We start from the raw sequence: 57,671 nt of genomic DNA on the forward strand, positions 1-57,671 counted from the left end.
ATTTTCTTGGTGTTTCTTATATTTTAAAGGGACTGCAACTAGAATGCGGTGAAACCGCATTCTGTTACAGCCCCTTTAATAAGGATTTGTGTTCCCTAGTCGGGGGTCCAGGGTATAGGGCCCTCATAAACTCAATATAAGGGCCAATGTGTCATTTTAGATATATGTGTATGTAAGGGATACATCATATATCATCAGTATGTATTAGAGATCAACTAAGCCTTTTACGAGAGAAGAAAAGGCTACAATACCTACATTACTATAGATATTGTTTATTGTTGAATTGCACTGCGCAAATCAACTTTGTTGTAGTCATTGCTACCCATTGGTTCGTTGATAGCTTTGCGAAGGTCTACTACGTGCTCATCAGCAGCAGTTGGTTCTTCACTCGCTTTGTTTTTGACGGTTTCTTTAGATGCGAACCAGATTGTTTCGTTCATGTAGTGACGAAGTTCTTCGTTAGATACATGTTCTTGCTCTTGCGCAAGGATATCCAAGATTGCATCTTCTAATGCTTGTGCTTCGTCGTCAGTCATAGGACCGCCTACTTGTTTTTGCTTTTGTACAACTTCGTTAACACGATCTACCATGCCACGCAATACGTTGTAACCATAGCTATTTACGAAGCCATCTTTTTCATTGTATTTAGGTGTTTCAAAGTATTCGTATTCGTTTTTGTTGCGGTTTTCACCGTTCCAATTTAAAGCTGTTTCAAAGCCATGTACGCGACCAAGGGAGTGCGTACGGAAGTAATCAGCATAGTTATGTTTATCTTTGGAATGCAACCATTTTTTATCAGCTTTAGTCAATTGTTCATGATTGTCGCGTTTAGCTTTTGCTAACGCGATTTTTTGTTCAGCATTTTCCCATGCTTTCACATAATCATGAAGAGATTGTACTACTTGTGGGCTAGCCACAGGTACCAATACAACATTGCTCAAACCAGGTGCGGATGCAGGGTTAGGCAAGATCAAGTTATCATCGTATGTTGGTGCGCTTGCTGCGTGACCAGTGATGGATGCTGCGCTCATTAAAAGTGCCGCTGTGAAAGCAAGCATTGTAGATTTTTTCATATCTATTCCTCTTTTCATAGTCGAATTAATGTGCTGGTTGAGGGCTCCCGAAGGAACCCGTACCAGTTGTATCCATTTGCTAACTAAATTACATACCCATTTTCGCCATCATTACAGCCATTTGAGCTTTCAATACTTCTACTTCACTTTGTAGACCAGCGTTTTGAGCTTTAATTTGTTCGTTTTCATATTTCAAGTCAGATACTTCACCTTTTAATCCGGCATTTTGAGCTTTCATTGCTGCCATTTCAGTTTGTACTGCGTATGCAGAGCTGATAGGGCCTTTGCGGTAGCGATCTGCTACAGCTGCTTCAGCATCTCTGTTACCAACTTTCCAAGTTACACCAGCATTCGCCATCATATGGCTAGAACCGCCAGCCCAGGACAAGCCACCATGGAACATTGTGGATTCGTTTTTGTAATGAGCTACGCCCACTGCAATCGCGGAGTTACCACGGTAGTTACCATAACCAGCCATAATTTGAGTTGGTTCCAATGGATCGTATTGCATAGGTTTCAATGCGGACAATGCTGCACCTTGAGCACCTACACGGCCGATTTCTTCGTTCAATTGATCAACGCGAGGGTCAACTGCGCCTTTTACAGAAAGGTCATAGTTCAAGCCACCGTCAGCAGATTCAGTTTTCTTCAATACTACGGAATGATCATCAGATGTCAATGTAGTACGGGAATCTTTCAATTGTTTAACGTTTACTGCATCAGTATCATTAGTGCCTTTTTGAACATTAGTGATTTTGTTACCACCCATGTTGAGGTTGCCACCAGTGATATTTACAGTATCGCCACCGAAGGATACTTTAGGACCATTGGAGTTATTGGAAATGGAAGTGATGTTAGTGAGGTCACCTTTCACGTCGAAGGATACTTTACCGTTCACATCAGTGTGAGCAGTAGTATTTACGCCGTTAGAGAAGTCTAAACCATCAGATAACATTACTGTTCTAGCGTTGCCACCATTTTCTTTGTAAGTCAATGGAATTTGTTTAGCTGCTTCGTTACCATTGAAGTTAACTTGGTAGTTAGTTGTATGGTTAGTAGCATTTGGTTGAACGTCTACAGTGATCGCTTTGTTGTCACCTGTTACAGTAACTGCTTCACGAGCTGCGTCTTTAACGTCATTTTTATCTACAGATACTTCGTATGTTGCACCAGCTGCACCGAATGTATCACCAGCTTTAGGAGCTACTTTAGCGATGTTATTAGCATCAGCTTTAGCTTGTACTTTTTCAGTAGATTTTTTAGCTGCTTCTTGTTGAACAAGTTTCAATTGTTCTTCAGTTGCGGCACGACCTTTAGTTGCGAAGTCAGCGGAATCAAGAGTTTTGTTAGTTAAGCCAGTGATGTCACCAGTTTTACCATCAAGCTTGATTGTGTTGTCGCCAGCTACGTTAACTACTTGGTCACCTTTGAATTCTAATTTGCCGTCGCCTTCGTTGTTAGTGATGGAAGTGATTTTGTTCAAATCGCCTTCAACATTAACTTTGTAAGGGTTAGCTTTAGAACCGTCGCCAGTCACTTTAGTGTTTTGACCGTCAACAAGGTTAGTTTTAGCTGCTTTCAATTGACGTACGTTAACCGCATCAGTATCGTTTACGCCGTCTTCAACGTTAGTAATTTGTTTATTACCAGCATTGATGCCGTCTTTAGTTACGGATGGGCCATTGTTGATTACCAAGCCACCATCAGTGATCTTAGTATCGCCAATTGTTACGGAACCTTTATTAGTAAGATCTACATTGTTGCTCAATGCATATTCTACTTTAGCACCGTTTTCGTCGCTAGTTTGTTTTACAGTGAGGTTTCTACCGCCGGAGAATTCAACAGTTTTACCATTAGTAATGCTCTTAGCTGCTTTTTCAGAATCAGCAGTAGTATTACCAGTAGATTTAACGTTGAAGCTGTTCATTGTACCAAGGCCAGCACCGCTAATTGTCATTTCACCATTAGCAGATTTGGATACTGTGATACCGTCAGCACCTTTAACATTTACTTTACCGCCGTTAGCTGGAACATCTGTGCCATTAGCTTGGATTGTCCAGATATCGTCAGTGTTAGCGAATGTTTTGTCGCCGTATTTAATGCGGTCTCCATCTTTCTTAATTGTTGTGTAATTATCAGGTGTACCTAAGTGGATTTCCTTAGTTTGGATAGAGTCGATGCCTTTGATGTTTTTATTCAAGCGAATGTTCAAAGTATCGTTACCATCAGCAGTTACAGCGATGTTACCTGCAGCAGATTCAAATGTTTTTTCTTGCTCTTCAGTAACGCCTTCACCTTTAACTTTAACTGTGGAGTTAAGTTTGTTTTTGTTTACAACGCTTTCGTTGTTACCAGTGAATTTCAAGCCGTCATCAGTAGTAGCAACTTCGTGTTTATTGTTGTTGCTATCTTCGTAAACGATACGAGTCATACCGTTAATACCGTTTTTACCGTCTACGCCGTCTTGACCATTAGCACCTTTGAAAGTAAGACCATCTTTACCGTCTTTACCATTCAAGCCGATAGAGCCGTCTTTACCGTTGATTACAACAGCAGAACCGTCTTTACCGTTTACACCGATCTTACCGTCAACACCTGGTTTACCGTCTTTACCGTCATTACCAACTTTGATATCGTCGGACAATGCATAGTTGTAAGTGTGGTTGCCAGTTACTTTATCAACGATTTGTTCAACAGTTAAGTTTTTACCTGCACCGAAGTTTACAGTTGTGCCAGGTTTTACGATTGTTGCACTGTGATCGCCTACTGTATTACCAGTAACGTCACCTTTCCAACCGGAGTTGTTAATTGTATCTACTACAGTTTTAACTGTTGCGATACCATTATCACCATCTACGCCTGGTTTGCCGTCAACGCCGTCTTTCACTTTACCAAGTGTTACGTCGTATTTAACAACACCGTTTGCATCAACGGAAGCTTTAGTGTAGTTACCGTCAACGAAGTTCAAGCCTTCAGACAATTTAACTTTTTGTTTAGCACCACCGTTAGCTGTGTAGTTAAGTTCAGCATCGCCAAGGTTAGTTGCTTTTGCATTTACTGTGTAAATGTTTTGACCATCAGCACCAATTGTTTTATCAACTGTTACGTTGTCACCAGCTTTAACTTCTGTCTTAGCGGATTTCAATTGTTTTACGTTAACTGCGTCAGTGTCATTTACGCCAGCTTTCACGTTAGTGATATTCAAGTCACCAGCATTGATGCCACCTTTAGTAATGGATGGACCATTGTTGATTACTAAACCACCGTCAGTGATCTTAGTATCGCCAATTGTTAAGGAACCTGCTGGAGTCAAGTTAACTTCTTTGGACAATTGAACTTTCAACTTGCCATCTACGTTGTTCACGCCGATGTTACCGTCAGTCAATTTAGACTTATCTGCACCACCAACGATGTCCAATGTTTGGTTCAATTTCTTAGCAATAACTTTAGTGGAGTCAGTTTGACCATTGTCGCCAGCATATTTCATGCCGTCGTCAGTAGTTGCCACTTCGTGTTTATTGTTATTTTTGTCTTCGTATACGATACGAGTCATGCCGTCTTTGCCGTTTTTACCGTCAACGCCGTCTTGACCGTTAGCACCTTTAATAGTAAGACCGTCTTTGCCGTCTTTACCATTGAGGCCGATGGAACCATCTTTACCGTTGATTACAACAGCGGAACCATCTTTACCGTTTACGCCGATTTTACCGTCAACACCGTCTTTACCATCTTTACCGTCGTTACCAACTTTGATGTCATTAGACAATGCATATGTATAAGTTTGTTCACCAGTTGCATTATCGATTTTTTGAGTAATTGTCAAATTATCGCCTGCTGCGTAGGATACAGTTTTACCGTTGCCTACTGCTGTTACAGCGTGGTTACCAACTACATTACCTTTCGCATCTGTGGAGAAGGAGTAGCCGTCTTTAATTTGATCAGCCAAACCAGACAAGTCGATTTTCGCAATTGTATTAGCTTGGTTAGCGCCATTGCCATCGTTGTATTTCAATGTAACGGATTTGTCTGCCACATTATAGGAGTAAGATGTAGTAGTTTCACCTGCACGATCAGATTGAGTTGGTGCAATGTGTAAATCGTTAGCTTTGGAAATACGTTTTACATCGCCGATGTTAGCAGCGTTATCGATTACATCGCCACCAGATTTAAGGTTAGTGATGTTGTTACCACCCATGTTCACGTTGCCGCCATCGAATTTGAATTCGTTACCGCCAATTGTCATAGTTGCAGGGCCATCGTTCTTAATGGAGGTGATGTTTTTCAAATCTTTGTTCAATTGAACTTCGAGAGTATCAGTACCATCAGCTTTTACATTGATGTTACCAGAAGCGCTCTTGAAGGATGTAGAAGTTGTTTTATCTACGCCTTCACCTTGAACTTTTACAAGGCTGTTCAATTTATGGTTGTTCACTGTATCAGTGTTGTTACCAGTGAATTTCAAACCATCATCCAAAGTCGCAACTTCGTGTTTATTGTTAGTTTTATCTTCGTATACGATACGAGTGATGCCGTCTTTGCCGTTTACACCAGGTTGGCCTTTTTCAGCTTTCATAGAAAGACCGTCTTTACCGTCTTTACCATTCAAACCGATAGAGCCGTCTTTACCGTTGATCACAACGGAAGAACCATCTTTACCATTTACGCCAATTTTACCATCAACGCCATCTTTACCGTCTTTGCCATCATTACCAATCTTGATATCGTTAGCCAAGTCGAATTCAACTTTAGCGCCGTCGTTGTTGCTAGTTTGTTTAACAGTCAAGTTTTTACCTGCTGCCATTTCAACTGTTTTACCATCAGTGATAGTTTTTGCAGTAGTTTCGGAATCAGCAGTTGTATTACCAGAGGATTTCACATTCCATACGGATTGTGCCGCACCTGGAGCTACATGCAAGTCATAAGTAACTTGGTTGCCGTTTTCAGTTTTGTTAACTGTTACGGAATTATCGTTGGAAGTTACTACTGTACGAGAATCTTTCAACTGTTTAACGTTAACTGCATCAGTATCGTTTACACCAGCTTTTACATTAGTGATGTTCAAGTTACCAGCATTAATACCAGTTTTAAGAACAGATGGGCCACCGGAAATAGTTAAGCCACCGTTGTTAACAACAGTATCACCAATAGTTAAGGAACCAGATGGAGTCAAGTTTACATTGTTGTTAAGATCGTATTTAACTACACCATCAGCAGCTACGGAAGCTGTTGTATTGGAACCATTAGTGAAGTTCAAACCTTTATCCAATGTAACTTTTTGGTCGTTAGAGCCATTCGCTTTGTATGTCAAAGGAATTTGTTTAGCCGCTTTATCGCCATCGAATGTTACTGTATAAGTTGTGTTATGGTTTGTTTCATCTTGAACAGGTGTAACAGTGATAGGGTTGTTAGTAGTGTTCGTAGTATTTACAGTCACTGCTTCACGAGCTGCATCTTTAACAGCATTACGGGAAACATTTACTTCGTATTTAGCATTCGCATCACCAGTTTGTTTACCGTCAGCTACAGTGATGTCAGCGATGTTAGTGTCGCCTGCAGCAGCAGATTTTTTAACAACGCTTTCAACAGCAGCTTTATCGCCTGTTGGCAAGTTGCTCAAGTCGATCTTAGCTGTTTTGTTCACTGCATTATCATTGCCATCAACATATTCCAATGTAACTGTTTTATCAGCGTTCACTGTGTATGTTTTGTCTTTGATATGAATGTCGTTAGCTTTGGAGATACGTTTAACGTCGCCAATGTTAGCTGCGTTATTGATCACATCGCCACCAGATTTAAGGTTAGTGATGTTGTTATCACCCATATTCACATTACCGCCATCGAATTTGAATTCGTTGCCGCCAATTGTGAAAGTAGCAGGGCCTTCGTTTTTAATAGTCTTGATGTTAGTCAAGTCACCAGTTAAACCGTATTCAACTTTAGCGCCGTCTTCGTTGCTAGTTTGTTTTACAGTCAAGTTTTTACCTGCTGCCATTTCAACTGTTTTACCATCAGTGATAGTTTTTGCAGCTGCTTCGGAGTCAGCAGTTGTATTACCAGTGGATTTCACATTCCATACGGATTGTGCAGCACCTGGAGCTACATGCAAGTCATAAGTAACTTGGTTACCGTTTTCAGTTTTATTAACTGTTACGGATTTATCGTTAGATGTAACTACTGTACGGGAGTCTTTCAACTGTTTAACGTTAACTGCATCAGTATCGTTTACGCCTGCTTTCACATTAGTAATATTCAAGTTACCAGCGTTGATACCAGTTTTAGTAACGGATGGACCACCAGTGATAGTTAAGCCACCATTGTTGATCATCGTATCGCCAATAGTCAAGGAACCTGCTGGAGTCAAGTTGATGTTTTGAGCCAATTGAACTTTCAATTTGCCATCTACGTTGTTCACGCCAATGTTGTTGTTAGTCAATTTAGTTGTATCTGCACCACCAATGATATCCAATGTTTGGTTCAATTTCTTAGCTATTACTTTAGTTTTATCTGCACCTTGTGCATCATCGCCAGCATATTTCATGCCGTCATCTAATGTAGCCACTTCGTGTTTATTGTTAGTTTTATCTTCGTATACGATACGAGTCATGCCGTCTTTGCCGTTTTTACCGTCAACGCCGTCTTGACCGTTAGCGCCTTTAATAGTAAGACCATCTTTACCGTCTTTACCATTGAGGCCGATGGAACCATCTTTACCGTTGATTACAACAGCAGAACCATCTTTACCGTTTACGCCGATTTTACCGTCTACGCCGTCTTTACCATCTTTACCGTCGTTACCAACTTTGATGTTATCGGACAATGCATATTCAACTTTAGCGCCGTCTTCGTTGCTAGTTTGTTTTACAGTCAAGTTTTTGCCTGCTGCCATTTCAACTGTTTTACCATCAGTGATAGTTTTTGCAGCTGCTTCGGAGTCAGCAGTTGTATTACCAGTGGATTTCACGTTCCATACGGATTGTGCCGCACCTGGAGCTACATGCAAGTCATAAGTAACTTGGTTACCGTTTTCAGTTTTGTTAACTGTTACGGATTTATCGTTAGAAGTTACTACTGTACGAGCATCTTTCAATTGTTTTACGTTAACTGCATCAGTATCATTTACGCCTGCTTTCACATTAGTAATGTTCAAGTTACCAGCGTTGATGCCAGTCTTAGTAACGGATGGGCCGCCTGTAATTGTTAAACCACCATTGTTGAGAATTGTGTCACCAATTTTCAAGGAACCATTTGGTGTTAAATCAACATCATTGGACAATGCATATGTGTAAGTATGTTCACCAGTTGCATTATCAATATTTTGAGCAACAGTTAAGTTTTTACCTGCTGCATAAGAAACAGTTTTACCATTTGCTACAGGTGTAACAGCATGGTTACCAACTACATTACCTTTAGCGTCAGTGGAGAAGGAATAACCGTCTTTGATTTGATCAGCCAAACCGGACAAGTCGATTTTCGCCAATGTACCAGATTGGTTAGCACCATTACCATCGTTGTATTTCAATGTTACGGATTTGCTTGCTGCATCGTAAGCGTAAGATGTAGTAGTTTCACCTTGACGATTAGAGGATGTTGGAGCAATGTGCAAGTCGTTAGCTTTAGAAATACGAGTTACGTCGCCAATGTTAGCTGCGTTATTCACTACATCACCACCAGATTTAAGGTTAGTGATGTTTTGGTCACCCATGTTGATAGGGCCATTTGTGATGTTAATGGAGTTAGGACCAAATTCCATTTTTGGACCATTTGTAGTATTGGAAATGGAATTGATATTAACTAAATCTTTATTCACATCGTATTTAACAACGCCTTCAGCATCTACAGAAGCTGTTGTGTTTTTACCGTTTGTGAAGTTCAAACCTTTATCCAATGTAACTTTTTGTTCGTTTGTGCCATTCGCTTTGTAAGTCAAAGGAATTTGTTTAGCAGCTTTGTTGCCATCGAATGTTACTTGGTATGTAGTGTTATGATTTGCTTCATCTTGTACAGGTGTAACAGTGATAGGGTTGTTAGTTGTGTTTGTAGTATTTACAGTTACTGCTTCACGAGCTGCGTCTTTTACGTCGTTACGGGATACGTTTACTTCGTAAGTTGCGCCTGCATCACCGAAGTTTTCACCAGCTTTAGGTGCAACTTTAGCGATGTTTTTGTCGCTAGAACCAGATACGTCTGCTTTAGCTTGTACTTTTTCAGTAGAAGCTGCAGTAGGTTTTACGTTGTTAACATCTACAGTATATACAGTTTTTGTGCTGCCATCTGCATTTTGAATTACATTGCTTGTTACTTTCGCAGCATTTTTACCTTCTACTACAACAGTGCTGTTCAATTTATTTTTAGCGCTGTCGGATAAGTCAGCTACTACATTGCTACCGGATGCAGTTGTTTTAATGTACTCACCATTGTTAGCACCAACTACACCAAAGCTCAAGCCGCCTTGTTTGTTCAATTTTTGAAGATCAGTAGCGCCTGTGTTACCAGTCAAACCAACTGTGTTATTGAAACCGTTATTTACGATTTTCAATTGTTCTTCAGTAGCAGCACGACCTTTTTTAGCGAAGTCAGGGGCATCCAAAGTTACGTTAGTTAAACCAGTGATGTCACCAACTTTAGCATTCAAGTTAATGTTGTGATCGCCTGCAACGTTTACAGTTTGGTTACCACCAAATACAACTTTGCCGTCGCCACCTTTATTAGTGATGGATGTAATGTCAGTTAAATCACCTTCAACGTCTACTTTGAAAGTTTTAACGCCATTGATTTCACGGTTGCTAACCTTTGTATTCTTACCATTTTCCATATCGATGGATTTTTTAGCAAGATTTTGGATGACTGTTTCGCCACCCTTGTTGATATTGGAAAGATCTTGTTTAGCAATACCTGTGATAACAGCCGTTTCGTTAGGAACGTCTTTGTTGTTACCATCAAGGTAAGTCATTGTTACTTTGCCGTTGTTATCAACCGCATATTCACCTGGTTTGATGTGACGTTCGTCAGCACGAACTTGTTTCAATTGGCTAACATTAACTGCATCGTTATCATTTACGCCAGCTTTCACATTAGTAATGTTTAAACCACCAGCATTGATACCAGTTTTAGTAACGGATGGACCACCATTGATTGTCAAACCATTATCAGTAATGTTAGTGTCACCAATTTTGATAGATCCATCTGGAGTCAAATCAATATCTTTATTCAATGCAAATTCAACAGCTGCATTACCATTATTGTTAGTTTGTTTAATGGTCATGTTTTTGCCGGCTTGCATTTCTACAGTTTTACCGTCACGGATTTCTTGAACGCCAGCAGAACCTTGTACCACTTTACCTTCTGTAGCAGTAGATTTCACGTTGAAAGAGCTCATGTCGCCAGTTTTCAAACCGCTCAAGTCGATAACTGCTTTAGGGCCGTTAACAGTTTTGCCATTACCATCTTGGTAAGTTAATGTAACCTTTTTATTAGCGTCTACAGTGTATTCAGCCACATTGTTATTAGTGCCTGCTGTAGGTGCAATATGTAAATCATTAGCTTTGGAGATACGAGTAACGTCACCAATGTTAGCAGCATTGTTGACTACATCGCCACCAGATTTAAGATTAGTAATGTTATTACCACCAAGATCTAGGTTACCGCCAGTGATGCTGATGTTATTACCACCAAAGTGCATTGTAGGACCACCATTGTTAGTGATGGATGTAATTTCTTTAAGATCCTTATTCAAGGAATATGTATATGTTTGTTGGCCAAGAGATGTTTCAATATCTTGTTTAACTGTTAAGTTCTTACCAGCTGCGTAGTTAACTGTAGTACCGCTTTGAACTTTTGTAGGTGTTGCTTCACCGTCAAGTTTACCACCGTTAGCTGTAGCATTTGTTAAGAAGTCATATTTAGCAGCAGTATCAGCAGCGTTAATTGTGTATGTAGTACGGCCATCAACTGTTTTTTCATCAACAGTAACATTTTTACCAGCTTTCACCATGCCTTTGTCATCAAAGCCTACAGTGATTTTGGAGTCTTTCGCACCGTCATGAGCCGCTACAGTAGATACACGACCTGTTCCGATTACGTTTAATTTACCGCCATCAGTTAAGAAGTCACTCTTACCAGTGTTACCAGTTACAGCAACACCAACGTTTTTCAATTGAGCCACGTTAACAGCGTCAGTGTCTGCAGTACCTGCAGCAAGACCAGTCAATTGACGAGTCAAAGTGCTACCATTACCGATAGATACAGCAGCTGTAGTAGCTGTTTTCACATTACCAGTTAAAGGACTATATTTACGTTCATGAGGATCGGATGGGTTGTAACCTACAACACCTTTATCTGTAGTTGTAACAGAAGAAGCACCTAATGCTACACCTTCAGCAATATTAGCCTCTGCTACATCACCAAGAGCAGTACCTCTAGTTACATTAGCTTTAGCCACATGACCTACGGCAACACCATATTGGCCATTTGCACGAGTACCAGCACCTACAGCTACGCCAGATTCACCTTCAGTTTGAGATTGCATACCGATAGCAATGGAGTTTACACCCTTAGCAATTACTTTAGGAGAATCTTTACCACTTTGACCGATAGCGATAGCATTATTACCAGAAGCTTCTGCACGTGCACCAATTACAGTAGCACCAGAACCGGATGCTTTAGTTTCACGACCGATAGCAATTGTATCTAAATGAGTCGCTTCATTATCACGACCGATGGCGATTTGAGAATTCTCATCTCTTGTTTCTGGATGGTTTGTGCCACCATTTGTGGAGTCAGTCAAGTTATTTTTACCAATAGAGATACCACCCATTGTTTTTGCATTATTAAATTGACCCAGAGTTACAGTGTCTGCCACGTGGGATGTATTTTCAGAACCAATGGCAACTGAGTTTTGGCCCTTTGCATTATTGTTGTAACCAGCAGCAAAAGAACCTGCACCAGTAGCATTAGTATATACACCCATAGCAGAAGCGCTAGTACCAGTGGCACTAGAGTAATTACCTACTACAGTAGAATATTCACCTGCTTTTTTAGGCGTTGTTTCCCAAGAGCCTTTGGTGTAATTAACATTATTGTAGGTACCAATAGCAACAGCAGCCTTAGCATCAGCATTATTTACATTACCAACAGCAACAGAAGCATTGCCAGATGCAGTATTACCAGCACCAACAGCTGTTGCCGCACCACCTGTAGCCGTATTTCTATTGCCTACTGCAGTAGTCGCATTATTAGTTGATGTATTTCTAGCGCCAATGGCTACTTTGCCATCATGACCAGCTACATCATCCGTAGTATTTTGGTAACCTACAACGATGGAGTTTTGCCCAACGTTATAGTTTTGACCATTACTTTTTGGATAAGTATCAGCCCAAATATTTACATGACTACCACTAGTATCATAACCTGCTTGTGCTTCTAGAGGAGCAACACCACCCATAGCACCAGCTACAGCCAAGCCAGCCAATACGCTAGCCAAAACTTTTTTCTTGCCGTTATTATTTTTAGCAGTTTCAGGTACTACTACGTAGCAGCCTTTAGATTTGCTATAAACGACCTTAAAAACCTTATTCATAGAAACTATGAACCCCTTTCTCTCTTATAAAGAAAACACCAAATGCCTTATATACATTTTTCGTTTCATGAATTGTTTATGACACACGTTCACATACTATTCATTAAGATATTAATATGATAACAATTTATAAACTAATTGTAAATAGAAATTCCTAAAATAATTAAAATAAATTTTATATTTCTAAACAAGATAAACCGAATTTTCCAGATATGTGAAAATATCTCCACATCAGCATATAATAAGGGTTTATATTGTAATTGTATTATATATAATATAATACATTATATATATAAGAGTATAAAACAGTTCATATCAGTTTATATTTACATTATATTTGTATATCTTACACAAGTTTATCTTCATCTAAAATATATAAACTTTCTAAATTAGATGAAGATAAAGCATAGTAATAAAGCGTTTCTTCATAAATGCATAGAAAAAGGTAGTTAATATAAGTAGTCTATTATTTTATAATTGTTTATATTTGTACAACTATTGAGCCTTAAGTAAGGACAACAATAGATAAACGCAAAAAAACAACGCCATCCTTTCGGATGGCGTTGTTTTGCATAAGGATTTGTGCCCTAGTCAGGGTCCAGGGTATATCAGGCCCTCAAACAATCGCCGTATGAGGGCCTGATATAGTTATTCATTATATGCACTGTGCGTCACACATCATTTTCCTAATTCATTGTATATCGTTTATGCCGAGCTATCAGTGATCTAATGATTTATATGTAAAATTTACAACGACCTTATTATTGAATCGCAGCGCGCAAGTCTACTTTTTTAGTTTCTTGGTTAGCTGGACGATTAATAGCTTCGCGGAGGTCTACAGTGTGTTCGTCTTGAACAGTAGGTTCTTCACTTGCTTTATTTTTTACTGTTTGTTTAGCTGCGAACCAGATTGTTTCATTCATGTAGTGACGAAGTTCTTCGTTAGAAACGTTTTCTTGGTCTTTAGCCATTACATCCAAAATAGCATCTTCTAATGCTTGTGCTTCGTCGTCAGTCATAGGACCGCCAACTTCTTTTTGTTTTTGGATGATTTCGTTGATACGATCTGTCATGCCGCGCAATACATTGTAACCATAGCTATTAGTAAAGCCATCTTTTTCATTGTATTTAGGCATTTCGAAATATTCGTATTCGTTTTTATTACGGTTTTCACCATTCCAGTTCAAGAACACTTCTTGACCATGTACACGACCGATGGAATGTGTGCGGAAGTAGTCAGCATAGTTGTGTTTGTCATAGGAATGTAACCATTTTTTCTCAGCTTTAGTCATACGTTCATGGTTTTCGTATTTTACTTTAGCTTTAGCGATGTTGATTTCCGCATTTTGCCAAGCTTTTACATAGTCATGAACAGCAGACACTGTTTGTGGGCTAGCCACAGGAACCAATACTACATTGCCCAATGCAGGCGCAGATACTGGGTTACGTAAAATTAGGTTATCGTCATATGTTGGAGCGGATTGTGCACCTACAACGCCTGTAGAAATAACAAGAGCCGCTGCACAAGCAAGTAATGTAGATTTTTTCATTCTATATTCCTCTTTTCTATCGTTAGATTATGGTGAAAGTATCTCTCACGCGTTTCACGTTCATATTTAAAAGCATTATTTTCATAAACAATAGGGAGAGGTAAGCGCTACGCTAGGTAGCGCATACCTTCCTTTGCTCATTCAGTTCTTACACTCACAAATGATTACATACCAAGTTTTGCCATCATAGCAGCAATTTGAGCTTTCATTTGTTCGTTTTCAGCTTTCAAATCAGATACTTCTGTTTTTAATCCAGCGTTTTGTGCTTTAACGGAAGCCATTTCTTGTTGCATTGCATAAGCAGAGCTGATAGGGCCTTTGCGGTAACGATCTGCTACAGCAGCTTCGCTATCACGGTTGCCAACTTTCCAAGTTACACCAGCGTTTGCCATCATGTGACGGGAACCACCTGCCCAAGCTAAGCCAGCATGCATCATTGTGGACTCGTTTTTGTAATGAGCAACGCCCATTGCAATAGCGGAGTTACCACGGTAGTTACCATAACCAGCCATAATTTGAGTTGGTTCTAATGGATCGTATTGGATAGGTTTCAATGCTGCAAGAGCTGCGCCTTGTGCACCTACACGACCGATTTCATCAGTTAACTCATCGAAACGAGGGCTTGCACCAGTAGACAAGTCGTATACTTTAGCGCCATCAGCACTTTCAGATTCACGAACACCTACGGAACCATCAGTAGATTTAACGATTGTGCGGGAATCTTTCAATTGTTTCAAGTTAACCGCATCTGTATCGTTAGTACCTTTACCAAGGTTAGTAATTTTGTTACCACCCATGTTGAGGTTACCACCAGTTACGGAAAGGTCACCAGCGTTGAAGTTCAATGCAGGACCATTGTCGCTATTCTTGATGGAGTTGATACCTTTAAGGTCTTTGTTCAATTTAACAGTTAATGTATCGTTACCATCAGCTACTACGTTGATGTTACCAGCAGCGGATTGGAATGCAGTGGATTGAGCCGCAGTCACACCTTCACCTTGAACTTTAACAAGCGTATTCAACGCATGTTTGTTTTCAGTACCAGTGTTGTTACCTGTGAATTTCAAACCATCATCCATAGTTGCTACTTCACGTTTGATTGGGTTACCATCAGTATCTTTCAATGGGTTGCCATCTTTATCTTTTGGTACGTATACGATACGTTCAGATTTGTCGCCATTGTTAGCTTCTGGTTTAACAAGAGTTTTGGAACCGTGATCTGTAGAGATATCTACACCAGTACCATCTGCACCAGCAGGACCTTGAGGACCAGTCAAGCCAATGTGACCTACACCGTCTTTACCAGCGATAGATACAGCGTCTTTACCATCTTTACCGATGGAAACTTTGCCGTCGATACCGTTAGCACCGTCTTTACCGGAGATGGATACACCATCTTTACCAGCTACGCCATCTTTACCAGGAACGCCAATGGAGTTCAAGCCGTTAAGATCTTTATCAAGACCGATTACAACTTTACCATCTTTAGTCATAGTTTTGATGTTGGAACCGCTGTAGTTGTCATCAGCTTTAGTACCTTCACCAACGATTTCAAGTTTTTCACCCAAGTTTTTGTGGATGTCAGTACCAGATTGAGCACCGAAGTTCAAGCCTTTGTTGCCGATTGCATCAGCAGCATTTTTAAGGTCAGATACATTTACAGCACCGTTCTTAGTATTGTTGTCACCAGCAGCTGCATCAATCTTATCTAAGAATGTATTACCAGCTTTATCAGCGATGGAAGAACCAATGTTGTTCAACTTAGTAGGAGCTGTAGTGGAGTCACCTGCACTATTCATGGAAGCAATTACTTCATTAGGTGCTACGACAGTACCAGAACCATCTTTAGCTGTGTTGAAAGTACCATCTGGTTGTTTGTAAACTTTAGTGCCATCTTGTTTAGTGTATACCACTGGAAGTTGAGCGTTGTTTACAACACCTTGGTTATTAATCTTGATGTCATATTGGTGACCTTTAGCTGCATCATAAGTTGCAGATGTAGGATCATTTTTATCAGTTACAGAAATAGTACCATCAGAAGATTCAACAGTCGTAACTTTGTCTTTCAATTGTTTAACGTTTACAGCATCTGTATCGTTTTCACCAGCTTTAACGCCTGTAATTGTTTTATTACCAGCATCAATACCAGTCTTAGTTACAGATGGACCACCAGTGATAGTCAAACCATCGTTGTTAACTTTAGTATCGCCAATTTTCACGGAACCATCTTTAGTAAGATCAAGGTCTTTAGACAATTGAACTTTCAATTTGCCATTGTCGTTATTTACACCGATATTGTTATCAGTCAATTTAGCTTTATCAGCACCACCAACGATATCTACTACATTGTTAAGATGTTTCTTAATAACTTTAGTTGGATCAGTTTGACCGTCGTCACCAGCGAACTTCATGCCATCATCGTGAGTTGCAACTTCATGTGTGTTGCCATCTTTGTCTTCGTATACGATACGAGTCAATTTATCACCAGGTTGGCCGTCAACACCAGGAACACCGTCTTTAACGGAGATCTTAGCACTTGCACCATCTTTACCGTCAGCACCCTTAGGACCAGTCAAGCCGATAGAGCCATCTTTACCGTTGAGTACAACAGATGCGCCGTCTTTACCGTTAACACCGATCTTACCATCAACGCCGTCTTTACCATCTTTACCAACAACTACGCTGTCAGCTTTAAGGTTTTTATCAAGTTTAACGTCGATAGTTGTGTTACCATCTGCATCTTGACTGATGATAGTTTTAACGTTTTCACCGCTGTACTCAGTATCAGCTTTAGCGCCTTCGCCTTGAACTTTCACAGTGGAACCAAGTTTATTAGTTTTCACACCGCCAGAGTTAGCGTCGAATTTCAAGCCTTTGTCAATCAATGCATCAGCTGTATTTTTAAGGTCAGTTACGTTTACCGCACCGTTCTTAGTATTGTTGTCACCAGCAGCTGCATCAATCTTATCTAAGAATGTATTACCAGCTTTATCCGCGATGGAGGAACCAACGTTGTTCAACTTAGTAGGAGCTGTAGTGGAGTCACCTGCACTATTCATGGAAGCGATTACTTCATTAGGTGCTACGACAGTACCAGAACCATCTTTAGCTGTGTTGAAAGTACCATCTGGTTGTTTGTAAACTTTAGTGCCATCTTGTTTAGTGTATACCACTGGAAGTTGAGCGTTGTTTACAACACCTTGGCTATTGATCTTGATGTCGTATTGGTGACCTTTAGCTGCATCATAAGTTGCAGATGTAGGATCATTTTTATCAGTTACGGAGATTGTGTTATCAGAAGATTCAACAGTTGTAACTTTGTCTTTCAATTGTTTAACGTTTACTGCATCTGTATCGTTTTCACCAGCTTTAACGTTAACAATTTTGTTACCGCCATTATCTAAGCCATCTTTAGTCAATTTAACATCAGTAGTAGTACCACCTGCAGGAGCAGTGATTGTAACACCGGTGTTGTCAACTTTTGTAGCGCCAGTAGTCAAGGAGCCATCAGCATCCAAGTCAACGTTTTTAGCCAATTGAACTTTCAATTTGCCACCAACATTGTTAACACCGATATTATCAGTAGAAGTCAACTTAGTTTTATCTGCACCACCGATGATGTCGACAACATTGTTAAGATGTTTCTTAATAACTTGTGCATTTGTATCTTGGTTTGCTTGACCATCGTCACCAGCAAATTTCATACCATCATCATGAGTTGCTACTTGATGTTCGTTGCCATCTTTATCGTTGTAGAAGATACGAGTGATACCATCAACACCGTCTTTACCATCTACACCAGCTTTACCTTCTTTAACAGTAATATCAGCAGTTGCATTTTTACCATCTTTACCAGCAGGGCCAGTCAAACCAATGTGACCTACACCATCTTTACCGGAGATAGATACTGCATCTTTACCATCTTTACCAGTGATACCAACTTTACCATTGTTACCATCTGTACCAGCTGCGCCAGTAGGACCAGTAATGGATACACCATCTTCACCGTCTTTACCATCTTTACCATTAACAACTACTTTATCTAGGTTAGTTAAGTCTTTGTTCAATGCGTAAGTGTATGTTTGGTTACCATCAGCACCGATTTTTTGTGTTACAGTTAAGTTTTTACCTGCACCGAAGTTTACAGTTTTGCCACTTGCTACTTCAGTTTCAGTTGCAGTTGTACCAGTTTCAAGGTTACCAGTTGCATTTGTTTTGAAGCTGTAGTTATTACCAGCAGCTGGGATGTTCAAGTCGGAGAAGTCGATAACTGCTTTAGTATCAGTTACAGCTTTACCATTACCATCATTGTAAGTCAATGTAACTTTCTTAGTAGCTGCATCGTATTTGTATACGTTTTCAGTGCCACTTACTACGCCACCTTTAGCTTCAGTGCTACCAGTTTTAACTGCTGTAGGAGCGATATGTAATTCAGAAGCTTTCAATGTATCATGTACAGATTTCAATTGATCTTCTGTAGCTGCTTGACCAGATACGATATTGTTAGGATCGAATGTTTTGTTAGTCAAACCACCGATATTGCCAGTTTTAGCGTTCAATGTGATAGGGTTAGTACCACCAACTGTTACTGTTTCATTAGGACCGAATGTGAGTTTACCAGAACCAGCGCCATTTGTGATGGAGTTGATATCTGCTAAGTCACCTTCAACGTTGATTTTGTATGGATCAGCGTCTGTACCAGTACCAGACTTAGTAGTATTTTTACCGTTTTCAATTTTTGCTAATTTAGCATTTACAGTGTAAGTTTTTTGACCTGTAGTTGCATCAGTTGTATCAGTAACAGTTACGTTGTCACCAGCTTCAACTTTAGAACCAAGGCCAGTGATTACTTTCTTACCGTCATCAGTGATGTTGGAAAGATCGTTTTTAGCAATACCAGTAAGAACTACTTTATCATTTGGTACATCTTGACCTTTACCGTCAACGTAAGTCATTGTTACGTCGCCTTTATTGTCTACAGCATAGCTACCTGGTTTGATGTGTTTTTCATCATCAAGATTAGCTACTTTCTTAACAGTTGTGCCACCATCAGTGCTATAAGTGATACGGTCGCCATCTTTCTTAATGGAGATGTTGTCGTTTTTGTCGCCAAGTTTAACTTCTTTAGTTGTTACGCTATCAAGATCTTTAAGGTCTTTATCAAGAGCGTATGCAACCTCTGTATTACCTGCACCGTCGTTAGTTTGTTTAACAGTTAAGTTTTTACCAGCTTGCATTGTAACGGATTTACCGTCTGCAATGTTTTGATCTGTGTCACCAGCATGTGTACCTTCTGTAGCAGAAACTGCACCAGATTTCAAGTTCCAAGTAGATGCTGTGCCAGCAGCTGCATTTACATGTAAGTCATAAGTTACTTGGTCGCCATTTGTTGTTTTATTAATTGTTACAGATTTGTCGTTGGAAGTAACAACTGTACGAGCTGCTTTCAATTGATCGTAGTTAACAGCATCTGTGCCATCAGTACCAGGAGCTACATTAGTAATTTTCTTACTACCAGCATCAATACCAGTTTTAGTAACAGATGGACCACCAGTGATAGTTACGCCATCGTTGTTAACTTTAGTGTCACCAATTGTTAAGGAACCATCTTTAGTCAAATCAACGTTTTTGTTCAAGTCATATTTAACTACGCCATCAGCTGCTACGGAAGCTGTTGTATTGGAACCGTTTGTGAAGTTTAGACCTTTATCCAACTTAACTTTTTGGTCACCAGCACCATTAGCTTTATAAGTCAAAGGAATTTGTTTAGCTGCTTTGTCACCATCGAATTTCACTTCGTATGTAGTGTTGTGGCTTGCATCATCTTTCACAGGGTTAACAGTGATAGGGTTATCTGCATCAGCTGTGTAGTTACCACCAGTAGTTGTACCACCGTTGTTAACTGTTACTGCTTCACGAGCTGCATCTTTAACAGCATTACGGGAAACATTAACGGAGTATTGAGCATCTGGATCGCCAGGGTTTTTACCGTTTTCAACAGCAATGTCAGCCATGTTAGTATCGCCAGTTGCAGCTGCTTTTTTAACTACACTTTCAGTAGAGGAAGCACCAGCTGCTGGAGTATTAGCAACAGCTACTTTATAAACTGTTTTATTAGGATCAGTTGTATCTTTAGATACTGTTACATTGCTAGAACCAGGAGCTACTTCAAAGGTATGGTTCAATTTAGCTTTTGCATCATCGGACAAATCAGCTACTACATCTGTACCAGAAGCAGTTGTTTTGATGTATTGACCGTTGTTAGCACCAACTACACCGAAGCTCAAACCACCAGTTTTATTGAATTTTTGAGTATCTGTGTTACCAGTGTTACCTGCTAATTTAATTGTGTTGTTGAAGCCATCGCTTACTTTTTTCAATTGGTCTTCAGTTGCTGCACGACCGGAAACTACAGTTGGGTTAGTAATATCCCAATCTTTATTTTGTAAGCCAGTTACATAGCCACCTTTACCATCTAAGGAAATAGGGTTGTCGCCTTCAACTTTTACAACTTGATCACCAGCGAAGGAGATTTTACCAGAACCAGTACCATTTGTAATGGAGGAGATGTCTTTCAAGTCGCCTTGTACATTTACTTTGTACGGAGTAGCTGCTGTACCATCACCTGTTACAGTAGTGTTTTTACCACCTTCAACTTTAGAAGGATCTGTGTTACCAGTAGCACCAGTAGAGCTTACTGTATAAATATCATGACCATCAGTACCTTGAGATTTAGCTACAGTTACGCCATTACCAGCTTTAACTTCAGTTCTCAAGTCTTTGATTTGGCTGTAGTTAACTGCATCAGTATCGTCTGTACCAGGAGCTACATTAGTGATTTTGCTACCACCCATGTTAAGTGGACCGCCAGTGATGTTGATGGAGTTGCCACCAATTGTCATTTTAGGACCATTGTCAGCATTAGAAATAGATGTAATACCTTTCAAGTCGCCTTCTACATTAACTTTGTATGGATCGTCTTGAGTACCTTCACCAGTAACTTTAGTGTTTTTACCATCTACAAGTTTAGTTTTAGCGTCTTTTAATTGTTTTACGTTAACTGCATCAGTATCGTTTACACCAGCTTTTACATTAGTAATGTTTTTATTACCAGCATCGATACCAGTTTTAGTAACAGATGGACCACCTGTGATTGTTAAGCCATCGTTATTAACTTTAGTATCACCAATTGTTAAAGAACCATCTTTAGTCAAATCAACATCCTTATTCAAGGAATATGTGAATTGTTTACCAGCTTGGTCTAATACAATGTTTTTACCAGCTTTGAAAGTAACAGTATCGCCAGGACTTACTTTTTCAGAAGTAGTGCCGTTTGTAGTACCACCATTATTAGCGGAAGTTACTTTCCAACCAGAGTTGTTGATTGCTTGAGTAACATTGTCAGTTGTAGCAATGCCGTTTGTAGTAGGAGCAACTGCTTTACCATCAGCATTAGTAGTAATATCAGCACCTATTTTAGCTTTTACTGTAACACCATTTTTATCAGCAGATGTAGAAATAAATGTAGGATCATCACCTTTAATTTTCAATGTACCATCGTCTAACAATACATCGCCATTGCCAGTGTCACCAGCGTATTTCAAGTTAACACTTCTTAATTGAGCTACGTTAACTGCATCAGTATCATTAGTACCTGCAGCAAGACCTGTAATTTGACGAGTTGCAGTAGCACCGTCACCTACGGAAACAGCTGCCAATGTGGATGTTTGTGCAGTACCAGCTAAACCAGCATATTTATTTGTACGAGTTTCTGCAGGGTTAAAGCCTTTAACACCTTTATCTACAGTTGCTTTAGACTGAGAACCAAGAGCAACGCCATCTTTTACAGATGCAACAGATTCTTGACCTAATGCAGTCGCACTTTCAGCAGTAGCATTTGCTTTAAAGCCAAGGGCAGAAGCACCTTTTTCTGTTGCTTGCGCAACACCGCCAACTGCAGTGGAAGCAACGCCTGTAGAATTAGATTGCATACCAATTGCAATAGAACCTGTTTTACTAGCTGTTGTTTGATAACCTTCACCATTACCAGCAATAGCGATAGCACCAGAGCCTGTTGCTTCAGAACGAGCACCAAGGGCAACAGAAACGTTAGCAGATGCTGTTGTTTTACGACCGATTGCAACAGTATCTTCTGCTGTCGCTTTATTTTCACGACCAATAGCGATCATTGTATTACCTGCGGCACGGCCACCACCTACAGTAGAGTCTGCAAGGTTATTTTGACCGATAGCAATACCACCACCAATGTTCGCATTATTGGAAGTACCCATTGTGATAGTGTCTTCTACCTTAGAAGTATTGCCATAACCAATAGCTGTAGCATTTTGACCAGATGCAGTGTTACGAGCACCAAAAGCTTGAGAGTTTTTAGCAGTTGCTTTAGAGCCTGCACCAACTGCTGTAGATTCAGTACCGGTTGCATTAGCAAGTGCACCAATACCAACTGCCATATGAGCATTAGCTTTTGAATAAGAACCCACTGCAAGAGCATATGCATCTTGACCACTAGTTAATGCTTCAGAATATGTACCAATAGCGATATTATCTGTATTACTAGCTTTTGCCACATTACCTACTGCAATTGTATTTCTACCAGTTGCCTGAGATCCTACGCCAATTGCAGATGCAGCAGGACCAGTTGCTACGTTTTGGTTACCAAGAGCCATAGATGAATCTTGATTTGCTACGTTATTAGCACCATATACAATGTGACCATTACCGCTACCACCAGTTGTCCTATTTTGGTAACCAACTACAACAGAGTTTTGAGACACTGTATTAGAGCCATTTAATGTACCATTAGGTGTAATATTAACCGAACTGCCCCCCAGTGCAACGTCCGCATGTACTGGTGTACCTGCTGTAGCAGCCACCATAGCCAGACCAGCTAACACGCTAGCAAGAGCTTTTTTCTTACCACCATTGTTTTTTGCAACTTCGGAAACTACTACGTAGCACTCTTTAGTTTTGCTCCAAACAACTTTAAAGATTTTATTCATATTACTATGAACCCCTTTCTTAACTAGACACAATTACAATCCTTATAATTAAATCATTTAAATACAAAAGAACGAAAAGCCTAAATTTCCCATACCTTTACGCCTTTCTGAGTATCTTTCATATTTCTTTCATTTTGTGTCATGAACAGAATATCATATATCGAAAATGTTGTAAATAGTTTACTTCATCTTTTTATCATAATCATCACAGTTTATTGTTAGAACCTTTATTTTGTTAAACAAAATTTAATATATGGCCGTTTTTTTACTCATTTTTTCGGCGTTTTATACGTATTTTATAAAATCTAATCTATTTTATTCTATCCAGTTTTATTATTTTCGATAACTACATTAACTATAGTTATAAATAAACATTTAATCGATTTATGGAGATTGATTTTTCTCGATTTCAAAACCCATTTATATATTATCTATAAAATATAGATCACCGAAAAACATCTATATGAAATTATCCTATCTTTTTATAGGCTATTTCACTAATTTCTCATATTTCTGTTTATAAATGAATAAACTATGAGATTTTACATTATATATAATAGAAATTATGATATACTAAATCATTATGAGGACCATTTTACGAGTATTAGTTATAGAGGGGATATATTCTAATGAGTAAACAACACATTACTAGTGTAGATCAATCTAAAATTAACGACCTGAAGGAATCTTACGACGATTTTCTATACGTATCAAAACCATTTTCCAATACATGTATTACATCTTTAATGGCAAAAGCTCTTATTTATGGCTTAGACCCAGTACCAGTTGAAGACGCGCGCGTATTAGAGTTGGGCTCTTCTTGCGGCGGAAATATCATTCCCCAAGCCCTATATAATCCAACGACTACCTTTACAGGTATCGACCTATCCCCTACACAGGTGAAACATGGGAATGAATTAATTGAATCCATGGGGCTAAAAAATATTACATTATTAGAAAAAGATATTATGGATATTGATGATTCATTTGGTACCTTCGATTACATTATCGTCCATGGTATTTGGTCTTGGGTGCCTGACGTGGTGAAAGATAAAATCCTCAGCATTTGTAACCGAAATCTATCCGACCGTGGTGTAGCATATGTATCATACAATACATATCCTGGTTGGAAACGGTTAGAGCAATTGCGGGATATTATGTTATATTCTGAAAAACATGCACCTAACGACTCATTACAAGAGCGTACGGTCTACACAAAAAATGTATTAAAACTCATTGCAGAAACAATGAAATTAGATGAACGTTCCCAACAAATTTCTGATTATAAAATAAAAAATATCAATCGTGTATTACAATCTAATGATTATTATGTTGGGCACGAATACTTAGAAGCTATTAATGATCCTGTATATGTGTCAGAATTTATTGAACGTGCACAAGAGCAAGGTTGTGCTTACATCGGTGACGAAACATTGAATCGTTCCTTCATTACATGGCTTGATAGTAGTGTGGAAAATAATATTAAAACATTGGCTAGAGATAACTTTATTGATAAAGAACAATATTATGACTACGTATATGATACTCAGTTCCGCATGGCCCTATTAACAAAGTGTAGTAACGAAGATAAAATTTCCCATGACGAAAGGGTTGAGAAGAAAGTACTAGATACACTATACTTCAACAATGCATTAGATGAAGAGCCTGGTGTTCCTCCAGAATGGACCAATGTTATGCACATTAGCATCCAAGAATTGATGGATACAAAGCGACCATTCAATATAGCAGACATCATGAAACATATTGAAGAGCATCATCCTGGTTCTGAAATCGATATGGATACTATGTATAAACGTTTATTCCATCTTGCTATCGTCGGTCATATCAACACATATGCAAAAAAATATGACCAATTACCATTTGAGGAAAACAAAACCTATATTCCAGAGCATTTCATAAACTATGTATCCACACTTGTTGAAAAAGGTGGTTATCAATACATGTGCCTCGGCAATATGTATAACCAAATAGACTTTTCAGTAGATGAAGGCTTATCCTACGTCATGAAATTGATGGCAAAACCAATATCTCGACAAGAATTGATTGATACCATGAACGAAAACATGACTGTTGAAAGAACAAAAGATGATGGCACTAAACACATTGTGTCCTCTGAACAATATTTAGACGAGTCCATCGCGCACATTCAATCGCTAGGTTATTTTGCCAAATAAAAAGAATAGTGAGCCTAATATAACAACAAAAAGGAGTAACTGATATAATCAGTTACTCCTTTTTATATTCACTACTATGCGACCTCGGGGTGGAGTTGAGGTATGTCTAGTAGCTACTTATTAAGTTGTGTGAACACTATAAACTAATAGTATCCTTATTTTTTATTAACACGAACGCGTTCGATTGTTGGTTCACCTTTAGCATTTTTAGCTACAGTGTCAACACGGAACAAAGCCATTTCAGGGCTGAATTCTGTTACAAGGCGATCATTAACTGTTACGCCGTCTTGAATAGCACGGTATACGATTTGAGCAAATTCATAACGTGTTAACATACGGTCACCACCGAATGTGCCATCTGGATAGCCTTCTACTAAACCACGGCGAGATAAATCGCTTACAGCTTCATATGCCCAATGGTTTGTAGGGATATCTGGGAACAATGTTGTGTGATCGGCTTTCATCTTAGTACCAGCAACACCATTCAACAATGTAGTCAATTTTTGAATTTGAGCATTTTGTTCAGCTACTGTTTTCTTAAGAGCTAATACTTCTTTACCAATTGCTACACGAGAACGAGATACATTGCTATGAGCGCCTACTTTCACAGATAAACCAGCATTAAATACTGTTTCATCACTGCCTACAGTAGAACCTACGCTAAGTTGTACGTCTTCATTAGGACGGTAGAAAGCGCCTAATGCGGCAGCATTACCACTGCGGTAATGGCCATAGCCTGCTGCAAAGTCCCATTTAGCATCTGGATCGAAATCAAGTGGATGCAATGCGGCCAACGCTGCTGCACCTGCTACAGATTTATCGACACGTTTGTCAATCTTAGATAGATTACCTTTGATATTTTTGATATCATTTGTGTTTTTGCTGATATTTGTTGTGTTATTTGTAATTTGGTCAGCAATATCATCTGCAAGAGATACTTTATAGTCGTGAGTATTACCATTTACAGTTGGTGTTACCTTAATATGGTCACCAGCTGTTACAGTTGTAACTTGAGTGGATGCTGCAATTTGATCTTGTACGCGTTTAAGTTGAGATACATTAACTGCATCAGTATCTGCTACACCAGCTTTCACATTATTGATGATTTGGTCGCCTGCGCTGATACCATTTGTAGTGTAGTAAACAGTTTTACTACCTTCACTTGCATACATACCGTATTTAGTGAAGTTCGCTTGTTCTAATGTATCTGTATTTTCGATTTGGATACCTTTAGGTGTAACACCGATATTTTCGCTACCGTTAAAGAAGCGAGCACTGTCTTTATCGATACGAGCACGAACGTCGTCAGTTGCTTTGCCGAAGTTAGCAGAGCTCATTTCTACTAAGTCTTTATTAACAGCTACTTTATATTCAGCACCACCATTAGCATTTGTACTAGGTGTTACAGTTGTATTATCGCCTGCTACAACAGTAGTATGCTTTTTAGCATCTGCCTCAACAGTAGAGATTTTAGTTTCTACCTTTTTAAGTTGTGCTACGTTAACTGCATCAGTATCATTTGTACCAGCTGCAACAGATGTAATTTGACGTGTTACATCATTAGCTACGTCGCCAACGGATACAGCAGATGCTGTGGCTTTCCATGTGGAGCTTGTATCAGTAGATGCCGCTTTTGTGCTAATATCATAACCAGCTGCACCAGCTGCTACAGTCGCTTTGGATTTACTGCCAAGAGCTACACCGCCTTCAGCAGATACTTCAGTGTTATGACCAATAGCTACTGCATCGTTTACAGTTGTAGTAGTTTCTGCATCGCTAGAACCAATAATAACAGAATTATTAGCACCTGTTACCTTGCGGTTGTCACCAACGATAACTGTATTATTAGCATCAGATACAGTATTCTTAGAACCAATAGCAGTTAAATGCTGTACATTAGATGCAGTATTACCAACACCTACTACAAAGTTATCTGCGCTTTTAGCACCATTCGTACCTGTTACAGTATTGTTAATACCAATCATTGATGTACGCAATGTGTAGTCAGCCTTGTTGCCACCACCGAGGGCCATCGTAGCGCCACCGCCGTTAGCATCTTTTACAGCAGTGCGCAATTTTTCAGCTAATTCTTTAGCGGAATTACCGCCATCATCTGGTGCTCCAGAAATAGATTTAACAGAGTTAGTGATTTCGTTGCCAGCACCCATAATAAGAGAGCCATTAGAATTAAACGTTCTATTTGCTGTACCAACAATGCTATTAGCAATGCCAGCGTAGTAGCTACTAGCTGTTTGAGACTCAATGCTGTTTAATGAACCATTAATAGTGGATCCCAAGTTCTTAACAGGATTTGCTAAACGACCACCATTATATTCACTAGAGATAATATTATAGGTACCTGTATTGGTTGTAAAAGCGCCATTACTAAAGCTATTAGCACCTACTGTAGTGGCATAAGCATTCAATGCATATTTACGAGTAGTTGATGTATCTACTGTGATATCACCAAGATCGCCTTTATAGTTATGGGAACCAATCATAGTACTACCAGTACGAGCAAATGTATTATCCCCAATGGCAACACTGCCTACTACCTTTGTTGGATCTGCAGGAATTCTTGAAGAAGAGAACCAACTACCACTATACGTTGTTTGACCTAATGCAAAGCTAGCCTCTACACCGCCGGCCATATTTTCAATTTTTGCATTTTTACCAATCGCTACACTACCACCTTGGCTAGCATAGTTATTAATATTAGCATCCTTACCGACTACGATATCCCCTGTAGCAGCACTAGCACCATTAGTATAACCAATCTTAGCATTATTACCAATCGCTACGTTTTCTGCTTTTGGAGCATTGCTACCTGTGCCGTACGCTACGCCATTACCAGCGCCCGTTGCCGTATCGGCTGCACTCGCTACAACACATAAACTAGATAATAATACACCGTTGATTAACAAAGTTAATAAACGTTTCCGTTTGTTCATAGTTTAGAACCTCCATTGACAAACTACAAAACCTATCATTCTCTCTTTACATTAAAATTCACTTTTTATTCATGAGTTTTATATGAATATTGTAGCACGTATACGTATTTTGTAAACAGTAATTTATATATCTATTAAGAGAATATAAAAAAGGGTAGTTAATCGATGAGAGTTAACTACCCTTTTTTTGGTAAGAGGAAGGCGAACCCCTTACCGGTGCCGTATGATATAGGTTTGTTATTAAGAGAGAGATTTTGAAGTAAACACAACACAAAGATTATCACATAGTTGGAGAGTAACTAAGATGAACGGGCGATCACACGGCATCAATAATAAGATAATGGCTTTTATAAAAAGCCATTATCTTAAAGAACAATTGATATGAACACTAACGTTTCCCTTACCTAGAGTATATCACTTATATAGGAACAATAGTAGGTTATTTTTCATTTAATTTTCATTAAAATAAAATGAATGCAGGAAATGGCATGACCATTCAATTTGTCTATTCAGTTATCAAAATTATTGTTCAACAAAAACCGTATTAGTTCGTCTTACGAGGTTGAGCATTTTATCGCGAACCGTTGCAGATTGTTCTAAACGATGCTTGCCACCATACCAAGCCATCGGAGCTCCCGCTAAACGGAACGTAATTTTACCATATGCACCGCCAGAGCTATGTTCCGGTTTATTGTATCCCATATCTACAGATACACGCGGCGTAAGTTGCATCTCAGAGCCTATGCGCAAACCATTCTTATCAGCTTGTCTATCCTGGTTCCAGTGATAGCCTTCAACATAAACTCTAGCCCAGCGCGCATTTTTAAAGGTTTTACCATATTCTAAGGTATAACCATTAGATACTCGCTCTAAGGTATGCAGGTTCGCATCCAAAACACGCTCATCGGAAGCAGAACCATACCAGTTAAAACGAAACTCGCTTTCACCAGACATATATTCAAGACCAGCACTGAGCCGATCGTGACGATTTAAGAAGCGATGGTCATAGAATAGATGAGCCCCATAGAGACGACGGTCGTCCTTGGAAATACGACGGTACCCAACACCTACATTAAGGGTAGTACCCGTATCAGAGGCGCGAGAAATGCGCTGCTGCGTAAACCACACATCACGAGAGGTATTATCGTAATGACCTAGAGGCTGAATAGTCTCTGCAGAATACAGCGGCTTCCACCCTTCTTGGAACTGAAAACTCAGCGTAGTGCGTCGCATCCACGACTTACCTTTGGCACCATACATAACATTAGATACATTGGACATAGCCACCGCATTAATGGCACGATTCACTGCATCCACATTGCTATACTGCACGGTCTTAGTATCTTGCCGATCCATGATGAGCGGCCCACCTTGGCCAATCACATGGTCCGGTGTGGCAGCAGGCGTAATGTGAAAGCCCTCTGATGCGGCCTTCATGCGCTCTGTTTGAGCATCCGTTTTTACAGACACTACGCCCTTATCATTATGTAATTGTTGTTTTTCTGCCTCAGCTGTACCCACACAACACAATAGGGCGCTCAAGGCGATACACACAATACGTTTCATTACTCTCTACATTTAAAATTCATGAACAACAAATGAAATATATATTAGTGTATCGAATAATGTGCATTTATGTCAAGATTAGCGGTCACTAAACCTTATTACTTTAATGTTATATATAAATATATGAAAATGAGGTAATAACACTGTTATTACCTCATTTTTATAACCTCTATCAATATTAAATTCTATTTCTCATTAAGTTTTTGCACAAGCATATCTACTGTTTCTTGTAATTTTTTATTTTGCGCTTCTAATGTATCAACACGTTGTTCTAATGCGTTATAGGATGCAGGAGAAATCTTAACCAATGTCTTATTTTCACCGAATTTATAAGACACACCCACATTGGCCATCAAATCGCCGCTTACAGTTGTACCTGCTGTAAGGAGTAGGTTTTCTTTCGGATAGTAACCTACGCCAAGAGCCAATGCATTTTCACCCTTGTAGTGACCATAGCCACCCATAACTTGAACCTTGTGGTCAGGATCAAATTGTAGTGGATGCAATGCAGCTAGTGCTGCGGCGCGAGCATCACCGCGGTTGGATTCTTTTTCCACGTGGCGTACATCGCGATGCAATACATCAATTTGTTGGTTTGTACCATATAATTGGGAACCATTAACCGCATCTGTAGAATCTGCTGTAATACGACCTGCTGCAACATGAGTAATAGTGCGTTCTTGACCTGCCGCACCAACAGATACAGTAGACACAGGAGCAGTACCAGCGAAGCTTTCAGTAACACCATTATTGTAAGTATAACTAGGAGTGCTCACTACATCACTACTTTCAGCAGTAGAATTATTACCTAATACAACTGCATTGTCTAAAGATGTTTTCACATTATTACCCACTACGAATGTATTATTAGCACTCACTTGGTTCTTGTTACCAACACTGTAGGAATTATCGCCCTTAACAGTATCCACATTATACGTACCTACACCAAAGGCGCCAGATTGGTTACCTTCAATTTTGTTATATGCGCCAATAGCAGAGTTCTTATCGCCTTTAAAGATAACACCATGACCCATGCCATAGTTAAAATTACCATTTACAGTGGAGTTAGAACCGATTAATACAGTGTTATTCCCCTTACTAGCAGCAGCTTGAGAAGCGCCGAGCCATACGTTTTTATTACCTTGAGAGTAGGAACCTGTAAAGTAGCCTATAGCAATTGTATCGGAAATGGTTGAATTATAACCTGCCGCAAAGTTACCTAAGAAGTTATAATCACCTTTACCGCCTACAAATGTCTTAGAACTAAGCGCTACGTTACCACCACCTTGAGAACCATTCAAGGCAAGACGACCGATGGCAATATTATTACCCTTTGCATTTGGATCCCCTGCATGGGCATAGGGATCGCTGTTAGCCGCCCCAGTTTGACCACCAAGATGTACATTATCTGAGTTAGTGAAAGATGACCAGCCTTGTAAACCAATGTTATAAGTGGCACCACCACTAGAAACAACAGGAATATCTGCAGCTTGAACCAAGCTTGCCGAAGATATAGTCAAAACTCCGAGTACTGCTAATAATTGTAGTTTCTTTGCGTGATTCATAATCATACGCCTCCCTTGTTACACTACAAAACAATTCTACTTCATACTTTCCTCATAATTCTACAAGTAGATTATACTGCCATCGAAAAAATATGTAAATAACATAAATAATAATTCATAAAGAATAGATTAGATAATATAATTAATTAATAAACAGACCCCCGTAGAATTTGTTCCTACGAGGGCAATTGTTTTGAAAACAAAAGAGGCAACAGCCTATGCCGTTACCTCTTTCATAGATATATAGTTATATATACCGATTAGCGGATGCGTTTAACGCGGTTGTTACCATCGCGCATAGCTTCTTTCAAGCTGTAGATTACCATTTCGTTCATGTAGAAACGCAATTCATCATTAGATATGTTAGCTGTATTCTTTTCAAGAATTGCCAAAATTTGGTTTTCATATTCAGCTTGATTCATGTCAGACACAGTTGTGTGGTTTGTGAAAAATTCTTTGTAATCTAAGTACAAGCGGTCTAATGCTACGCGAGCATAGCTATCTTTTTTATAGCGATGGCTTGTAATGTACCAGTCACGACGAACATTCATGTAGTACAACACGTTATTAGTATAACGTTGTTGACCAGACATTACGCGATTGTCGTCTTTGATTAAAGCATTGCTCATTCCCAATTGGAATGCTGCAAATTCAGATACTACAGCTTTTACCTCTTCACTAGGAACAGCAAGAGAGATTTCTTGTTGTTCTGCAGTCAAAGGAGCCGCAGGTTGTTCAGGCATCATCAAAGGATCTTGTGCCGCATGTACTTGGCCAGCAACACATACAGAAGCAATTGCCATAATTGGTAGTAATTTAATTAGTTTCATAAGTCCCCTCATTGGAAGCCGCCCTCCCCAGGGCTACTTCAATTATCATACACTAGATATTATCTCTTTCAGAGCTGTTATCCCCATAGAGATCCCCATACTAAGCATGGTAAATTTATTTATACAGTAAGCATCTATCAATAAATCCTAGTATGCTTACTATTTTCATTAGTATACACAATATATCGTATTTCGTCTATATAGTTTTTCCTTAACATTAAAAGAAAAATGTATAGGTCGCTATATAGTTAATTCTATGCTCCATACTATAAAAGCCTCCTAATAATAAAGTCATAACTCTATTATTAGGAGGCTATATATGTTAGCTATTGTACAAAAAGATTATTTAATAAATCTACACTTAGAATTTATGTGTAAATCCTGCATTTACACCCCAGTCTGCTTGGAGGTCACCAGACAAACCTGTAGTAACGTCAGCAAATACGCTATTGTTACTATTAAAGCCATAACGGCCGCCGAATGCCAATTCAGTCCAAGTACCTTTGAGGTCTTGTTCTGTTAATTTTATTACGCTACCGCTAGCAAATGCAGTTTTTACATTGCCTGTGAAAGCATGACCTGCTGCAAAGCGTGTATAAAGGTTACCATTGCCGAACTGTTTACCCAATTCAAGACCAAGCTTGCCAGTAGTGCTATTTACGCCAGATTGGTTAACAGATACATTATCTACAGTAAAGTTACGGCCACCAAAGTGTGTAAAGTTCAATTGTGCTTGCGGTTCTACATAGAAACCGTTAGCGTATTTCAATGTTTTACCGTAGCGAACACCGATGCTGTACGCATTGGATTTTGTATCGCCAGACATAGCTTCACCGATTTCATTACGAGCTGTGAAGTCATTAGATACGCGACCTACTTGAGTTTCTACATGTACATATTGATCTTTACCAAGGTCTTTCAAACCATACGCACCAACGGAGAATGATTTCAACTTGCCGGAACCATCGAATACATAGTCTTCAGAACCGCGAAGGTAGGATACTTGACCACCTACAGTCCAGCCACGGCTGATTTTAGCATCATAACCGCCTTGGATGCGTGTGTAATCTGTAGCTGTATCGATACCGCTGCCAGAGTAGCTGTATTTACCGCCACCGATGCGAGCCCAAATACCAGTTGGTTCACCTTGTTGCAATACACGAGGACGATACATATCGTCAGCTAATGTACGCCAAGCGTTGATATTACCTACTACAGCGGAACGAATACCACGCATATGAGGTGTATCATAGGCACCACGAATAACAGGATTAGGATTTACTGGTTTAGGTACTGGAGTTACAGGCGTAACTGGTTTAGGATCTGGAGTCACAGGTGTAACTGGTTTTGGATCCGGAGTTACAGGTGTAACTGGTTTAGGATCCGGAGTCACTGGTGTAACTGGTTTTGGTTCTGGAGTTACTGGTGTAACTGGTTTAGGATCTGGAGTTACTGGTTTAGGATCTGGAGTTACTGGTGTAACAGGTTTTGGTTCTGGCGCCACATAGGAGCCTTGGCCATTACCATCTTTCCAAGTAATATCCCCTTCTTTTTGGTCTGTAGTCAATGCTTTTTGGAAGCTAGACACGATACCTTTAGAAGCGATGGATACTGTACCAGAAAGATTTCTTTCACCTTTTACATAGTTTTCATAATAGAATTTATGTGCCAAGTTATCTAAAATCTTATTTACATTGCTTTCAGAAGAAGTATCAAGATGATCACCTGTCACATAGCCATGCACACCTGAACCAGCCGTAGCAGATTTTACAATAAAGTTACCACCCTCGATGTCAGCTGCATCAAGACCAGTTTTTTGGGAACCTGGTTTACTAAAATTCAAACCAGTGCCGCTAGTCATGTCATAAATAACGTTGATATGACCGTCCAATTTATTTACATGAATGTCGCTGCGAGAATCTTGGGAAATACGGCTGAAACCTTCGCGCGTACGAGTACCTGTGAGCTTGTTAATACTACTACGTTCTGTTTTACCATCAATTTTGAAAGATTCCAAGCCGCCCATGCTATCATGACTCCACATGCCACCATCAAAGGTCATGTTGATTTCGCCACCCTTATCCTCTAAGGTATTCACAGCCTTACCGGAAAATTGGTTAGGACTGTTATGTGCACGACCGAGACCGATATTAATCACAGATGGTTGCTGTTCTTGATGAGGAGGCATCATTTTATCAGATACTAGCACATCACCTTGCATATTAAACACTTTGTGTTTTACAGTACCCGCATCATCAATGCCGAGATTAATTTTACTATTATATGCAAACGCTACTGGATATGGGGACTGCCATGGTGCAGTAGTCACGTCCATAACCCCGCCATCCACTTGAATGGAACTATTATCGAGCATACCTGTAATGAAAGCTGGCTGACGATAGCGTTTAGGCAATTGGTCTGTATTAGGAGTATCCAAGGAGCCAATCGTAACTTGACCACCGTTAGATGCTACCACGCCATTGGCAGTCGTATTACCTGTACTTTCAAATTTACTTTCAGAGCCTACGGCAAATACGCGGCCATCAGAATTAAGACCCGCTGCAGCCCATGTACTTGGCGCAGCCATCGTAGATGACAATAAAGTCATCATAACAGCAGATAATAAAACCTTATTTCTACCTCTCATCCTCTTACACCTCAACTATTAAACAATCACACTCAAATTTGTGAAAGTTCCTTCATAAACGAATATATCTATAAGTTGATTTATCAGTCGTTATTTATAGAAAAAGATAGATATATACATACTCACTTTATTAAGAACTCACGTCTAACACTTTTAAAATATATTTAAAATATTACACTATTTTTTGTGAATTGTAAATGAATTTCTCTATTTTTATTTAAAGTTATTTAAGATATTAATATTTGAGTTATAAAACTAGAACATAAAAAAGCAGTGATCTAGTCACTGCCTATACTAATTCAAATTTAATGAAATCAATAGTATTGTTCATCGTAATTTGACGATATATATGATTATATCTATAATATAAATAGATAGCCAAACGAGTGGTTCCGTCGGGCTCATCTCAAGAAATAAATACGTGATGAAATGGCCTTTCAGTTACCTAATTATCCAAGGATAACGAAGGGCTATTTGTCTTTTCCAAGACAAATAAGAGCCACAAGTGCACCAAAGGCAATGACAACCGTCATTACCTCTAGAATTATCATGATTAACTCATAATCACTCATAGACAACCCTCCCTTCATTTACGAAGAGAGGCCCAACCTCGTCTGGCTATCTTAAGTCCATTATATGGCGAACATATAGACGAATCAATAAGAATCTATTTATAGAAATATACGAAATATATTATAAAGACCCCATGTATTAGATGGTTACATCCAATACGTGGGGCTCTTTTTTTATGAGTGCTATATATTTATATAGTACTTATCACCATATACGTTTATATAGTAACTATTATATTAGAATTTATGTGTAAATCCAGCATTTACAGACCAGCCAGCTTTATAGTCACCAGATAGACCTGTACTAATATCAGCGAAGATGCTGTTGTTTGCATTGAAGCCATAGCGGCCACCAAATGCGAGATCTGTCCAAGTACCTTTAATGTCTTCAGATGTGTATTTAGTAGTAGTACCACTTGTGTAAGTAGTTTTTACTGTACCAGAGAAGATATGGTTTACGCCAACGCGAGTATAGATGTTACCTGCGCCGAAGTTTTTACCGATTTCAAGGCCAAGACCACCTGCAGTACTGCTCACACCAGATTGATCTACGTGCATGCTGCCCGCATTGAAGCTATCCCCACCGAAGTGAGTGTAGCTCAATTGTGCTTGTGGTTCAATGTATGTACCATTTGAAAGCTTCACAGTTTTACCATAGCGTGCACCGATAGAGTATGCACTCGCTTTAGTCTCGCCAGACAGTCTTTCACCAATTTCATTGCGAACTGTGAAGTCGTTAGAAGCACGGCCTACTTGAGACTCGATGTGGATGTATTGATTCTTACCAAGATCTTTCAAGCCATACGCACCAACAGCAAAAGCTTTTTCTTTGCCAGTACCGTTGAATACGTAATCATCATTGCCACGAAGGTAAGAAACTTGACCACCTACGGTCCAACCGCTGCTAGTTTTAGCATCGTAACCACCTTGAATGCGTGTATATGTAGTATCTGTGTCGACACCTGTTGCATTGAAGCTGTATTTACCGCCTCCAACGCGAGCCCAAATACCTGTTGGTTCGCCTTGTTGCAATACGCGTGGACGATACATATTATTTGTCAATGTTCTCCAACCGTTGATATTACTCATAACGGCAGATCGAGCGCCGCGCATATGAGGTGTATCAAAATCACCCATGATAACATGAATGTGAGAATTACGGTCTGGCACTGGAGCTGGTTTCACTTCTGGTTTAGGAATCGGTTTAACTTCCGGCTTAGGCGCTGGAGCCGGTTCTGGTTTTACTTCTGGCTTCGGAGTTGGTTTAGGTTGTGGCTTAGGCTCAGGTTTTGGAGTCGGTTTATTTTCACCATATGCGTATTTACCTTGACCATCTTTATCTGCTTGCCAAGTAATGTCGCCTTCTTTAGCATGACCAGAAGTGATGACTGTAAAACGACCAGATTCAGAACCATCAGATGCAATAGCTACTGTGCCTTGAAGGTTTCTTTCACCATTTACATAGTTGTCATAATACATCTTATGTGCCAAATTATCTAAGATCTTATTTACATTCTCTTCGGAAGACATGTCTAGACCTTTTTGAGTCGTATATACATGAGCTGCTGCACCAGGAGCCGCACTTGTAATATGAATATCCCCACCCCAGAAAGAATCTGGAGTCACACCATTATAGGTTTTAGTTGGTGGTTGATAGCTTGGATCCTCAGTATCGCCACCTTCATCATTAGGGTCATAAATAAAGTTTACATGACCTTCAAGCTTATCTACATAGAGTTTATTATGCTCACTTTGGGTTACCATGTTCGCATAGTTGCGGTTATTAGAACCTACAAGTCGATGTACATGGCTAGGTTGCGTACCACCATCTAATTTACCTTCATGCAAGCCACCTTGATAAAAAAGCTCCCAAGAACCATAGTCACCAAGGAATACATTGATATGACTTGGAGGCTTTGCATCTTTATCTGCTAAATTAAATGCTAAACCGTCCCAAAGAGATTCTTTACCAATGATTCCAATATTGATCTCGGACGCATGATTTGGGTCGCTTTTAACGATAACATCACCAACTAAAGATAAGTCGTTACCGATAAAATTACCTTTGTTGCCGTCTACGCCAATATTAACAGTACCACCTTGAGCCACCGCAATAGGAGTGCTCACAGTATGAACATCATAAACGCCTTCCTTAAGAGTAACAGTACTGCCACCTTTACTGCTAATAAAAGGCTTATCATTATAGCCAACATTAGCCACTGCTTTATCAATGCTGACTGTACTACCAGTATCTGCCTCAATCGTAGATACGTAGTTTGTCATATTACCAGCCGTAAACTTCCCACCGTCATTTGCAGTAATATGTGCACCAGTAGGTGAAGTAACTAATGTACTCCCCGCCATTGCATACTGACCTACAGAGCTAGCAATCGTCAGGGCAATTGCTAAGGATAATTTCGCTTTACACATGCGTTTCATAAGAACCCTCTCTCTACACAATATAAACTATTATTAAATAATTTAATTATATTTAATATTTGCGTTTTTGTAAATACGAGGAAAATTTACCACATATTGTATATAACAATATAAAAAGCAGTAACTATAGTTACTGCTAACGTAAAAGACAAATAGCCCTTCGTTACCAGTAACTGGATAACTGAAAGGCCATTTCATCAATTATTTATAGTCTTGAGATGAGCCCGACGGATCTACTCGCTTGGCTATCTTCTTATATTATAGAATTTATGTTATATATCGTCAAATACAGATAAACAATACTAATATGTTGTATTATAAACCAAGAGGCAGAGACTGAGTCACTGCCTCTTATCTTTTTATCTTTATTTACGTGCCACACGCATGGCGGCCATCATGCCTGGGGATTTCCAGACGGATTGACCATTGTCTGAAACGAGTTTGTTGTTATAGTAGAATACATCTGCATTGTAATAGTTACTATCGCTAGATGTTACCTTATAACTAAGACCAGATGTCGTATATACTGTAAAATTAAGTACATCCCCTACTCTCTTTACAGAGTCTTGGTCTACATACCAGCTATTACCGTTATAAGTGGTAGCATACACATCTGTACGAGCTTCTACATCATGTGTATTAATACCAATCAATACGAGCAAAGCCGCTAACATATATAAGAATTTACGCATTAGAATTACCTCCGTTTTATCGTTGGAATACTTGTTTATTATACCAAAAAAACGGTGAAATTCACATTAAAATGGCACCTTCTGCGCCACCCATGATTGACTACTTTCAATGTACGACGTAATGCGTTTCATAATAGGTTTTTCTATGAATGCTAATCGCATATAGTCTACCACCATGCCAACTATGAAAATGAGTGCCACTACAAGAATTGCATATAATGGTAATAAGGCAGAATCGTAATACTGATAGGTACTGACTATATTGTCCCACATATGATGAAGGAACAGCTTATTATCGTGCAATAAATAAATCCCAAAGGTGGTCGATGCTACCGTGTTAATCCAAGGACGATAGGTGATTTTTGCTTTCAAGAAAATAATAAACAAGCCAATGCCTAACAGTAGTTGGAAGAAGCCATAGTCATTTTGGGTAAAATAGAAAATCTGTTTCATATAGGTCGGGTCTGTCATAGCCAGCACATCTACGAGAATATCCCCTCCGAAGGCGCCTAAGATGCCAACAGTACTCAAGATAATACCCGTTTTTTGTGTTATATGAGATCCAAACCCATAGCCACACCGAGCATAGCAAGACTATAAAACCATATCTGCCCTACTAACAGAATCTGGGCATATAAAAAGACAGTTGATTCTCATCAACTGTCCTTTTAGTTTGTAAATTAGAATTGATATGTAAGGTCTACACGATAGTAGTTTGGAAGTTTAGGGTTATAGGACAAAAATTAGTACAACCCTGTAGTAATTTAAAATCCCCTTGATCAGTACCAAGATACTCATCAAAGGGATTATATTAATTATGAAAAAGACAAATAGCCCTTCGTTATCCTAGGATTGCTATTAAATTCAAGTCACATCTTAGGCTTTAAATATAACACCATTATGCTCTAGTTGTTCCACTGTTTTTTTACCAATGCCCGGTAGCATCAATACTTCTTGTTTAGTAATTGTTTTAAAATCATCTACTGTGTATAGGCCGGCTTGTGAAAGTGTAATTTGTGCACCTAACCGTATATTGTCATATACCGGATTTCCACGCAAAGCCCCACCTTTAGCAACCTCTACGGGGCTCATATGAGCGGACTCGCGTTTTCCCATATAACTATCATTAGAGTACCGATTTATAACAGTTCGACCGGTAACACGTTCATACGCATCATATAGAGTCTGCCATAGTGGACTTTCAAAATCCACTAATTGAGTTGGTAAAAATGAGATAGCAGTATATAAGCTTATTAATTCTCGTGGGTCAGAATTTATGTTGCTCACTTGGTCTACCATATACATAATAGCCTCTAAATGATCTTCTACAAAATCGTTCCAGCGCGTTGCATCTTGTAATAACCAATCAATATCTTCATATTCATCAACAAGATCTGCTAATACATCATGGGCTATCTTGCTTTCACCACACTGCAAAGCCAATAGAATATACAGCATATGCATAGGCAACATGATATCTGGAGCCTGATTAAATGCATTTTGTATATCATCGCAACATGCAAGATATCGCTGATATACCTTGCGGCCGCGATCCCAGTTGGCAGCGCCACAACAAGCAACCATCATATACACAAGAAATCCCGAATGATCTTGCTTGTCTCCGTGAAAAACTGGCGTAAAGCAGGCAATCGCATCATTATACATATTATATTCTAAATATATCATCCCCATGTCGATGAGGCAACGCATATAAGGACGCGTCTCTATTATATTCCAATCTATTTTCTTTGGTTTTTTCAACGATTCTACTAGCTGTTTCAACTGATAAATTTGAAAGCTTGGATGTAACTCAAGGGCTATGAGTTCTCGTTTAGCATCTACTTCATCAGGACATAATACAAGGATTTCATTGTATAACTTCCTTGATTTCTCATTCGTATCAGCCTCTTCTGCAGCCTCATATAAATCACGTAATTTCATTTCTATCGTATTATTAAAATCACCACGATTATATTGAGTCATAAATGCTTCTAACAAATCCTCAATAGATTTGAAATCAGATTCATGTTCGGATACAAATTGTTTCTGTAAACGTAATAATAACTCACTATAAAAGTTAAACATAGAGTATCTCCTTATACATATGAACGTAAAAATACTACTCATATGTAATATAGCACGAGGGAATATATTAATTCTATAGGTAATACCTCGACCTATTAATATCTCATCTGAAAATGGGTTGGCAACTAGACGATAAAAATGAGACACCGATTATAGTCGATGCCTCATTCTTTTGGGGTTATAGGACAAAAAGTGTGTGTGACTAATCCCAATAAGTTGGAAAATCTGTAGACATATGTAGCTCATTCCAAACAGGAGCATCACCACATTGAGGGATTGAACGATCTATTTGGCAATAATCAGATAACCGTTTTTAGATAGCAGCAATCGATTCATCTGTAGGCATACAATTTAATATATCTGAAATAGAAAGCGGTCTTGGTGAGTGCATATAGCACCACCAATAGACCGCTTTTTGTCTTCTTTCAAGTGAAAGGCCCCTATGAGCCCGTAACATACTTCTTAGTTGAGCATTTACTCCACCTTCAATACGATTATTTGTTGTAGGTACTGTAATATCAATGCATTCCAAAAATGTAAATAAAGTTTGTTGTCTAATCAGGCGCCATAATGATGATTCAGCTTTAAGCAAACGCTCATGTGTAGAGTGTTTGTTTCCGAATTCATCAATCGTCATTTCTCGTAAAAAATCAGAATATGTTATACGCCACGCTGAAAGCGCATTAATCCATATAAAGGCTTGATCCATTGTTTTCACATTAAATAAAGCTTTGGCAAGACTATAAAGGTCCTTCCCAGCTAACGTTTTAGGTCTACTTGTCGTATATCGTCTAACCTGACAAAAAATATGAAATAGGCATCTTTGGTGGCTACTATGAGGCCAAACTTTTCGTAATGCTTTAGGTAAACCATTAGCACCATCAGATACAACCACTTTAGGTTCAACAATCCGTTCCATTAAGCACTGCCAAGCTCTAGCATGCTCATAACGGCAAACATACCATCCTAGAACATGAGTATTATTGCAACAAATCAACACACATAAATTCCTAGATAAGTAAATTCCATCAAGATATACCACATCATGTACTTCTTCCACTTTTGGTGGCAATGGCCATATGGACCAAAATTTAGCAGTTTTACGCCTAAATGTACGACCTTTACCAGGCATATCAGCTTGAATATCGGTACTGAATAACCAATTCAAGAATAGGTTTAACTCTTTACTTAAATTATTAATTTTAACGGTAAATGCCACCTTACAATGTTTGCAAAACCAACGCTGAGAACCAGATTTTAAAACACCATGTTTAATACATTTTTCATTACAATCAGGACATTTTATTTGTCGCATAAACTCTTCCTCCATATTTGTTTATATATAGGAAGATATAACCTCATTTTAGTCAGTAATTACAAGGGCTAATTGATGTTTTCACCCACACTTTTTGTCCTATAAGCCCATATACTATACTTCAACTAATAAGTTAATTATTTCTATATAAAAGAAGGTATCAATTACAGTTGATACCTTCTTTTAATTCCACTATATACTTTATTAAAAATTATCCTAATATACTAATTCTCCATTAAATACGCGATATTCCTCACCGATTTTTGTTAAATCCTTTACAAATAATCTAGAAGCTTGATAGTCTAACTTCATAACTAATGTATATCCAACAGATTTAGCCTTATGTATTACTTCACCTAGGAAATTAACAATGTTAAAGAATACCTCCTGTGGAGTACAATCTAAACATTTTAATAAAGAGTCATCTTCTTGTAATCTAATACTATATATAGACTCTCGATCGTCTTCCAAAGTAAAGCTTAATAACACAGAAGATGTCTCTACATCATAATCCAAATGATATGTATTAAGACGACCACGCACTATGGTTTTGTCATCATCTAAAATATTTGTGATTTCAAGCTCTATTGGCTTATTCTTATCAACTGAAAGTACATATTTTCTCATAGCTAAATTCTCCCAAACCTATATATTAACTAATTTATTCCCAGAAATGAAAACTCCCAATATATTCATTCCATAATATTACTGTATAGATTATAACCAATTATGAGATAGAAAAGCCATAAATAGAATATCAAATTTATTCGATTTAGTTTAAATATTAATTACAATATATATTTTGTACTTTCTAATACATTAACTCCCCATACTATTTATGCATCACTATGCTCATAAAATTTAATATAACAGATCAAAATCCCTACAAGAATTGGATATGCCAATAAAAATTCATTACTCATAAAGCATGCAATTTGCCCAAAGAATGCTACTAATAGGTAGACTAATGTAGGGTTATTAATATACTTCTTAATCTTATATGTTCTATATAAAATATATAAAATTGGAGTAATAAATAAGATTTCTCCTATTAACCCAAACCATGCCAATATAGCTGCGAATTCATTAAGTACTGGATATTCAAATGCTAGGAAGCCCTTTTGTAACACATCTTCTGTCCAACGTTTAACTTCGCCACTATCTTTAGCAAAATCAGGGAATTTATCAACCATATAGCTTGAGTGCAAACCTCTACCAACGCCAAATGCTAAATGATCTAGTCCAACGTTAAACATCGCAACTGTATTGCCAAATCTAGCTGAATTAGATCTAGAACTAGTATTGCTAACCGACTTAACATTGCTATCAATATATTTATCTAAAGCTTTTTCTACAGATATAGACTTAGGTGCTTCTTTGACAGCAGTCGTTTGAGAAATACTTGTCTTAATCATAGGACTTACTACTGAATCACCAATAATAGCGAAAGAATAGCTAAGAACACTGAGACCAATTGTAAATAGACACAGCTTCCACCAAGATTTGTATCTAAAGATTAGACTTAATACGATAAATGCAACCAGTTCAAATAGATAAACAACAACACCTGTGCGAGCTTTAGTTAAGAAAATCATGAAAACCAAGAAAAATGCTAATACAATATCAAGTTTATTTTTAGCATTCACATAATGAATACCTAATAATGGAGCTAAAAATACGGCAATCATACTAAAATAAGATGGTTCTAATGCAAGGCTTCTAAGTTGACCTGGCCATAATTCTGGAGGCCACCAACCACTTTGTACTACAGGGTCATATAAGCTATTATTGATCATTACTAGTATAGAAGCTAAATAATCTGAACCACTCCATAGCCAAGAAACCTCTATAATAGAGTAAGCTATACATAGAATTGTTAATATTCTTGCAGCATTAACAATTGTATCGAGACCTTTTTTACAATCATCCTTATATAGATTAAAAACAATTAAGAATAACCCAATTAGTGGGAATATAAAGTTTCTAAATAAATACCAAACTAAAGATACCATCAACTTTACTTGTAGAATAAATTCATTACCTACGAATGAAGGGAATAGGGCATATAGTTTTTGGACAACAGATGTATTAATTAGATACGTATAGATAACAGTATCATAAAAAGGAAAAGAGAATACCCCTAATATAGTACAAAAAACAATCCAAACGATAGATATAGCAAAATATGATTTAAATGGAACCTCTGTCTTCTTTTTCCATATACTATATACAATAAATAACAAAATGGAAAAGAAAAGAAATATCATCGATAGATTATTACCCATTGAGAACAAAGTATACCGATCTGGTATCCGCATCAATGGTAATGCAATTATCATTGCACAAAGCAATAGCTCTTGAATTTTATAATATACTGTATTAATCATATTAAGACAAACCTCACAAACTAGTTAATACATCTTACAAGAGTCGCTTCCATAATAAGCCTCCCATAATAATCATAATTAGAAATTCTGTTAGTAGCATTGTCATTGCTACGCCTTCTGCACCCCATATATAACACAATGGGAATATAGATAACAAACTAAAGAATGCTGCTAATACTAGAGTTCGACTATAAGCACTATTCATATTAAGGGGTAACATCGTTTCTTCACCAAATACAGTACTAATAGCAACAGCTAATGGAACAAATGACAAGATTCGTAATACATCAACTGTTAACTCATAATCTGCTCCGAACAGTAGCTTAACTATAGTATCTGAAAAGAAAAATAGAGATGTACAACCAACGAGGCCTATAAGCAAATACAAGAATAATTGTTTTCTAATAAATTGTAATCCCTTGGGAATATCATCTCTCATCATCTTACTTATAAATGGATATATTGCATCACTTACAGCATATATACCTCTGCGAACACAGGTAATTAATTTATCAGCAGCACTATAATAACCAACAATAACATTATTCGTAAGCATACCTAATACTACTACATTAGTTGCAGTATACAAGTTAACTGCCAACGAAGATACGAATATAGACCAGCCTTCTTTATAAGAATTAATAATCTCATCCATAGGTGGCAATTTGAATAATCCTGTATAGTGTTTTCTTAACCAAACTATTGAAAAAATACCTGCAATTAATGGAGTACAAGCTTGTAAAAATGCCGCAAGTATATAATCATCTGGAGATTTTACGAGTAAAAATATACCAAGCATTGTACAGATACGACCACTCATATTTAAGATGGTAATATACCGCATTTTCTGTATGCCCTGGAAAAACCATACAGGAAATAAAACATTGCCTATAATTCCACAGTACATAACCTGAAATAATACTATATCAATCATATTTCCTAGTAATATACGTTGCAAATTATAAATAGCAAAAAATACTATGGTAACAAATATTAATATACATACTTTTCCATAAAAATATTTGGAAAATAGAGATCCTATCTTCTGTTCTTCAGCCTGTGCTATTGCCTTTGGTGCCGTTAAGGAGTACCCAAAATCAACAAAAATTCGGAAATATTCCATAATACCTTGCATAAAGGCAATCATCCCGAAATGCAATGGTCCTAATACGCGAATCAAATATGGTACCAAGATAAATGCGAGTACATATTCTAAAGCACGCAGAGTCAGCAGAGAAAATATATTCTCTATTAATACGGAGTAACTCTTCCTCACATTACCCATCCTCTAACATTAATATCTATCAAACCTTACTAATCATGCTTTCATAATTAGAGAAAACCCCATAGTATTATCAATCTAAAAATATCAAGATAATCTCTATGGGTTTTAATCATATATAATATACAACCTTACAAATATATATAATTCATATTTAATAATACAATTTAACCAATACCCTCTTTATATATTGTTTGCATTTCCACAATGGGTTATGGCTAGTATCAACTGTATGAGCTAATACATAGTGTTTATATTGAGTTAGTAAATCTTTGTACTCTTTCTTACATTTATTTGCACAAACTCTACGAGACAATTCCACATAGGAATTTAAAAGATACAGTTGCAACTCATTCTTTACACTACTACAGTGATTCATAATATAATCACTCATATATATATGGGACTCTACTGTATCCGTCATAAAACGTCTACTGAAATTAGCCATTATACTACCAGCGCGTTGTACATAATAATAAAGGGGTTCATTTACTGTTACTATAGTATTAGCATTTAAAAATAGCCTGAAAATAGTAAAATTATCCTCTTGAACTCTCCCCTTTGGAAAACGAACTAGTACTGTCCCATTGAATAACTCAGATTTAAAAAGTTTATTCCATACTACATTGAGATCGAATGGTTCAGTTTTTAATAGATAATATCTCAACATATCCATGCCTGTAAAAGTTCGTTTATCATCTTGAACAGACATAGTATGTATACTTATATCATCATCGCCTCTATAGATATAATAATTACAAGAAACCATATCAGCATTGCTACTATTCGCTACAGTAAACAATCTTTCACACATTGTATTTTCTATAAAATCATCACTATCAACGAATAAAATATAGTCTCCCGTAACATGATCTAAACCATAATTACGAGCATCGGAAAGCCCACCATTTTCTTTGTGAAAAACCTTAATTCGTTTATCTTTCGCCGCATAAGAATCTGCAATAGAACCGCTACAATCGGTTGCCCCATCATCGACTAAAATAATTTCTAAATTTTGATAGGTTTGATTAAGTATTGATTGAATACATTTATCAACATACTGTTCAACATTATAAATAGGAACAATAATAGAAATTAATGGCTCCATATACTCAATCCTTTCGATCTATCTTATAAGCAACAATATTATGTCCACAGCGTTGATCCTCAGGAGGCATCTGCATATAATCATCATACATATTGTCCAGGTATTCTCTCCAACAAGACATAACAGAGAATGATTGGTCTTCAAATTCAATGGTAGTCATCTTTTCAAAATCTTGTTTAGGTAATCGTTCCTTTACACCTTCACCCCATGCAATTACACCAACATGCTCTGAGTTGATATAATCATAGGATTTAGCCAATCGATCCATAATATCGATACAACGTTGTTTACCAAATAAACGGCATAATGGAACAATCACTAATTTTCCTAAAGCATGGATAAGAGATTTACCCTTAAATAGCTTAGCACTAGCTAATGTAAGTATTTTTTGATAAAAAATCGATTTATCATAAATTTCTTTCATGATAGACATATCTTCACTAAACCCATCAACAGGGAAAATATCTATCCACAAATACTTACTACGCAATGTATTAGAATATGTATTTTCACAAGGGATATTTTTATTGATTATAGCCGCATAAGTCGCATCTAAACTATGATTGATAGGATTAGCAATTAACTCTAATCCATCGTGATCGTAGTGCTCTTTTAACGTTAATAACCGTTCATAATCAGGTCTTGGCATGCAAACATCAATATCATCATCCCAAGGTATAAACCCTTTATGTCGAGCTGCACCTATCAATGTGCCATAACATAAACTATATTTTAAATTATATTTTTTGCAAAATTGGTCAAAATCCTTGAGAAGATTCAACTCTTCTAGCTGAACTTCTCGTAAAGATAATTGTTGCATACTCATCAAATCCCATACTAAATAACAGTAACATCTGTATCAGATACAAACTTATTGAGAACGCGTACCTCTTCAACTATATCTTGATGACTCATCAAGAAGCTTTCAGAGTCTTCTCTAATACATTTCAAAAACTCAACAATTTCGTATCGTAAACCTTCACCTTCAAATTTATAGAAGTACTTTTGATTCAAGTTTACATCTTCAAAACGCATTTCAAAGAATTCTGTTTTCCACCAAGGTGCAGGTACATAGATATATCCTTTAGAACCAGATATGACTAAATCACCCTCAGCTTTAGCATTGATAGCCACTGTAGCAGAAGCCATCGCATCATCATAAAGGAAATTAATTTTCGATAAAATATCGACATCATCAACCTTATGACTTATAAAATCAACGCGGTTATAATTAAAGCCTAAGAGTTTAAAGATAGCCAATAACGGATAGGATGCTAAAGATAAAATACTACCACCCGCTATTCTAACTTGATTAGCCAAATCATCACCCAAAACTTGTGTAAAATTAGCCTCTACATTAAAGATTTTACCAATTTTTCCACTACGAGCCATGGCAATTAACTTATTAAAAGCAGGGCTATACGCTGTTTTTAAGCCTTCCATTAATACTAAGTTGGAAGATTTCGCCAACTCTATCAAGCGTAATGTTTCATCAAGGTCACTACTAAATGGAAATTCTGTTAATACATGTTTTCTAGCTTGTAGTGCTTTTTCAATATACGCACCACGTTTAGATAAAGGCATGTTAATATATACCGCATCTACCTCATCTAGTAACTTTTCAGATGAACAAAATTGCTCTAAATCATTAAACTGATATGATTTATAGATAGTATCAGTCTCATCTGCCTCTGTGTACCCACCTATAATATCAATACCACTAACAAATTTAGACTCATCTAAAAATCTGTCCAAAATAACTTCATTACCAATAATACCTAATCTAACATTCTCGGAATTTCTGATTTGAGTACTAGAAATACCTTGTGTTCTTGGTAAGTAAACTACCTTACAATACTCATTTAAATAATCAAAATAGCCTTCCCAATCAGATCCAACAGTAAATATATCTACATTAAAACGTTTGATATCATCTATTTTTTGGCCAAAATATTCTTCTACTACGATTTCATCTGCAAAACCTGTAGCACGCACATTATCTATGCGCGTCATTAAAGAATCACGAACATTAAATTTGCCTCTAGATTTATCAAAATAGTCGGATGTAACCCCAACAATAAGATAATCACCTAATGCTTTTGCATTCTTTAATAGATTATAATGTCCCTCATGAAACAAATCATATGTTCCATATGTTATCACTTTTACCATATTATTTACCTGTAATCTCTTTAATGACTGATTTCATTGTTTCTACGAGCATTTTATTATCCTCAATCGTTGTATCACCAATATGAGCAACGCGTAGTACAAAGTCTTCATTGACCCCACCCGTAGGATTTACAAAAATATCATATTTGTCCTTCAAAATTGTAAATACATCTTTAGCAATTGGTTGTTCAAAACGGATAGGTGTAACCGCATTACTGATAGTAAAAGTAGGAAGAGATACTGGTAGTTCTTTAATTCTATTTCTGAAATCTTTTGCCACACTATCAATACGAGATAAATAGTTTTCAAAACCTTCTTCTTCAATTAAATGTAATGCTTTATTCATTTCTAAGCATACTCCAACAGCAGGTGTGAATGGTGTTTGACCTCTTGTAAAGTTCTTTATATATTGGTTGAAATCAAAATAGAGATTCTTAATGTGATTATTTTTTACACGTTCCTCATATAATCTGTCACTAATTACAATAGGAGATATACCTGGTGCAATACAAAGTCCTTTTTGGGAACTCAAAATAGTAACATCAATATTATTACCAGCCATATCATAATGATCAATTAAAAACGAACTAATTGCATCAATCACTAAGTACGCTTGTTTCTTTTTAGCAAAGCTACTTAATAAATTAATATCATATAGCTGTGCTGTAGAAGTTTCATCAATATTAGCAATAACAAATGTAAATGATTGTTCTTCTACTGCATCAAAATGTTTAGCAGTCAACGCCTCGCCATCTTCTAGTTTAATCACAGTATGAGAAATCTCATGGAGTTCACATAAATCAACAAAACGTTGACCAAAAGTACCACCATTAATAACTAGTACATGGTCAGTTTCATTCATACAATTCATAATAGTAGCTTCTAATGCGCCTGTACCAGAAGCTGTTAAGTAGATGGATTTATAGCTTTCTGGTGCATTCATAAACTTTTTGAGCAGTTTATCTGAGTCTAACATAACTTCAGAAAATTCTGCTGTTCTAAAATAAGGAACTTGTTGATGTCTTACATCAAGAATTTCCTTTCTCATTTGTGTTGGTCCTACTGTAAATAGTTTCATAATATAATCCCCTCTTATTGTTTCCAATATACTCTATAGTTATGATGAGGTACCTGACGATCTTCAGGTGGTGCTTCCATATAATTATTGTATAAATGACTTAAATAGAAATCGCTATCTGTGAGTCCCCAAAACTCAGTATCCTCAAAAGGATATAAACTTCTGTTATCAAACAAAGCCTTTTCGTAGACCTCTCGTTTATTACCACTTGCACAATCAACGAGAATACTTATATATTTCGCATCTGAAAATGGATACTGTTGTGCATCTTGGTTAATCTTTTTAATTAAACTTGTAGTTGGTAAAAAATGCATCAAGCTAATAGCACCAAATTTCAAGAATGTGCGAATATAACCTTTTAGCTTAGCAAAGCTACCTTTAGAGTCTACGTAGCGATTACTAAATGTAAATTTCATAGACGACCCATGGAACAACAAGTTTAAAAGTTGTTGGTGTCTAAAAAGTTTTTGTTGTGCCTGTGTATCATCTGGTAACCCATCCATAGGGAAAATATCTATAAATACACCTGCTTTATCAAAATTACGCCATAATGTATTATCAATCATAACTGTTTCTTGATCGAATACCTTTGCCATTGTATAGGTGTAACTATCATCGTTTTCAATAGAATATACTTGATATCTTGGATTATGGTCATTATATAGCTTAATAAAGCGATTATAATCATCCCGTGGCATCATAATATCAATATCATCATCCCATGGAATAAAGCCTTTATGTCTAACAGCCCCCAACATCGTTCCATAGGATAATACATATCGAATATCATGTGTATCACAAAAATGTGCCACATCTTTTAAAATATCTAAAGCGACACGCTTAATTTCCGAAAAACCAATTTCTCGCATCAAAAAATTTCTCCATAATACAAATAGGTCTATTATTTAAAGAATTTTCTTTTTAAGAATAAGCCACCCTTTTTCAACCAATTTTGAGGCTCCATAAAGGATACATTTTGTTCTTTATAGTCGATGTTATTTGCTTCAATCCATACGTCGAGCAAGATTTCGCTTACAAAACCATAAATACGAGCTTCGTATGTATCGTAATTGGAAATATCGACGCGATGTTCGATTTCCTCCAAGATAGAGAACATCCACTCGCAGTATTGATCAAATAGGTCACGACGCATGACAAACATGTTGAACATGTGCGCCCATGTGCGATTGCAAATCTTTGTGAAAGCAGCGCTATATTCAGGATATTTTTCAGCGATGATTTGCTCTGCCGCATCAAGGCCGTCGCTATGATGGGCATGATTATAGTGAGAACGGTTAGATTCAATATAATATTTACGCTTATCTGCTACCACAACAGGATACTCTGAAAGTAGTTTTTCCCATTCTTGACCTGTAAGAATTTGATTCTTTTTGTCCTCTACGGAACGCACCTCTTTGCGCGTAAAGTATCGTCTGTAATGAACGAGACCGATATAGTCCGCATCAAGGTTTTTCCAAGCCCAATAAAGGCCTGTTAATTCACAATAATTTGCATTTTTTGAGGAGATATTATCTCCTGTATGATCGCCGGTATAACCAATATCAGCTTTGCCTTCTCGACCTACATGGATTGGCATGTACACGGAGTCCTCTGGCATCCAATATTGCTTATGTGTAGCTACTAAAATCTTAATATTCACTAGTACTCTCCTACATGAGTGTTGTCTCTCAAGTCTATCTACTTACCATATGAAAACTTGGTTAGGCTAACTCCTTTTCTACTAATGCCAAAGCGCTAGCAATAACCTTATCCATATCGTAATATTTATATTCCCCTAAACGACCACCAAAGATAACATTAGAAATCGTTTCAGCCTTTTTAACATATGTTGCGTAAAGATCTAAATTCTTTACATCATTCACTGGATAATAGGCCTCTTCGCCAATTTTCCAGTCTTTTGGATATTCTTTTGTTACATATGTAACAGGTTGTGTGCCAAATTCAAAATGCTTATGCTCAATGATACGAGTATACGGAATTTCCCCTTCCGTATAGTTCACAACGGCAACACCTTGATGGTTTTCCTCTTCAAGACGTTCAGTTTCAAAATGAAGACCACGATATTCCAATACACCTTCAGAGTAATCAAAATACTCATCAATAGGACCTGTATAGATAATTGTATCTGCCAAGGCTTCATATTCATCGCGATGTTTGAGGAAGTCTACACCTAGGCGGACTTCAATACCTTCTAACATGCGTTCAATCATCTTCGTATAACCGCCCATAGGAATGCCTTGGAAACGGTCATTAAAGTAATTGTTATCGTATGTATAACGCACAGGTAAACGTTTAATAATGAAAGCTGGCAATTCTGTACATTTACGGCCCCATTGTTTTTCCGTATAGCCTTTGATGAGCTTTTCGTAAATATCTGTACCTACAAGGCTAATAGCTTGCTCTTCTAGGTTCTTAGGTTCACTTGTAATAGCAGATCGTTGCTTAGTAATAATGTCCTGTGCCTCTTTAGGAGTTCGAATATTCCACATTTTGGAAAAGGTATTCATATTAAAGGGCAAATTATACATTTCACCTTTATAGTTTGCTACAGGGCTATTTACATAGTGATTGAACTCAGCAAATTGATTCACATAATCCCACACATGCTTTAAGGATGTATGGAAAATATGCGCACCATAGACGTGAATGTTAATATCGTCTTTGCTTTCACAGTACAAATTACCTGCTATATGATTGCGACGATCGATAACAAGTACAGATTTACCACGCTTATGCGCCTCATGGGCAAATACAGCACCAAATGGGCCTGCCCCAACTACTAAATAATCAAATTGTTTTTTCATATGTATATCCTTATTTTTTCATTCCAAGACATAGCAATCGTGAATAATGATTTTTTCTTAACATATAACCTATCAAGATAGATAGAATTGTAGATGCTAAGAAGCACACAATAAAAGCTTCATAATACAATCCTAATTTAGACCAAAGTACAATTCTGAATGGAATCTTAACGATATCACTAAAGATATAAACATCCATTGAGACAGTGCCTAAAAAGATTAGTAGTGTTTTATATAATCCGATTCTAGATGAGATTTGGTTAGCTATATAGTATGTAATAGTAATGCCCGAAACTGCTGTTATAAGAGTAAGTATTTTAAACACATTAATATCATGTAGTAATGCATAATTACCTACACCAAAAATCACCATAGATATAAAAGCTATTCCTGCAGATTTCATATAATCCAGTAGCGCATATTTCTTTATATATAATCCCAAGATAAAGAAGAATTGGAAGTACAATATCTCCGATACCATAGCTATAGAAAAGATATTTAATACATCAGATAGCATTCCAATAAGGAAAGATCCAATTAGTAAACCTAAATTTACACGCTTAACCAATACGGCAATCAAGATTGAAATGAAGAACAAACAATATAAGAACCATAGTTCCCCATCCGGATTAATACCTATTAATATTTTCCATATATCTTGCGGATTAAGTTGCTGATTTGCAAATTTTGATAAAGCTAATTTGAAAGGAAAATATAATAAACCAATAGTGAAATAAGGAACCATTAACCGTATACTTTTATCTTTTACGAATTTCTGGAAGCCCTCTTTCAAAGGTATATGCATAAAATAGCCGGCTACAAAGAAAAATACAGGCATATGGAAGCTATAAATTATAGTCCGCATCAAATATAAAGGATAACTAGCAATGCCACTAGCACTTGCTTGGTCTGGAACAGAATGCCCTAAAACAACAAGCAAAATTGCAATTCCCTTCATAATATCAAAACTACTATCCCTCATAATACCGACTAATAAGCCCCTTTCGATTTAACGACAGCCAACACCGTTTTCAAAAGATATACAATATCAATCCACACGGACCAGTTATGAACATACCAAGAGTCCATTAATACACGCTCTTCATAGGTCGTATCGCTACGACCGCTAACTTGCCATACACCGGTAATTCCTGGTGGTACAAGGTAAAAGTCGTTGATATAGTCGCCATATTTTACGATTTCATCACGCACGATAGGACGAGGACCTACGAGGCTCATATCACCAACGAGAACATTCCACAATTGTGGTAATTCATCAAGACTTGTTTTGCGAAGGAATTTGCCGATTCTTGTAACACGAGGATCATCCTTCAATTTGAAATCTCGTTCCCATTCCTCACGGGCTGCAGGATTTTCTTTCAAATATACCTCTAATGCCTCTTGTGCATTCGGCACCATGGAGCGGAATTTATAGCATGGGAACTCTTTACCACCTTGACCAACGCGCTTATGACCAAATACGATTGGCCCTGGAGAATCTAGATAAATCAATAGCGCTACAATGGCTAGAATAGGTAAAATCAAGATGCCCCCACATACGGTAGCTACAATATCAAAGATGCGCTTCATAATGCGGTTAGACTTGCGAGCCAAGTTATTTTGTACGCGCAATACAACGGCTTGCTCTTCCATCATGCCCCGAGCCGTAATATTACTTGTGGGCAAACCAAATAATTCAGGCACAAAGGCTACTCGTTTTACCAATAATTGCAATCGATTAATCAAAGATACTAACTTTTTAGGTTCTAACCCTGGTGCACAAATAAGAACTGTTTGTACACCTGTATCTTTAATAACTCTTTCTACATCAGAAAAAGCACCTAAACATGGATATTCTTTAGCAATAGTAGAGGATTTAGGATTATCATCTACATAACCAATAATCTTATACGTAGCAATTGGCATGCGATCTAAGGATTTCTTTACGAGCTCTGCTGTTTTACCTGCACCAACTAATAAAACTGGTATCGTTAAGTATCCTGCCTTAGAAAGAATCTTACCTACAATAAAACGGGAACTAAAGATAAAGAGCAACATAAATACATAAGCAAAGGCTACAAATAGACGAGATACATCATTAATTACATGTCCTGTGTACATGAGCACAATAGATACAACTACGCCAATAGTGATGCTACGGAAAAGATTTTTCATAGTATCCCAATAAGGAGATACCACAGAATATGTATTATTAAGAAGTAATATAGACAAAAATACTAAAGGTATAATGCCATATACATAGATTTCATCTACCTTGAAATGTGGGCTGACCGGTAAAATTGGCAAATTTAACCGTAGATAGTAAGCTGCTAATGTTCCTAAAACAATAGAAACATAATCTGCTATAAGCACTATGATTTTGCTAACGAGCAACTTGTTGTGATTATTATATCCAGAACTATTCATACTAATACCCCAAACTATAAAAAAAGGTTGTTTTCTCAATACAATTTTCAAGAAAACAACCTCTAAAACATACGAATACAATGTACCAATATTTACTTATATTGTATCATATTCAAAAGTTTAAAACTATGAAAAACCATAGATTTTAGCTATCTTTTATGTAGTTTTTTGGAGATTCTCAGTCTATTTAAATCAGACATAAAAATCAATTAAATAATGCGTAAATATTTCCTAAACGACTTTGTTGTTCTCATTTATTTTCAATTGAATCATGATGCCCATAACAATCCAAAACATGCGGATCCCCGATGAATTTCCCCATGTATAATCTATAGATCCAAACAAGAACAAATAGCTAATAAAGCCTACCATTATTGATAAATCATAAGGGTTTCTTGATTTAACATAATGTATCAAAGATTTACAGAATATAAAGAATGAAAATCCTAAGAATCCAATGAGCCCTAATATGCCAGATTCAGAGGCTATTTGCAATAGATTATTATGAGAATGGCCTAGATTTTGAGTTTCTTGTTTCAGTTTATAATGCTCTCGATATGTTTTTTGCCATAACCCAGGACCAACACCTGTTACAGGATGATCCATAATCATTTGCTTATCGGATTCCCATACATAGATACGGCCCAAATTTGAACCATCTGTGCTTATATTAAAAGTACTTTCAAAACGATCTACATAGCCTTGATTACTACTAAATGCATATCCTATACCTACAACAGCTACAAGTAGTACCAATATATAGCGAATATTAACGAAGCAATAGCGCAATGTTATGAGTATACCGTTAATACCATTAAATAACCAAGAACCACGGCTTTGATTGCCCCACATCCCCAATAACATACCAAATAAAGAGAATACAGCTGATTTTCTCACATATGAAGGAAATGCTTTATCATAAGCAGCAATTAAAGCCAATGGAAAGGCCAATGTTAACAACATGGCTAGCCCCATCATAGAGCCATGAATAACACCACCTGCACGACCTCCTGGACCTAAATTATAGCCCAATAGATACTGTGCGAAGGCAGATAAAGCATCAATACCCATATATACAAAGAATACTGATAATATGGCATATAATTTGCGAGAACTTTTAATAAATAACAGAATTGGTACGATGACTAATACCTTCCAAACCCAAATATTAAAGAAATATTTAGTAGTCACCGCTATATCATTGCTGATTAATGCGGACGGCAATACGCATAGTAACATGCCTACATAGGCCCATCCATATTGGCGTATGGACTGTGGTACAGAGATTTCATGTCGTCTATACCAACAAGTTACTAAGGTCATCAATATAATAAGGCTATATATTAAATTCCCTAGTGCCATAGATGACCGCGTCGTACATATCATCAGTGAAATGAGTACGGTCAGCACCATTTCAGAATTCTTAATTATCCAAGATTGCATACTAACCCCTTTTCACCTACATAGTTACAATCTAATTTTCATCATATTAACATCTATTTTATAAATATCTATTTTCTAAATATCTATTTTACACGTAACAATGGTTTCAGATGATCTTGAATCTCTTGCTCATATTGATCGAGTAATTCATAGCGTTTTCTGTATTGGCTACGTTTTTGTGATTTAATTTCTTCAATAGGTTTACGATATTCCTCTAATGGAATGTTGAAGAAACGGTCATCACTACATACAACACCACCAGATTCCTCCCACAATGGATCTAGCTCAGCTACCTTAGCGCGATGACCGCGAACTAAATGAGTATTTGCATAGAAGCCTTCATCAGATACGGCATAAATGGATTCGACCTTACAAAGGACCGCAATATGGCGTAATAGGAACATAATAAAGTTTTTTGGTCGATACCCAAACATCTTTTTAGTAACTGTTTTAGCATTATCAAGGCCATCTTTATATCCTTGAATCGTGCCAATCCACATAGCAGGCTCTCCATTAAAACCTTTACCAAAGCGGAAGTTAGCATGGTATACGCCTTGTTTACCCAAGGTTAACAACAAGGTTAAAAACCCTTCTTTTCGTTGACCCGGTCCATAATATAAACGGGCCACCATATCAAGGTCTTCTGATTCCCATACGATAAAGCCACGATTCATACGGCTTACATCGTCATAAATATTATCTGGATCTACAGAGTACATTTCGCGAATGGCTTCATCTGTAAATACATCTTTCAAATAATCAAAATGATTAATAATAGACTCTAATCGTTCCTGTGGTGTTGAGCTTTTAAACAAGAAATATCTTGTCATTAACTCAAATAGACCAACTTGACGGTCTAATAATGTTGGATCTG

The 57,671-nt window shown here is 37.6% G+C and carries 28 protein-coding genes and 1 pseudogene (1 of these 29 running past the window's edge); 1 reads left to right on the forward strand and 28 read right to left on the reverse strand.

The annotated features are described in order from the left end of the window. Positions 1-272: 272 nt before the first annotated feature. From ACWTVK_RS03880 to ACWTVK_RS03895, 4 genes are all read right to left on the reverse strand, one after another. Positions 273-1,073, reverse strand: a complete 801-nt coding sequence (locus ACWTVK_RS03880; RefSeq protein WP_039968809.1) for a hypothetical protein — start codon at positions 1,071-1,073, stop codon at positions 273-275. 88 nt (positions 1,074-1,161) lie between these two features. Further along, positions 1,162-12,648 (reverse strand): ESPR-type extended signal peptide-containing protein, encoded by an 11,487-nt coding sequence (locus ACWTVK_RS03885; RefSeq protein WP_456045995.1) that lies wholly within the window; start codon positions 12,646-12,648, stop codon positions 1,162-1,164. A 761-nt stretch (positions 12,649-13,409) separates the two neighbouring features. Continuing rightward, a complete protein-coding gene (locus tag ACWTVK_RS03890; RefSeq protein ID WP_456045996.1) occupies positions 13,410-14,198 on the reverse strand; it encodes a hypothetical protein in 789 nt (262 codons plus the stop codon). Positions 14,199-14,362: 164 nt separating this feature from the next. Beyond that, the gene (locus ACWTVK_RS03895; protein ID WP_456045997.1) at positions 14,363-23,218 is read right to left on the reverse strand and encodes an ESPR-type extended signal peptide-containing protein; all 8,856 of its coding nucleotides are present in this window, start codon (positions 23,216-23,218) and stop codon (positions 14,363-14,365) included. 629 nt (positions 23,219-23,847) lie between these two features. Here ACWTVK_RS03895 and ACWTVK_RS03900 point away from each other — a divergent pair. Continuing rightward, positions 23,848-25,413, forward strand: a complete 1,566-nt coding sequence (locus ACWTVK_RS03900) for a methyltransferase regulatory domain-containing protein (RefSeq protein ID WP_456045998.1) — start codon at positions 23,848-23,850, stop codon at positions 25,411-25,413. Between the two features lie 155 nt (positions 25,414-25,568). Here ACWTVK_RS03900 and ACWTVK_RS03905 read toward each other — a convergent pair whose 3' ends face one another. The 24 genes and pseudogenes from ACWTVK_RS03905 to ACWTVK_RS04020 all read right to left on the reverse strand — a co-directional run. Continuing rightward, on the reverse strand, positions 25,569-28,364 hold the full coding sequence (locus ACWTVK_RS03905) for an S-layer homology domain-containing protein (protein WP_456045999.1): 2,796 nt from the start codon (positions 28,362-28,364) through the stop codon (positions 25,569-25,571). Positions 28,365-28,886: 522 nt separating this feature from the next. After that, positions 28,887-29,930 carry an inverse autotransporter beta domain-containing protein gene (locus ACWTVK_RS03910; RefSeq protein ID WP_456046000.1) on the reverse strand — a complete coding sequence of 348 codons (1,044 nt, stop codon included), beginning with the start codon at positions 29,928-29,930 and terminating at the stop codon, positions 28,887-28,889. A 185-nt stretch (positions 29,931-30,115) separates the two neighbouring features. Beyond that, positions 30,116-31,495, reverse strand: a complete 1,380-nt coding sequence (locus tag ACWTVK_RS03915; protein ID WP_456046001.1) for a YadA-like family protein — start codon at positions 31,493-31,495, stop codon at positions 30,116-30,118. 260 nt (positions 31,496-31,755) lie between these two features. Further along, positions 31,756-32,325 (reverse strand): hypothetical protein, encoded by a 570-nt coding sequence (locus tag ACWTVK_RS03920; RefSeq protein WP_456046002.1) that lies wholly within the window; start codon positions 32,323-32,325, stop codon positions 31,756-31,758. Between the two features lie 361 nt (positions 32,326-32,686). Then, a complete protein-coding gene (locus ACWTVK_RS03925; RefSeq protein ID WP_456046003.1) occupies positions 32,687-34,972 on the reverse strand; it encodes an autotransporter outer membrane beta-barrel domain-containing protein in 2,286 nt (761 codons plus the stop codon). An 809-nt stretch (positions 34,973-35,781) separates the two neighbouring features. Then, positions 35,782-37,983: an autotransporter outer membrane beta-barrel domain-containing protein gene (locus ACWTVK_RS03930; protein ID WP_456046004.1), complete on the reverse strand. Its 2,202-nt coding sequence runs from the start codon at positions 37,981-37,983 to the stop codon at positions 35,782-35,784. Between the two features lie 365 nt (positions 37,984-38,348). Continuing rightward, the gene (locus ACWTVK_RS03935; RefSeq protein WP_323727823.1) at positions 38,349-38,675 is read right to left on the reverse strand and encodes a Tat pathway signal protein; all 327 of its coding nucleotides are present in this window, start codon (positions 38,673-38,675) and stop codon (positions 38,349-38,351) included. A gap of 66 nt (positions 38,676-38,741) precedes the next feature. Further along, positions 38,742-39,206, reverse strand: a complete 465-nt coding sequence (locus tag ACWTVK_RS03940; RefSeq protein WP_456046005.1) for a hypothetical protein — start codon at positions 39,204-39,206, stop codon at positions 38,742-38,744. Positions 39,207-39,551: 345 nt separating this feature from the next. Continuing rightward, positions 39,552-40,760, reverse strand: a complete 1,209-nt coding sequence (locus tag ACWTVK_RS03945) for a hypothetical protein (RefSeq protein ID WP_456046006.1) — start codon at positions 40,758-40,760, stop codon at positions 39,552-39,554. A gap of 202 nt (positions 40,761-40,962) precedes the next feature. Next, positions 40,963-42,075, reverse strand: a pseudogene (locus ACWTVK_RS03950) (IS1249 family transposase). 216 nt (positions 42,076-42,291) lie between these two features. Next, positions 42,292-42,702, reverse strand: a complete 411-nt coding sequence (locus tag ACWTVK_RS03955) for a hypothetical protein (protein ID WP_303938711.1) — start codon at positions 42,700-42,702, stop codon at positions 42,292-42,294. A 209-nt stretch (positions 42,703-42,911) separates the two neighbouring features. Then, complete coding sequence (locus ACWTVK_RS03960) at positions 42,912-44,087, reverse strand: hypothetical protein (RefSeq protein ID WP_456046007.1); 1,176 nt, start codon at positions 44,085-44,087, stop codon at positions 42,912-42,914. A 409-nt stretch (positions 44,088-44,496) separates the two neighbouring features. Then, positions 44,497-45,738, reverse strand: coding sequence for a flippase (locus ACWTVK_RS03965; protein ID WP_456046008.1), 1,242 nt, complete (start codon positions 45,736-45,738; stop codon positions 44,497-44,499). Between the two features lie 160 nt (positions 45,739-45,898). Beyond that, the gene (locus ACWTVK_RS03970) at positions 45,899-46,852 is read right to left on the reverse strand and encodes a glycosyltransferase family 2 protein (protein ID WP_456046009.1); all 954 of its coding nucleotides are present in this window, start codon (positions 46,850-46,852) and stop codon (positions 45,899-45,901) included. A gap of 4 nt (positions 46,853-46,856) precedes the next feature. Continuing rightward, on the reverse strand, positions 46,857-47,678 hold the full coding sequence (locus ACWTVK_RS03975; RefSeq protein ID WP_456046010.1) for a LicD family protein: 822 nt from the start codon (positions 47,676-47,678) through the stop codon (positions 46,857-46,859). An 11-nt stretch (positions 47,679-47,689) separates the two neighbouring features. Next, a complete protein-coding gene (locus ACWTVK_RS03980; RefSeq protein ID WP_456046011.1) occupies positions 47,690-49,024 on the reverse strand; it encodes an adenylyltransferase/cytidyltransferase family protein in 1,335 nt (444 codons plus the stop codon). Position 49,025: 1 nt separating this feature from the next. Continuing rightward, complete coding sequence (locus ACWTVK_RS03985; RefSeq protein WP_105086270.1) at positions 49,026-50,102, reverse strand: pyridoxal-phosphate-dependent aminotransferase family protein; 1,077 nt, start codon at positions 50,100-50,102, stop codon at positions 49,026-49,028. A gap of 14 nt (positions 50,103-50,116) precedes the next feature. Next, complete coding sequence (locus ACWTVK_RS03990; protein WP_456046291.1) at positions 50,117-50,971, reverse strand: LicD family protein; 855 nt, start codon at positions 50,969-50,971, stop codon at positions 50,117-50,119. Between the two features lie 32 nt (positions 50,972-51,003). After that, positions 51,004-51,762, reverse strand: coding sequence for a DUF4422 domain-containing protein (locus ACWTVK_RS03995; RefSeq protein ID WP_456046012.1), 759 nt, complete (start codon positions 51,760-51,762; stop codon positions 51,004-51,006). A 61-nt stretch (positions 51,763-51,823) separates the two neighbouring features. Then, a complete protein-coding gene (glf, locus tag ACWTVK_RS04000) occupies positions 51,824-52,927 on the reverse strand; it encodes a UDP-galactopyranose mutase (protein ID WP_456046013.1) in 1,104 nt (367 codons plus the stop codon). A 10-nt stretch (positions 52,928-52,937) separates the two neighbouring features. Further along, entirely contained in the window at positions 52,938-53,885 is a 948-nt protein-coding gene (locus tag ACWTVK_RS04005; RefSeq protein WP_456046014.1) for an acyltransferase family protein, read from the reverse strand. A gap of 32 nt (positions 53,886-53,917) precedes the next feature. Continuing rightward, positions 53,918-55,354 carry an undecaprenyl-phosphate galactose phosphotransferase WbaP gene (wbaP, locus tag ACWTVK_RS04010; RefSeq protein ID WP_456046015.1) on the reverse strand — a complete coding sequence of 479 codons (1,437 nt, stop codon included), beginning with the start codon at positions 55,352-55,354 and terminating at the stop codon, positions 53,918-53,920. 231 nt (positions 55,355-55,585) lie between these two features. Next, positions 55,586-56,797, reverse strand: a complete 1,212-nt coding sequence (locus ACWTVK_RS04015; RefSeq protein ID WP_456046016.1) for an O-antigen ligase family protein — start codon at positions 56,795-56,797, stop codon at positions 55,586-55,588. Between the two features lie 83 nt (positions 56,798-56,880). Next, on the reverse strand, positions 56,881-57,671 hold the 3' portion of the coding sequence (locus tag ACWTVK_RS04020; protein ID WP_456046017.1) for a VirK/YbjX family protein. It continues 154 nt past the right edge of the window; only the last 791 of its 945 coding nucleotides appear in the window; its start codon lies beyond the right edge, outside the window — the gene reads right to left on this strand; the stop codon is at positions 56,881-56,883.

The sequence above is a fragment of the Veillonella sp. Ser01 genome (genome assembly GCF_053850375.1).

Coding starts and splice junctions, on each gene's coding strand:
- ACWTVK_RS03880 (WP_039968809.1), bottom strand. CDS start 1,073: ATGAAAAAATCTACAATGCTTGCTTTCACAGCGGCACTTTTAATGAGC.
- ACWTVK_RS03885 (WP_456045995.1), bottom strand. CDS start 12,648: ATGAATAAGGTTTTTAAGGTCGTTTATAGCAAATCTAAAGGCTGCTAC.
- ACWTVK_RS03895 (WP_456045997.1), bottom strand. CDS start 23,218: ATGAATAAAATCTTTAAAGTTGTTTGGAGCAAAACTAAAGAGTGCTAC.
- ACWTVK_RS04005 (WP_456046014.1), bottom strand. CDS start 53,885: ATGAAGGGAATTGCAATTTTGCTTGTTGTTTTAGGGCATTCTGTTCCA.
- ACWTVK_RS03915 (WP_456046001.1), bottom strand. CDS start 31,495: ATGAATCACGCAAAGAAACTACAATTATTAGCAGTACTCGGAGTTTTG.
- ACWTVK_RS03930 (WP_456046004.1), bottom strand. CDS start 37,983: ATGAAACGCATGTGTAAAGCGAAATTATCCTTAGCAATTGCCCTGACG.
- ACWTVK_RS03900 (WP_456045998.1), top strand. CDS start 23,848: ATGAGTAAACAACACATTACTAGTGTAGATCAATCTAAAATTAACGAC.
- ACWTVK_RS03980 (WP_456046011.1), bottom strand. CDS start 49,024: ATGGTAAAAGTGATAACATATGGAACATATGATTTGTTTCATGAGGGA.
- ACWTVK_RS03985 (WP_105086270.1), bottom strand. CDS start 50,102: ATGAAACTATTTACAGTAGGACCAACACAAATGAGAAAGGAAATTCTT.
- ACWTVK_RS03960 (WP_456046007.1), bottom strand. CDS start 44,087: ATGGTATCTTTAGTTTGGTATTTATTTAGAAACTTTATATTCCCACTA.
- ACWTVK_RS03920 (WP_456046002.1), bottom strand. CDS start 32,325: ATGAAACTAATTAAATTACTACCAATTATGGCAATTGCTTCTGTATGT.
- ACWTVK_RS03925 (WP_456046003.1), bottom strand. CDS start 34,972: ATGAGAGGTAGAAATAAGGTTTTATTATCTGCTGTTATGATGACTTTA.
- ACWTVK_RS03905 (WP_456045999.1), bottom strand. CDS start 28,364: ATGAACAAACGGAAACGTTTATTAACTTTGTTAATCAACGGTGTATTA.
- glf (WP_456046013.1), bottom strand. CDS start 52,927: ATGAAAAAACAATTTGATTATTTAGTAGTTGGGGCAGGCCCATTTGGT.
- ACWTVK_RS03955 (WP_303938711.1), bottom strand. CDS start 42,702: ATGAGAAAATATGTACTTTCAGTTGATAAGAATAAGCCAATAGAGCTT.
- wbaP (WP_456046015.1), bottom strand. CDS start 55,354: ATGAATAGTTCTGGATATAATAATCACAACAAGTTGCTCGTTAGCAAA.
- ACWTVK_RS03935 (WP_323727823.1), bottom strand. CDS start 38,675: ATGCGTAAATTCTTATATATGTTAGCGGCTTTGCTCGTATTGATTGGT.
- ACWTVK_RS04015 (WP_456046016.1), bottom strand. CDS start 56,797: ATGCAATCTTGGATAATTAAGAATTCTGAAATGGTGCTGACCGTACTC.
- ACWTVK_RS03990 (WP_456046291.1), bottom strand. CDS start 50,971: ATGCGAGAAATTGGTTTTTCGGAAATTAAGCGTGTCGCTTTAGATATT.
- ACWTVK_RS03910 (WP_456046000.1), bottom strand. CDS start 29,930: ATGAAACGTATTGTGTGTATCGCCTTGAGCGCCCTATTGTGTTGTGTG.
- ACWTVK_RS03890 (WP_456045996.1), bottom strand. CDS start 14,198: ATGAAAAAATCTACATTACTTGCTTGTGCAGCGGCTCTTGTTATTTCT.
- ACWTVK_RS03970 (WP_456046009.1), bottom strand. CDS start 46,852: ATGGAGCCATTAATTTCTATTATTGTTCCTATTTATAATGTTGAACAG.
- ACWTVK_RS03975 (WP_456046010.1), bottom strand. CDS start 47,678: ATGAGTATGCAACAATTATCTTTACGAGAAGTTCAGCTAGAAGAGTTG.
- ACWTVK_RS03945 (WP_456046006.1), bottom strand. CDS start 40,760: ATGTTTAACTTTTATAGTGAGTTATTATTACGTTTACAGAAACAATTT.